Annotated in this window: 37 protein-coding genes (1 of these 37 running past the window's edge); 26 read left to right on the plus strand and 11 right to left on the minus strand. The window is 64.1% G+C overall.

Features of this window, described 5'->3' with window-relative positions:
- The 4 genes in view from NV401_RS12165 to NV401_RS12180 are tightly spaced (each overlapping or abutting the next) and all read left to right on the plus strand, a layout consistent with a single transcriptional unit that may run on beyond the window.
- A protein-coding gene (locus tag NV401_RS12165; protein ID WP_261294699.1) for an ABC transporter ATP-binding protein crosses the window boundary here: on the plus strand, positions 1–71 show its 3' end. Its footprint begins 667 nt before the window's first position; only the last 71 of its 738 coding nucleotides appear in the window; its start codon lies off the left edge, out of view; its stop codon occupies positions 69–71.
- Complete coding sequence (locus NV401_RS12170) at positions 68–1,507, plus strand: ABC transporter permease (protein WP_261294700.1); 1,440 nt, start codon at positions 68–70, stop codon at positions 1,505–1,507. The genes NV401_RS12165 and NV401_RS12170 overlap by 4 nt, the downstream gene beginning before the upstream one ends.
- Positions 1,504–2,766, plus strand: a complete 1,263-nt coding sequence (locus NV401_RS12175) for a DUF3526 domain-containing protein (protein WP_261294701.1) — start codon at positions 1,504–1,506, stop codon at positions 2,764–2,766. Before NV401_RS12170 ends, NV401_RS12175 begins: the two co-directional genes overlap by 4 nt.
- The gene (locus NV401_RS12180) at positions 2,763–3,389 is read left to right on the plus strand and encodes a LysR substrate-binding domain-containing protein (RefSeq protein WP_261294736.1); all 627 of its coding nucleotides are present in this window, start codon (positions 2,763–2,765) and stop codon (positions 3,387–3,389) included. Before NV401_RS12175 ends, NV401_RS12180 begins: the two co-directional genes overlap by 4 nt.
- 341 nt (positions 3,390–3,730) lie before the next feature.
- Here the strand turns inward: NV401_RS12180 and NV401_RS12185 are convergent, their stop codons facing one another.
- Genes NV401_RS12185 through NV401_RS12200 form a run of 4 tightly spaced genes read right to left on the minus strand, consistent with a single transcriptional unit; the run spans position 3,731 to position 9,168 of the window.
- The gene (locus tag NV401_RS12185; protein WP_261294702.1) at positions 3,731–5,218 is read right to left on the minus strand and encodes an MFS transporter; all 1,488 of its coding nucleotides are present in this window, start codon (positions 5,216–5,218) and stop codon (positions 3,731–3,733) included.
- Positions 5,205–5,510, minus strand: coding sequence for a DUF4387 domain-containing protein (locus NV401_RS12190; RefSeq protein WP_261294703.1), 306 nt, complete (start codon positions 5,508–5,510; stop codon positions 5,205–5,207). The genes NV401_RS12185 and NV401_RS12190 overlap by 14 nt, the downstream gene beginning before the upstream one ends.
- Positions 5,494–6,894 (minus strand): DUF1446 domain-containing protein, encoded by a 1,401-nt coding sequence (locus NV401_RS12195; protein WP_261294704.1) that lies wholly within the window; start codon positions 6,892–6,894, stop codon positions 5,494–5,496. Before NV401_RS12195 ends, NV401_RS12190 begins: the two co-directional genes overlap by 17 nt.
- A gap of 33 nt (positions 6,895–6,927) precedes the next feature.
- Complete coding sequence (locus NV401_RS12200) at positions 6,928–9,168, minus strand: TonB-dependent receptor (protein WP_261294705.1); 2,241 nt, start codon at positions 9,166–9,168, stop codon at positions 6,928–6,930.
- Positions 9,169–9,350: 182 nt separating this feature from the next.
- Between NV401_RS12200 and NV401_RS12205 the strand changes: the two genes are divergently transcribed.
- The gene (locus NV401_RS12205; protein WP_261294706.1) at positions 9,351–10,055 is read left to right on the plus strand and encodes a Crp/Fnr family transcriptional regulator; all 705 of its coding nucleotides are present in this window, start codon (positions 9,351–9,353) and stop codon (positions 10,053–10,055) included.
- 185 nt (positions 10,056–10,240) lie between these two features.
- Here NV401_RS12205 and NV401_RS12210 read toward each other — a convergent pair whose 3' ends face one another.
- A complete protein-coding gene (locus NV401_RS12210; protein ID WP_261294707.1) occupies positions 10,241–11,611 on the minus strand; it encodes an aminotransferase-like domain-containing protein in 1,371 nt (456 codons plus the stop codon).
- A gap of 143 nt (positions 11,612–11,754) precedes the next feature.
- On the opposite strand from NV401_RS12210, the gene NV401_RS12215 reads away from it, so the two are divergent.
- From NV401_RS12215 to NV401_RS12255, 9 genes are all read left to right on the plus strand, one after another.
- Positions 11,755–13,041, plus strand: a complete 1,287-nt coding sequence (locus NV401_RS12215; protein WP_261294708.1) for a hydroxymethylglutaryl-CoA reductase, degradative — start codon at positions 11,755–11,757, stop codon at positions 13,039–13,041.
- 5 nt (positions 13,042–13,046) lie between these two features.
- Positions 13,047–13,940 (plus strand): hydroxymethylglutaryl-CoA lyase, encoded by an 894-nt coding sequence (locus NV401_RS12220; protein WP_261294709.1) that lies wholly within the window; start codon positions 13,047–13,049, stop codon positions 13,938–13,940.
- A gap of 44 nt (positions 13,941–13,984) precedes the next feature.
- The gene (locus NV401_RS12225; protein WP_261294710.1) at positions 13,985–15,589 is read left to right on the plus strand and encodes an MFS transporter; all 1,605 of its coding nucleotides are present in this window, start codon (positions 13,985–13,987) and stop codon (positions 15,587–15,589) included.
- Between the two features lies 1 nt (position 15,590).
- Positions 15,591–16,808 (plus strand): CaiB/BaiF CoA transferase family protein, encoded by a 1,218-nt coding sequence (locus tag NV401_RS12230; RefSeq protein ID WP_261294711.1) that lies wholly within the window; start codon positions 15,591–15,593, stop codon positions 16,806–16,808.
- A 1-nt stretch (position 16,809) separates the two neighbouring features.
- Positions 16,810–17,568 (plus strand): enoyl-CoA hydratase/isomerase family protein, encoded by a 759-nt coding sequence (locus tag NV401_RS12235; RefSeq protein ID WP_261294712.1) that lies wholly within the window; start codon positions 16,810–16,812, stop codon positions 17,566–17,568.
- Positions 17,569–17,919: 351 nt separating this feature from the next.
- Positions 17,920–19,998, plus strand: coding sequence for a TonB-dependent receptor (locus NV401_RS12240; protein ID WP_261294713.1), 2,079 nt, complete (start codon positions 17,920–17,922; stop codon positions 19,996–19,998).
- A gap of 54 nt (positions 19,999–20,052) precedes the next feature.
- Positions 20,053–21,741, plus strand: coding sequence for an amidohydrolase (locus NV401_RS12245; protein ID WP_261294714.1), 1,689 nt, complete (start codon positions 20,053–20,055; stop codon positions 21,739–21,741).
- A gap of 31 nt (positions 21,742–21,772) precedes the next feature.
- The gene (locus tag NV401_RS12250) at positions 21,773–23,113 is read left to right on the plus strand and encodes a metal-dependent hydrolase family protein (protein WP_261294715.1); all 1,341 of its coding nucleotides are present in this window, start codon (positions 21,773–21,775) and stop codon (positions 23,111–23,113) included.
- 5 nt (positions 23,114–23,118) lie between these two features.
- The gene (locus NV401_RS12255; RefSeq protein ID WP_261294737.1) at positions 23,119–23,979 is read left to right on the plus strand and encodes an alpha/beta hydrolase; all 861 of its coding nucleotides are present in this window, start codon (positions 23,119–23,121) and stop codon (positions 23,977–23,979) included.
- Positions 23,980–23,996: 17 nt separating this feature from the next.
- Here NV401_RS12255 and NV401_RS12260 read toward each other — a convergent pair whose 3' ends face one another.
- Positions 23,997–24,443 carry an Lrp/AsnC family transcriptional regulator gene (locus NV401_RS12260; protein ID WP_261294716.1) on the minus strand — a complete coding sequence of 149 codons (447 nt, stop codon included), beginning with the start codon at positions 24,441–24,443 and terminating at the stop codon, positions 23,997–23,999.
- A gap of 159 nt (positions 24,444–24,602) precedes the next feature.
- Between NV401_RS12260 and NV401_RS12265 the strand changes: the two genes are divergently transcribed.
- The 9 genes from NV401_RS12265 to NV401_RS12305 all read left to right on the plus strand — a co-directional run bounded on the left by NV401_RS12265 (position 24,603) and on the right by NV401_RS12305 (position 37,236).
- Entirely contained in the window at positions 24,603–25,637 is a 1,035-nt protein-coding gene (locus tag NV401_RS12265) for an ornithine cyclodeaminase (RefSeq protein ID WP_261294717.1), read from the plus strand.
- A gap of 3 nt (positions 25,638–25,640) precedes the next feature.
- The gene (locus NV401_RS12270) at positions 25,641–26,273 is read left to right on the plus strand and encodes an FMN-binding negative transcriptional regulator (protein ID WP_261294718.1); all 633 of its coding nucleotides are present in this window, start codon (positions 25,641–25,643) and stop codon (positions 26,271–26,273) included.
- Between the two features lie 496 nt (positions 26,274–26,769).
- Complete coding sequence (locus tag NV401_RS12275) at positions 26,770–27,375, plus strand: helix-turn-helix domain-containing protein (protein ID WP_261294719.1); 606 nt, start codon at positions 26,770–26,772, stop codon at positions 27,373–27,375.
- Positions 27,372–28,586 carry a type II toxin-antitoxin system HipA family toxin gene (locus NV401_RS12280; protein ID WP_261294720.1) on the plus strand — a complete coding sequence of 405 codons (1,215 nt, stop codon included), beginning with the start codon at positions 27,372–27,374 and terminating at the stop codon, positions 28,584–28,586. The genes NV401_RS12275 and NV401_RS12280 overlap by 4 nt, the downstream gene beginning before the upstream one ends.
- A gap of 279 nt (positions 28,587–28,865) precedes the next feature.
- Complete coding sequence (locus tag NV401_RS12285) at positions 28,866–30,050, plus strand: LacI family DNA-binding transcriptional regulator (RefSeq protein ID WP_261294721.1); 1,185 nt, start codon at positions 28,866–28,868, stop codon at positions 30,048–30,050.
- Between the two features lie 180 nt (positions 30,051–30,230).
- Positions 30,231–31,496, plus strand: coding sequence for an MFS transporter (locus tag NV401_RS12290; RefSeq protein WP_261294722.1), 1,266 nt, complete (start codon positions 30,231–30,233; stop codon positions 31,494–31,496).
- A 17-nt stretch (positions 31,497–31,513) separates the two neighbouring features.
- The gene (locus NV401_RS12295) at positions 31,514–33,178 is read left to right on the plus strand and encodes a glycoside hydrolase family 3 protein (protein ID WP_261294723.1); all 1,665 of its coding nucleotides are present in this window, start codon (positions 31,514–31,516) and stop codon (positions 33,176–33,178) included.
- 123 nt (positions 33,179–33,301) lie between these two features.
- A complete protein-coding gene (locus NV401_RS12300; RefSeq protein ID WP_261294724.1) occupies positions 33,302–35,656 on the plus strand; it encodes a TonB-dependent receptor in 2,355 nt (784 codons plus the stop codon).
- 47 nt (positions 35,657–35,703) lie between these two features.
- On the plus strand, positions 35,704–37,236 hold the full coding sequence (locus tag NV401_RS12305; protein WP_261294725.1) for a carboxylesterase/lipase family protein: 1,533 nt from the start codon (positions 35,704–35,706) through the stop codon (positions 37,234–37,236).
- 386 nt (positions 37,237–37,622) lie between these two features.
- Here the strand turns inward: NV401_RS12305 and NV401_RS12310 are convergent, their stop codons facing one another.
- The gene (locus tag NV401_RS12310; RefSeq protein ID WP_261294726.1) at positions 37,623–38,357 is read right to left on the minus strand and encodes an SDR family NAD(P)-dependent oxidoreductase; all 735 of its coding nucleotides are present in this window, start codon (positions 38,355–38,357) and stop codon (positions 37,623–37,625) included.
- An 82-nt stretch (positions 38,358–38,439) separates the two neighbouring features.
- Here NV401_RS12310 and NV401_RS12315 point away from each other — a divergent pair, with 82 nt between their 5' ends.
- Positions 38,440–38,847 (plus strand): winged helix-turn-helix transcriptional regulator, encoded by a 408-nt coding sequence (locus NV401_RS12315; RefSeq protein WP_261294727.1) that lies wholly within the window; start codon positions 38,440–38,442, stop codon positions 38,845–38,847.
- Between the two features lie 283 nt (positions 38,848–39,130).
- On the opposite strand, the gene NV401_RS12320 is transcribed toward NV401_RS12315, so the two are convergent.
- Positions 39,131–40,033, minus strand: coding sequence for an SDR family oxidoreductase (locus NV401_RS12320; protein WP_261294728.1), 903 nt, complete (start codon positions 40,031–40,033; stop codon positions 39,131–39,133).
- Between the two features lie 96 nt (positions 40,034–40,129).
- Between NV401_RS12320 and NV401_RS12325 the strand changes: the two genes are divergently transcribed.
- Positions 40,130–40,966, plus strand: a complete 837-nt coding sequence (locus tag NV401_RS12325) for a helix-turn-helix transcriptional regulator (protein WP_261294729.1) — start codon at positions 40,130–40,132, stop codon at positions 40,964–40,966.
- Positions 40,967–41,191: 225 nt separating this feature from the next.
- Here NV401_RS12325 and NV401_RS12330 read toward each other — a convergent pair whose 3' ends face one another.
- Together NV401_RS12330 and NV401_RS12335 are read right to left on the minus strand one after the other, a co-directional pair.
- A complete protein-coding gene (locus NV401_RS12330) occupies positions 41,192–42,010 on the minus strand; it encodes an aspartyl protease family protein (RefSeq protein ID WP_261294730.1) in 819 nt (272 codons plus the stop codon).
- A gap of 465 nt (positions 42,011–42,475) precedes the next feature.
- Positions 42,476–42,631, minus strand: coding sequence for a hypothetical protein (locus NV401_RS12335; RefSeq protein ID WP_261294731.1), 156 nt, complete (start codon positions 42,629–42,631; stop codon positions 42,476–42,478).
- Positions 42,632–42,935: 304 nt separating this feature from the next.
- Here NV401_RS12335 and NV401_RS12340 point away from each other — a divergent pair, with 304 nt between their 5' ends.
- Positions 42,936–43,250: a hypothetical protein gene (locus tag NV401_RS12340; RefSeq protein WP_261294732.1), complete on the plus strand. Its 315-nt coding sequence runs from the start codon at positions 42,936–42,938 to the stop codon at positions 43,248–43,250.
- A 50-nt stretch (positions 43,251–43,300) separates the two neighbouring features.
- On the opposite strand, the gene NV401_RS12345 is transcribed toward NV401_RS12340, so the two are convergent.
- Positions 43,301–45,232, minus strand: a complete 1,932-nt coding sequence (locus tag NV401_RS12345; protein WP_261294733.1) for a GGDEF domain-containing protein — start codon at positions 45,230–45,232, stop codon at positions 43,301–43,303.
- Positions 45,233–45,421: the final 189 nt, after the last annotated feature.

Below are 45,421 nucleotides of genomic sequence, written 5' to 3' on the forward strand. Positions count from 1 at the left end.
GGGCGGAGCGCTTCGACGTGCGCGCGCTGCACGCCCGCTTCCAGGCCGGCGGCGCGAAGGTGGCGGCATGAGCATCGTGCGCCTGATCGCGCGTGACGAACTGCGGCTGATGGCGCGCAACCGCGTCGCCGTGATCGCCGTCGTGCTGCTCGTGCTGCTGACGCTGGTGGCGGTGGCAAGCTCGTGGGCGCACCAGAACGGTATCGCCGAACTGCGCGGGCGCCATGCGCATGCGGCCGAATCCGCCTTCAAGGCGCAGCCCGACCGACATCCGCACCGCGTCGTCCATTACGGCACCTTCGTCTTCCGGCCGCTGGGGCCGCTCGCCGCTTTCGATCCGGGCGTCGACGCCTTTACCGGCAACAGCATGTTCCTGGAGGGGCACCGACAGAACACCGCCAATTTCGGCGATGCGCGGCAGAGTTCGCTGCTGGTGCGCTTCGGCCAGCTGACGCCCGCCTTCGTGCTGCAGGTGGTGGCGCCGCTGCTGCTGATCTTTCTCGGTTACGGGGCGCTCGCCCGCGAAACCGAACGCGGCACGTTGCGCCTGCTGATGCTGCAGGGCACCAGCCGTGGGCAGGTGGTGCGCGGCAAATTGCTGGCGCTCGGCGCCGTGGCGATGCTTGCCGGCCTGCCGGCGATGATCGGCCTTGTCGGCATCGCAGGTCAGCCGGGCGCACTGGCGCTGCCGATGCTGGCGATTGCGCTTGGTTATGCCGGTTACCTGGCATTGTGGGCGGTGCTGATCCTGCTCGTCTCCACGCTGGTCCGCCGCAGCCGCGACGCCTTGCTGGCGTTGGTGGCATTGTGGGCGGTGGCAGTGATCCTGCTGCCGCGCGTCGCACCCGACGCGGCGAATGCAGCGGTGCCGCTGAGCAACCGGCTGCAGACCGAAGTCGCGGTCGCACGCGACCTGCGCACGATGGGCGATAGCCATAATCCGGACGATCCGCATTTCGCGCAGTTCAAGCAAGCGGCGCTGGATCGCTATGGCGTGGCGACGGTCGAGGATCTGCCGGTCAACTATAAGGGCCTGCTCGCGATCGAGGGCGAGCGGCTGAGCGCCTCGCTGTACGATCGCTATGCCGATGCGAGCTATGCCGCCCAGGCGCGGCAGAACGGGCTGGTCGACTGGGTCGGGCTGCTCAGCCCCACCATCGCGCTGCGGTCGCTGTCGATGGCTGCGGCGGGCACCGATTTCGCAGGGCATCGCCGCTTCCTCGAACAGGCCGAGGCATATCGCTTCGCGCTGGTTCAGCGGCTCAACCGGCTGCAGATGGAAGACGTCAGCTACGCCGACGACGGCGCGACGGACGCCGGCGCAGATCGCCGCAAGCGGATCGCCGCACACAACTGGCAGGCAATGCCCGATTTCCGATTTTCTCCGCCAAGCGGCAGCACCCTGGTCGGCAAGGCGCTGCCCGGACTGGTGATCCTGTTAGGCTGGATGGCGGGCGCACTGGCCTCGCTGGCGTTTGCCAGCCGCCGTCTGGGAGCACGCCGATGATACTGTTTCGCCACGAATGCCGGCTGCTGCTGCGGCAGCGGCTGACCGTCGGTGCCCTGGCGTTGCTGGCGCTGCTGACCATGGCCGCCCTCGCCGGCGGCATGGCCGAAGTCGCCCGCCAGCGCGCTGCGATCGCCGCCATTCCGGCCGCGCACGCGGAGGATATCGGCGCCATCGCCGATTACGTCGATCGCACGAAGGACGCTGGCAGCGCCGCTTATTACAGCTTCCATCCGACCTGGGACGCCCCGGCACCGCTGGCGTTCGCGGCGCTCGGCATGCGCGATATTTCGCCGTACATCCTGCGCGTCCGCGCGCTGGGCCTCGAGGCGCAGATCTATGATGGCGAAACGTTCAATCCCGAGCTCGCGCTGCCGGGGCGCTTCGACTTTGCTTTCGTGCTGGTGTTCCTGGCGCCGCTGTTCGTGATCGCCCTGTTCCACGACCTCGTCTCCGGTGAGCGCGAGGCCGGGCGGCAGCGCATGCTCGAGGCGCTGCCGAACGGAGGGCGGGCATTGTTGCGGCGCCGGATGGCGCTGCGGCTCTTGCTGCTGTGGGGCTTGCTCTGCCTTCCCTTCATGATCGCCGCGGCAAGCGCCGGCGTGGCAGTGTCCGCCGTGCTGATCGTGGTTGCGATTGTCGCCGCCTACCTGCTGTTCTGGGCCGCGCTGGCGGCGTTGGTCGGTCGCCTGCGGTGGAGCTCGGTGGCCAACGCCGCGACGCTGGCCGCCGCATGGCTGGTGCTGGTGCTGATCGTTCCCACGCTCGCCAACGTCGCGATCAACGCGTCGATACCGGTACATCAGGGGGCGGAGATCGCGATGGCGCAGCGCGAGGCGGTGAACGCCGCGTGGGACGTGCCGCGCGAGGCCACGATGCGCCGCTTCTATGCCGATCATCCCGAATGGGCGGACTCGGCGCCGCTCGGCCCCAGATTCCATTACAAATGGTATCTCGCCTTTCATCAGAACGGCGATGCGCGCGTCGCGGACAAGGTGCACGCCTATCGCGCCGGGCTGGAGGCGCGCGATGCCACCGGCCGGTCGCTGGGCTGGGTACTGCCGTCGGTTGGCGTGCAGGCGTTGCTGACGCAGCTGGCGGGCAGCGATCTGGCCGCGCAACTCGCCTATCAGGACCGAATCCGCGCGTTCCACGCGCGGCTGCGGGCTTTCTATTACGGCTATCTTTTCCGCGACCGGCCGTTCGCCAAGGCTGACTTTGACCGCGCGCCCCGCTTCAAGGATGTCCCCCGTGGCTGACAGCAACCAGATGTTCCTCGAGATGTTTTCCGACCGCGCGCGTATCGCGCAGTACGCCGACGGTCCGCGGCGCTTCACGCCACCCCGATATCGAGGTCGACCTCGTCTCCAGCAACCGTATTGTCGATGTCGTCGGTGAAGGGTTCGATGCAGGCGTACGCTATGGCGGCATCGTGCCTGAAGACATGGTCGCGCAGCGTCTTTCCGGCGACCTCAGATGGGTCGTCGCGGGATCCCCACGTTATCTGGACGAGCATGGCACGCCGACCCATCCGGACGAGTTGAAGCAGCACCGATGCCTTGGGGTTCGGCTCGGTGACGACAGCGTCTACCGCTGGGAGTTCGAGGGACCGAAGGGTGACTTCGACGTGCCCAGCAAAAGCGCGATGACCGCCGACGACAGCCGCTCGACCCTGGCAATGGCACTGAACGGTGCAGGTCTGACGTTCGGGCTTGAGCCACTGCTTGCCAAGCATGTCGCCGATGGCAACCTGCCGCTGGTGCTAACCGACTGGGCAACGACGGGGCCGGCCTTCTATCTCTACTATTCCGGACGACGGCAGCTACCAGCAGGATTGCGGGCTCTGCTGGCCATAGCGGGTGAACTAAAGCCCCTCGGCTGATGCATACGCATGTTTCAGGTATTCAGCTCGGCCGTCGCGGCCGCGTTCTAGATCGCACCCTTCGTCGGGTGACTGGCAGGACTCAATGACAGCCATCCAGCGCTGGCCCGCTGCTTCCCCAAACCAGACGCTCGTTCATATTTCGATTTCTCTGGGATTGACCGCAATGTGCCGGTGCACCTTTCAATGGATCCTAGTTAATGCGGCATTGGTTTGGTGAGCAGTCGCCGCTTGGCTGAGCGCTTCGGGCGCTGCCGCACGGTCGTTCAAGCGCATCCATAACGTCGAGGATTCGTCACCCCGCCAGAACTTCCGCGAAAGCCCGCAGCGTCGCGGTGTCATCAGAGAGTGATAGGGACCAATTCTGGCTGAACATGGCCTTCGTCGGCTTCATTGAGGTGCAAGATCGCGAGGTTTCGTTCGTGTTGCTTTCTGTCGATTTTATAGAGGAATAGCAGCCCGATTGCGACGAGCGTCATGCCGATAACCGTCGGCAGATACAGTAGCCCGAGCCCATAGATCATGGTGGGATCCACCGCGCCGGGCTTTGCGTCGCGCGGAAAGGCGATCAGCGAAAGAACGCCGCCGGACACCATTACGCCGAGGCCCGACACTGCCTTCGTGAAGAACTGATCTGCGGAGAAAAGCAGCCCTTCCGATCTCTGGCCGGTGCCGACCGCCACATCCTCGACCACGTCGGCGAGCATCGAATTCATCATCACCGCACTCATCACGTAAAACAGTCCGAGGAAGAAAGCCTCGCTCGCAAGTATGGCAAACAGGGCGTCCGAGCCGTTCCGTGGCATCAGATCCAGCAGTCTGAGGGCGATTGGTATCACCCCATTCAGCAGACCGAGCGTATAACAGGTTATTGTCCCGCGACGCTTGCCCAGTTTGCGGCTGACCAATCCCACTGTTAGCGCGCCGCAAAGTGCCCCGGCGGCGCCAAGCGTGGCCATGAGCGACAGTTGGGCTTGCGACAACTCCCAGAAGTACAATCCGAAGTAGAGATCCAGCCCGGTCTTCGCCCCGGCGGCCACCGACTGGAACCCCCCTACCCCTAGCATCACGAGCGCAGACCGGTTTCGCAGGATGCCCCGCGTATCGGCCCAGAATGTCCCCCCGGACCGGCCCTGCGGGGTCGGACGCCGTAAAAAGGGAATGAAGCGGTGCGTCGCTGCGGCCGAGATCAAGATCACCGCGAACATGATCAACGACATTGTTAACGAGAAGCCGAAATAGCCAGCGCTCTCCGTCGCACCACCCGATCCGTCCGGCCGCTCGCGCATGAAGACCTCAAGACCGAGAACCGTTACCAGGAGTCCGGCGATGGTCCGGAAGAAAATGCGGAAATTCACGATCCGCGTCCGGCCATCATAGTCCTCTACGAGTTCGGGCGCGAGCGCGGCAGAGGGGAGTTCGAAGAAGGTGTCGGCAACGCGGATCAGCAGCAGGCAACCGAACAGCCAGGCCAGCAGCACATTGTCGGCCAGACCGCCCGGGGGGTTCCAGAGCAGGAAAAACCCGACTGCCAGCGGGGCGGCCGAAAGATACATGAACGGGTGCCGCCGCCCCCATGGCGAGCGAAAGCGGTCCGACAGATGGCCTACGACAGGATCGCAGATCGCGTCGAAGACGAGAATCACCGTGATGACCACGGAGACGCTGGTCGGCGACAAACCCAGCACTTGGTTATAGTATAGCAGGAGGAACGCGCTCAGCGCGCGCATTTTGATACCGCTCGAGACGGCACCCAGCCCGTAAAGAGCCTGCGTGATGAAACCGGCGGTCGGTCTTTCGCCGGCGCGCGAGGCTTCAGAGTTCGACATCGAGCAGCCTGACATATTGCTGGCCGCCGTGCATATCCCGTTCCATTGTTCCCCCTTGCGGCGTGGCTCGGGGGTAGGAGAATTTCAGCACCGAGAGATCGGTTACCATGAAGCGCTTCATCCGTACGGGATCGACGCCGAACATCGCGGCGACGGCCGAACTCGTGAGCGACGGCGCATCCGAGTAGCGCGCGAAGGTCTCGGCATCGGGAAAGAAAAGATCGACGGTAATCCAAAAGGGACCGGCATTCTTCGAACGGACGTGCGAGCAGACGTCATTCAGCTTCGGCATGACTCACCTCTTCCGTGGCAGGATATCGGATCCGCACGAGCTCCAGCGGGTCGTTAACTCTAACCACGTGATTCAACCTGAACTCGTAGACCTGCCCCCGCTCTATCTCGGCAGGGGAGAACGGAAACGCGTAGCTCGGCAATTCCTGGTCGAGGTTGAGCGGCATGTGGAAGAAGGCGGGGTTGCATGTCTTGGCGATCTGGGTCGCCAGCTGCTGCGTCGCCGCGGTTGCAACGAACATCAGGCCGATCTCGCGCGGCGCTGGCGCTGCCGCCTCCACCGCATCCCCCGTTACGCCGTTCCAACCATAAGCTCGAAGGGACACATCATAATCGCCGAGACGGGGGCCGATCGTCGCCTGCAGCCGCGATCGAAAGAACTCCTCCATCTGCGTGAGGAAGCGCGGGATCTCGGCCAACACGCCGCGGTCCTGGATTCCGACCAGCATGATGGTCTGAAACGGCCCACCGGATGCGCCCTCCAGTTTCATCGTGTAGGGCGCGGACTCGAAAACGGAACCCGACACCCGCACGATCCGATTGTCCAGGGCATCGTAGCGCGCCGTGCCCACGTCCAGGACGCCGCCGGGTTCGGTGAGCCGGAACGGATCACTGTTCTCGTAAAGCATGTGAGCCGATACCGTCGTCGTGGTGCACGCATTGCTCATGGCCAGCGGCTCGACGTCGAAATGGTCGGCGCCGACCCGGACGATGACGCCGCCGTCACGGGATCGAACCGTGCAGAGCCCGCCACATTCCGAAGTCTTGCCGGCATGCCAGGCCGCACCCGCGCCGGCGCCCATCATCAACGGGACCGCGGCGATGACGGCGGTGTCGGTCGTCCGCCCGCCAAGGACGATGTCGGCACCCCCGCGTAGCGCTTCGATATACGGTTCCGGACCCATAAGGGCGACGATGTGGTCGCACGCTGCGAAGACGCCGGGCAAAATCTCCCCGACCGGTTCCAGCGGCATGATTGCTCCCGCCGCAGCACGCTCCTCGAGCAATGACGCCTTCTGTTCCGAATAGAGCAACGCGATGCTGGGGCTCAGCCCATTCTCGCGCGCTATCTCGACGGCGATGTCGTGCATCCAGTCGAGCGCCATGTCGCACCCGCTGGTGCCGCACGAACCGATCAGCAGCGGGATGCCGGCGTCGGCTTGCGCTCGCATCAGGATGGCAAGATCCGTCTTGACTGCATCACGCGAGTATTTGGACTTGCCCGTCGCAAGATACGCCGGCCCGCTGTCGGTGGAACCGGCGTCGCACGCGATCGCGTGCGCGCCCAACGCTATGCCGCGCGCGACGTCCGGCGCACGCACGCCGGCCCCAAGAGCACCGACCGGCACGATCACGTTGCAGGTGCGTCCAGGTGCCAGAGTCATGGTCGCTTCCTGACGGGAGCAGCACGGCCGAGTTCAGAAACGCGCATCGAGCGTCACTCCGATCTGTCGCGGGGCGCCATATTGCACGAACAGGCCGTTGGCCTGGTCCACATTGTAGACGCGGTATTCCTTGTCGGTCAGGTTTCTGACCCATAACCTCGCCGAGAACCGTTCATCGGCATGATAGGTCACGCTAGCGTCCCAAAGAGTCCGCGGGCGACGATACTCGATGAAATCGTTATCATTATCGTCGAAGATATCGCTCTGATAATCGAGCGAAACGACCGCGCGTAACCAGCCCCAGTCCCATTTCGGGGAGGTGAACCCCAGGTCCGCTGTCACCGCATGCTGGGGCGTACGGCTCAGGCGGCTACCCGCCAGGTTGCGCTGGACCGCACTACCATCGGCGAGGATCGCCGACGTCTGGGTCAGCCGATCGAAGAAGGGGTGCAGGTACGTATAGCGCGCCGTCAGATCGACGAACTCGACCGGCGCCAGCACCAGTTCGCTCTCGATACCCTTGATCGTAGCATCACCGGTGTCGGTGGAGACGCGTGTGCCACCGGGTCCCGCCGTCGCATCCGGAATGACCTGGATCGTCTGCAGATCGCGGTATTTGGCCTGAAACACTGACACGTTGAACCGCAGCCGCCGATCGAGCCAGTCGGTCTTGATGCCCGCCTCGTAATTGGTGACCTTCTCTGGCGCGGTCGCGACGCGGGCCAGGACCGCTGATCCCGGCTGTTCCTGAAACGCCCCCGATTTGAAACCCGTCGATACCGTACCAAACACGAAGATGTTGTCGTTCACGCGGAAATCGGCGCCGACGCGATAGGTCACAAGCTTCTGCCGCGTCACGCCAGGAGAGCCGACCGTCGAATAGCTCACCGTCGGCAGCGCGGGATCGCCCGTCAGCCGCGTGACCTCGTATGTCTTTTTCTCATCGGTGTAGCGCGCGCCGCCGAACAGCCCGAGACCGAAGTCGAACTTATACTGCGCCTCGCCGAAGGCGGCATAGCTGCGGTTGCGCGAATGCGCGACGAAGCGGTTCTCGCTGTTGTCGATCACCGCGGTTTCGCTTTCGCGCTCGCGGTCGATGTCGTCGCGATTATAGTAGAGCCCTGCGACCCAGCTAAACGGTCCCGAACCGAGCGAGGTCAGCCGGGTTTCAGCAGAAAAGGAATCCGCCTGTTCCTTCGCCAACACCTGGATCGCGGGCGCCAGCACGCCGGTGGCTGCGTTCACGGCAGCGGTCGCTCCGTCCAGATCGTCAGAGGAATCGTAGTCCAGCGTCCGCCACGCTGCAGTCGCCGTCAACGTGGCAAAGCCGAGCACGTCCGTGTTGAGCTCGCCGCGGACGCCGCCCGTCGATGTCTTGATGAAGCCGTAGCGATCGGGATCGGCCACGCGCGGCTTGTTGTAGTCGTCGAAGCCGGCGTTCGGCCTCGTAGGATTGAACGCGAGCCGTCGCACGTTGAACCTCGATCCCTGTGCGAGATCCTGATCCGCGATGTCGGCCGAGATCAGGAAGGTCGTGCTGGAACCGAGACCAAACATCGTTTGAAAGCGAGCGCTGATCTTGTTCTCGTCGTCCAGCGGCCTGCCAATCGGGGTCTTGCGGAAACCATCGTTGCTGACCGCGCCGAGCACGATGCGCGTGGCGATCGTATCGGTGATGGGGACGTTCAGCATCACGTTGCCGTTCAGCTGTTTGAACTCTCCGGCGGTGAACTGGACCTGCGCCTCGGCGTCCCGGGTCGGCTTGGCGGTGATGAAGTTTATCGCACCGCCGACGACGTTCTTGCCGAACAATGTGCCCTGCGGCCCCTTCAGAACCTCGATGCGCTGCATGTCGAAGAAATCGATTCCGAGCATCGCGGCACGGCCGAGATAGACGCCGTCGAGGAATGCGACCGAGGACGGATCTCCCCCCGCTCCCTGATTGGCGCTGCCGATCCCGCGAAAGAATGGTCGTGGAGCGGCTCTTGGAAACGCGTCGAAGTTCACCCCGGGTGTCGCCTGCGCCAACTTGGCGAAATCGTTGATCCCCTTTTCCTGCAGCTGGGCGTTGGTGAACGCTGTGACCGTGACTGGCGCACTTTGGAGCGTTTCCTCGCGTCGACGCGCTGTGACGACGACGTCGGCGATGCCTGCGGCCTGCGGATCCTCGACCTCCGGCGACGCCACGGTCGTCGCGGTCTGTGCGCCGGCGGGCATTGCGGCAAGACTGCCGAGAGCGGTCGCGGCGCATAGGAGCGATCGGTAGCTGATCATATTCAGGTCCTCCCCTGCCCCCGCTTTTGGTCAGCGGGGTTGTTGACGCGATGACGCTGTTCGCCATTCGCTGTCCGACACGTGGACCATCTGACGGGCTAGTACGTGTCACCCATGTTACACCCGATCGGATTTCTTACGGGTATGGCAGTGACTGCTCATCGAATCGGGAAGGATCCACGATGGACGACTGCGCGAGGCAACCGGTCCCTGGCATCATCAACCGGGAAAACTGGATCGGTGCGCTTCCGGACTCCGTACGCCTGGCCGTCGAGGCGCGCATGACCAGCTTCGCCGTCGAGCCCGGCATGCCGGTCAAGCGTGCCGGTGAAGCAGCGACTCGCATCTTCCAGGTCGAGAGCGGTTTTCTGAGCCTCATCGGGCTGCACGCGGATGGGCGCCAGGCGCTGATTACGATCTATGCGGCTGGAAACTGCTTCAGCGAGACCGCGATGATCTCGCGGCGCCTGCACAATCACACGACGATCGCGCTAACCCCCGCCGTGATGCGCCAGCTGGATAGCGAGGCTTTCTGGGAACTGTACCACCGACACCCGGAGATACCCGAAGCGCTGTGCCGGAAGTTCGCTGAGGCGATCTCCCGCCAGATGGCCAGCCGCGAGCAGCGTGCGACCCAGCGTCTTGGCAAGCGCGTGGCGATGATGTTTGCCAATCTCGCAGAACATGCCGGATCGGGCACAGGCGAGGGCGGCATCCGTATCGCTTTGCCAATCACGCAAAGTGACATTGCTGACCTTTTCGATGTCACACGCCAGAGCGTGCACCGCGAAGTGACGTATCTTAAGCAGCTGAAACTGGTCGATAGACATCGCAAGGACTGGATCATTCTGGATCCCTCGCGGTTACGCCAGATGTGCACCTACTGATAATGATCTAACGGTTCGGGATGCTTGGCTGATGGAAAAACAGACAAGAAGACCCAGAATCCGACATTCACGGCTTCCCTCCGGCTTACCGAAAGCGGACACTCGTTCAGCTTCTGCGTCGCAAATAGCTGCCGAGCACTTCGAACGTTGCTTACTAAGCTAGGGCATGGCGTCGCACTCTAGAATTACTTGTTGGAAAGCTTAACACGCAGCCAGGCGAGGAAGACGGGGTTCGCGCCATAGGCGATGTTGATGCGCATCGCAGCGGGCGGGTCGGGTTTGCTCGAAAAGTTGGCGGCGGGTGCGATGAAAATGCCTGACCGGGCGGCATCGTAGACCAGATCGTCGCCCGCCATATGCTCCGGCAGATCGACCCACAGGTAGAAGCCGCCTTCTATCGGCCGACGGATGGTCAGGCCGAGCGACTCGAGCGCCGCCACGCTTTCCGCCGAGGCCTTGATGGCGCGGGTGCGCAGGCGCCGGAGGTGTTTGAGGTAGTGCCCGTTCTCGATCAGCTGAAAGATCAACCGTTCGTCATGCGCCGAGGTCGACACGGTGGTGATGACCTTCAATTCGTTCAGGTCGTGCGCGAGGTCGTGCGCCGCGGCGATATAGCCGGCGCGGAAGCTGCCCGCCAAGGTCTTGGAAAAGGTGCCGATATAGATCACGCGATCGAGCTGATCGAGCGCGGCCAGCCGCGGCGCGGTGTAAGGCAGCAGATCCGCGAACGGATCGTCCTCGACGATCAGCAGGTTGTACTCGGTGGCGGCGCGGAGCACCGCATAGGCGGTGCCGAAAGTGATCGAGCCGCCGGTCGGGTTGTGCGCCAGCGATTGCGTGAAGAAGAGGCGCGCGCCGCTGGCTTTGGCCTTGGCGGCCAAATCAGCCGGGTCGGGGCCGTCATGCCGGCGCTGAATGCCGATCGCATTGGCGCCGGCCAGTGCGATCTTGGCGAGCAATGGATAATAACCGGGATCGTCGACCAGCACATTGTCGCCGGCCGAGACGTAGCGGCGGATGATCAGGTCCATCGCGTGATTGGCGCCGTGGGTCATCAGAAGTTGATCGTTGCTGCACGCGATTCCGCGCTCGGCCAGCGCGCCGCACAGGCGATCGCGCAGCGGCGCATGGCCCCAGCTCGAGTTGTATGAATCCGCTTCCTGGAAACGCTGGTAGGAGAGGTAGCGGTGCAGTTCCGACGTCTCGAGCCATTCGGGCGGCGGGCGGCCGTCGCCGGGGCGGACCGGCAGGCGACGATCGAGCTGCTCCGTGAGCAAGGAGACGCGACCGATCGCCGCCGCGAACGGGATGCCGGGCGCGCGGGCGGCTGGCGCAGGCGTGTCGACGACATAATAGCCCGATCCCGGCTTGGCGTGCAGCACGCCCTGACTGACCAGCCGCAGATAGGCCTCGACCACCGTGTTCTTGCCGACGCCCAGCCGTTGCGCCTCGTCGCGGATCGAGGGCAGGCGCTGGCCGGGGCGCAGGCTGCCGGCGCGCATCTGCATCAGGATGCTGTTGATGACGAACTCGATCTTCATGGGCGGTGCGGGCACGGCAGCGATCCCCCTGGCTGGTACGACGTCCCTATCACATTGTCCGGGATTGTACCTGCATCCCGCGCGACGCTGCGTCTATTGGTTCGGGGACGAATGGCAGAGCAACGCTCCGCAAGCCAAGAAATGACGGAAGGGACATTGTGACCAGCAGTGAGGCGGATCGTAGCTCGAGGATTTCGGGCTTCCACAAGCTGAGGGTTGCGGAGCGGATCGATCGGGTCGCGGCGTTTGCCGGGCTCGACGACGCACAGCGCGCGCAACTGGCCGTCGCATCGAACATCGATGCCGAATTGGCCGATCACATGATCGAGAACATGATCACGACGATCGCAATCCCGGTGGGGATCGCTACCAACCTCAAGGTCGATGGCCGCGACGTGCTGGTGCCGATGGCGACCGAGGAATCCTCGGTGATCGCCGCGGTCGGAAATTCGGCGCGCCAATGCTATGAGTCGGGCGGGTTCGTTACGTCGATGTCGGGCACCGAGATGATCGCGCAGATCCAGTTGCTCGACGTTCCCGATCCGCGCCGCGCGCGGCTGGTGATCCTCGAGCGCCGCGACGAGATCGCGGCGATCTGCAACGCCTGCGATCCAGTGCTGGTCAGGCATGGCGGGGGTTTCCGAGATCTAGAGGTGCGCATCGTCGAGACGCCGACCGGGACGATGGTCGTCACCCATCTCATCGTCGACACGCGCGATGCGATGGGCGCCAACGCGGTCAACACCATGGCCGAACGGCTCGCGCCCGACATCGCGCGCTGGACCGGCGGGCGCACCTTGCTGCGCATCCTCTCCAATCTCGCTGACCGCCGCATCGTCCGCGCGCGGGCGACCTGGACCTGCGCGGCGATCGGCGGCGAGAGCGTGCGCGACGCGATGATCGCGGCCTATCAGTTCGCCGACAACGACCCCTATCGCGCGGCGACGCATAACAAGGGCATCATGAACGGCGTGTCGGCGGTGGTGCTGGCGACCGGAAACGACACGCGCGCGGTGGAGGCCGGGGCGCATGCCTTCGCCGCCGCAACCGGGCGCTATCGCAGCCTGTCGAGCTGGGAAGTCACCGCCGAGGGCGATCTCGCCGGATCGATCGAGCTGCCGATGGCGGTCGGGCTGGTCGGCGGCGCGGTCAAGATCCATCCTACCGCGCGGGCGCTGTTGGCGATCCTGCGGGTCGAGCACGCGCACGAACTGGCGCGGATCATTGCCGCGGTGGGCCTCGCGCAGAATTTCGGCGCGATGCGCGCGCTGGCGACCGAGGGCATCCAGAAGGGTCATATGTCGCTCCACGCGCAGAATATCGCCTTTGCCGCCGGCGCGACCGGCGACGAGGTCGGCGAAGTGGCGCGGCGCATCATCGAGCGGCAGGCGATCGGCGAGGAAGCCGCGGCACGCGCGCTTGCCGAATTGCGTGGCGGCGGATGAGACCCGTGCCGGCCATCCGCATCGTCGAGGTCGGCCCGCGCGACGGGCTGCAGAACGAGGCGCGCATCGTGCCGGTCGCGCAGCGCGTCGCGCTGATCGATGCGCTGTCGGCGGCCGGACTGGGCGCGATCGAAGTCGGCAGCTTCGTTTCGCCCAAACGAGTACCGCAAATGGCGGATAGCGATGCGGTACTGCACGGCATCGCGCAGGCCTCGGGGGTGCGCTATCCGGTGCTGGTGCCCAATGCGATCGGCATGCAGAATGCGATCGCCGCCGGCGCGCAGGAAGTGGCTTTGTTCCTGTCGGCGACCGAGGCGTTCAGCCAGCGCAACATCAATTGCTCGATCGCGGAGTCGCTCGAGCGCGCCGCGCAGGTCGCCGCAATGGCGCAGCGCCATGCGATTAAGGTCCGCGCCTATGTCTCGTGCGTGCTGGGCTGTCCCTATGAGGGCGCGGTCACGCCCGGCGCGGTCGCGGCGGTGGCCGCGCAGCTCGCCGCGCTCGGCTGCTACGAGATTTCATTGGGCGATACGATCGGGGTCGGCACGCCGCGCCAGGCGCAGGCAATGCTGCGCACCGTCGCCGCCGACGTGCCGATGCAGCAACTGGCACTCCATTTCCACGACACCTGCGGGCAGGCGCTGGCCAACGTGCTCGCCTGCCTCGAACTCGGCGTGACGACGATCGACAGCGCCGCCGGGGGGCTCGGCGGCTGCCCCTATGCCGAGGGCGCGAGCGGCAATCTGGCGACCGAGGATCTGCTCTACATGCTTGACGGGCTGGGTCTCACCACCGGCGTCGATATGGACCGCCTGCTCGATGCGGTGGCGCTGATCGCCGGCGAGCCCGGCATCGCGCCGCGCTCGAAGCTGTTCGCGGCGCGGCGGGCCAAGCGCTGATCCGACACGATACAAAGATCACCTAGAACAATATAGGGATGGAGATGGATAGCATTGCAGCTGCGGAGGGCACTCCGAAACGCGTTCCCACGCCAAAGGAAGTTCGCACCGTCATCGCCGCGTCGTCGCTCGGCACATTGTTCGAATGGTATGATTTCTTCCTCTACGGCACGCTCGCCGCCTCGGGGATCATCGGGCGGACCTTCTTCCCGACCGGCAACGAGCAGATGCAGACCTTGCTCGCCTGGGCGGGGTTTGCGGTGGGGTTCGGCTTCCGCCCGCTCGGCGCCGCGTTGTTCGGCTATCTCGGCGATAAGCTCGGGCGCAAATACACGTTCCTGGTGACGATCTCGCTGATGGGCGTGGCGACCGCCGGGGTCGGCTTCGTGCCGTCCTACGCCGCGATCGGCTGGCTTGCGCCGGCGCTGATCCTGCTGCTCAGGATCTGCCAGGGGCTGGCGCTCGGCGGCGAATATGGTGGTGCTGCGATATATGTCGCAGAGCATTCGCCCGGTAGCCGGCGCGGCTTCTACACCAGCTTCATCCAGGCCAGCGTCGGCGCGGGCTTCTTCCTCAGCCTGGTAGTGGTGCTTGCCTGCAAATGGAGCATGTCGGCCGAGGCGTGGAGCGCGTGGGGCTGGCGCGCGCCGTTCCTGCTGTCGATCCTGTTATTGGCGATGTCGCTGTGGATGCGCGCCAAGCTGTCCGAGAGCCCGGTGTTCAAGGCGATGAAGGCCGCCGGCAAGACGGCGAGGAATCCGCTCAAGGAAAGCTTCACCTATCCCGGCAATCCGCGGCGGCTGTTCGTGGCGTTGTTCGGCATCGCCGCGGGCTTCACCGTGATCTGGTTCACCGCGATGTTCACCACCCTCGGCTTCCTGCGCAACGCGATGCATGTCGAGGAGACGGTGGCGCAGATCATCGTCGGCCTGGGCGCGCTGATGGGGCTGGGCTGGTTCATCCTGTTCGGCCACCTGTCCGACCGGATCGGGCGCAAGAAGCTGATCGTCGCCGGCTATGCGCTGACGTTGGTGCTGCTGTTTCCGTTGTTCTGGTGGCTCGGCGCGACCGCCAATCCGGCAATGGCACAGGCGGCCGCCCGCGCGCCGGTGGTGGTGACGAGCCCGAGCTGTGGTTACGACGCCTTTGCGGACAAGCAGAAGGATGCCTGCGGGCGGATCCTCGGACATCTCTCGCGCAAGGGCATCGCCTATTCGCTCGCGACCGCGCCCGATTTTGCAGTCTCGATCGGCGGCACCGCCCTGCCCGGCGCGACCAACCCAGAACTCGATGCCGCGCTGACCCGCGCCGGCTATCCGCTCGGCACGATCACGCCGTCGGCGGGCAATATCGCGGTCATCCTGCTGATCATCCTGATCCTCAGCGGCCTGTCCGGCGCGACCTATGGTCCGGTCGCGGCCTTGCTCAGCGAGCTGTTCCCGCCGCGCATCCGCTACAGCTCGATGTCGATCCCCTATCATTTCGGCACCGGCTATTTCGGCGGCTTCCTGCCGTTCGTGGAGCAATATATCGTGGCGCGCACCGGCAATCCCTATGCCGGCCTGTGGTACAGCTGGGGCGTTGTGGCGATGGCGCTGGTGGTAACCCTGTTGTTCCTGCACGAACGCGATCTGATCAAGGATGACTGACATGCCCGCCCCCCTTCCGTCGGGGCGCAGCGGCCCGCTCGCCGGCGTCACCGTGCTCGACGTGACGCGGGTCGTCGCCGGCCCCTATTGCACGATGATCCTCGCCGATCTCGGCGCGACGGTGATCAAGGTCGAGAACCCCGCCGACCCCGATTATACCCGCACCTTCCCGCCGATGATCGAGACCGAGGACGGCCAGACCAGCGCCTATTACGCGCAATATAACCGCAACAAGCAGGGCATCTCGCTCGACCTGCGCAGCGAAGCGGGCAAGGCCACGTTCCTGCAGCTCGCGCGGATCGCCGATATCGTCGTCGAGAATTTCCGCCCCGGGGTGATGGACCGGTTCGGGCTCGGCTATGACGTGCTCAAGGCCGAAAACCCCCGGCTCGTCTATACCGCGATCAGCGGCTTCGGGCGCACCGGGCCCAATGCAAGCAAGCCGGGCTACGACAATAGCGGCCAAGCCTCGGGCGGCCTGTGGTCGATCAACGGCTATCCCGATCAGGCGCCGGTGCGCGTCGGCACGATCATCGGCGATCTCTCCGCCTCGCTCTATGCCGCGATCGGCACGCTCGCCGCGCTGCGCGAGGCCGAGCGCACCGGCCTGGGTCAGATCGTCGACATCTCGCAGCAGGACGCGGTGCTGTCGCTCACCGAAAGCGCGGTGATCCGCAACACCGTCGCCGGCGAAGTGCCGGGGCCGATCGGCAACGAACATCCGTTCGTCAGCCCCTACGGCCTGTTCCCCTGCGCCGACGGCTACGTCTTCTTCGGCGGCTATACCGACAAATTCTGGAGCATCACCTGCGCCATGTTCGGCGAGCCCGAAGTGGCGCGCGATCCGAGGATCGACACGATGGACAAGCGCTTCGATCCCGCGGTCAGCGAAAGCGTGGTCAAGCCGTTGCTCGAACGCTGGTTCGCGACGCGAACCAAGGCCGAGCTCGAAGACATGGCCGGCGACAAGGTGCCGCTCAGCGCGATCAAGTCGATCGACGAGGTGATCGCCGATCCGCACATCGCCGCGCGCGGCATGATCGTCGACGTGCCGGTGGGCGGACAGATGGTGCGGATGCTCGGACTACCGATCACGCTCTCGGGCAGCGCGGTCCAGCCGCACGTCGCGGCGCCCGATCTTGGGCAGGACAATCTGGCGGTGCTGCAGGGCATGCTCGGGCTCGATGCCGCGGCGCTCGCCGCGCTTGGGGTGCGCTGACATGGGCATCGAGGTGACCCGCGAAGGCGCGGTCGGGATCGTCCGCTTCGTGCGGCCTGAAAAGCTCAACGCGCTGACGCTGGCGATGTACGACGACCTCGGCCGCGCCTTTGCCGAATTCGGCCGCGACGATGCCATCAACGCGATCCTGCTCGCCGGATCGGGCGACCGGGCATTCTGCGTCGGCGCCGATCTAACCGAATCGATCCCGGCTTTGGCCTCCGGCCAGTTCGACATCAGCGCCTGGGATCCGGCACATCTCAAGGTCGCGGGCTTCTACAAGCCGGTCGTCTCGGCGGTGCGCGGGCTGTGCATGGGGGGCGGGTTCGAGATCATGCTGGCGACCGACCTGCGCATCGCCGCCGAGGACGCGGTGTTCCAGTTCCCTGAGGTCGATCACGGCTTCGTGCCGGCCGGCGGCACGTTGGTGCGGCTGGTCCGCCAGATCGCATATGCGCACGCGATGGAATTGCTGCTGTCGGGGCGCCGCTTCAGCGCCGCCGAACTGCTCGCGCGCGGGGTGGTCAACCAGGTGGTGCCCGCCGATCGCGTCGAGCCGGTCGCGCTGGAACTCGCCACGTCGATCGCGGCCAAGAACCCGGTCGCGGTGCAGACGATTAAGGAAGCGGTCGTGACGCTGTACGATCTGCCGCTCGCCGACGCCTACGCCCGCGAAGCGACCCTCGGGCAGCGCGCCTTCACCAGCGACCGCGCCCGCGACGGCCTGTCGCGCTTCGCCGCCCGGACCGTCCGCGACTAACACCGAATTGTACCCGTTTCCGGACGGCAACACGAACATGGCATTGCCTGAAAAGCGTACCTAAGAATTTCGGGCTTGTTGCCGTAGGACTTGGCAACAGTAAAAAAACTGAAACCTAAAAATCGCGGGACACGGGCTGCGGGCGACATGTCGAGGAGACGTGCGTCCGGCAACAGGAGGGCGTGCATGTTCAGGTTGATTACCGATGCGGAAGGCGCCGCGAAACCTGAACAGACAACACGAATTCACCCTGCCGATGCCTGCGCAAACCGGCTGCGGGAGCCGAACGATACATCAAGCAACACGATACAATGGGGGTTTACCGTGCATCCTACATCTAAGCGCTTCTTCATGACGTCTTCCGCCCCGCTCGTCGCCCTGGCGTTGCTGCAGGCGACCCCCGCCTTTGCCCAGGCATCGACCGGCGCCGCCGTCGATGTCGCCCAGCAGGATGCGGACATGCCCTCGCAGGACATCGTCGTGACCGCGCAGAAGCGCGAGGAATCGCTCAGCGAGGTGCCGATCTCGATCGCCGTTCTGTCGGGCGCGACGCTCGATGCGTCGTCGGTGGAGGGCGTCGCCGAAGCGCTGCGCAGCGTGCCCGGCGTCACCACCAGCCAATATTATCAGGGCGGCGGCACCGGCGTCACGGTGCGCGGCGTCACCGCCAATGCGCCGACGCTCAACGGCTCCAACCCGGTCAGCTATTATCTCGACACGGTGCCGTTCAGCTTCGTGAAGTCGGCGATCGCGCCGGACTCGAGTGCCTACGATCTGCAGCGCGTCGAGGTGCTGCGCGGGCCGCAGGGGACATTGTACGGCGCCAGCGCGCTCAACGGCGTGGTTCGCGTGCTGACCAACGATGCCGATCTCAGCGCGATCGACTTCAAGGGCCGCGCGGCGGCTTCCTATACGGAGGAGGGATCGCTCAACTATCGCGCTGACGGCATGGTCAACGTGCCGATCGTCGCGGACAAACTCGGCATCCGCCTCGTGGCCGGCTATACCGACAATGACGGCTGGCTGGACCGGCCGAACAAGGACAATTTCAACAGTTCGGAGAATCTGTCGCTCCGCGCCAAGATCGGCTTCCAGCCGATCGAGGATCTGCGGATCGACGCATCCTATTGGCTGGCCCGTGACAATTACGGCGGCCCCTCGGTCGGCACCGAGAATTATACCCGCGGCACCCGCGTGCCCGAGCCGATGTCGATCGACTACGATGCGCTGGGTCTCAAGATCGCCTACGACATGGGCGGCGTGACGCTCACCAACTCGACCGGGTATCTGACGCTGAACAACAACGGCATCTTCGATTATGCCGGCACGATCTTCAACACGACGCTGACCAGCGAGTTCAAGACCAAGATCTTCAGCAACGAAACCACGCTCAGTTCGAACAATTCAAGCTCGCTCACCTGGAGCATCGGCGGCAGCTATCGCTCTGCACGCGACGAGCTGATCCAGGCGACCGATCCCAACTTCTTCAACTATACCGGAATCGACCGGTCGAAGGCGTTCGCGGTGTTCGGCGAAGCGACGCAGGAGCTCGGACAGTTCCGCCTCACCGGTGGCCTGCGCTATTTCAAGGATCGCGTATCGGCGCGTGCTGAAGTGCCCGTCGCCGCGCCGGTCAAGGCCAATTTCAGCGCGGTCACGCCGCGCGTCGTGCTCAACTGGCTGCCGACCAACCGCACCACCGCCTATCTGTCCTATTCGCAAGGGTTCCGCAGCGGCGCGATCCAGTTCCAGGGCCTCGTTCCGGCGAGCTTCCCCACGCTGAAGCCCGATCGGCTGCACAATTACGAGGTCGGCGTGAAGGCGGGCCTGTTCGACAACCGCGTTCAGTTCGAAGGCGCGGTCTATTATATCGACTGGCAGGATGTGCAGCAGTCGCTGCGCATCCCGTTCAATCAGGCCGTGGTGACGGCTTTGGTCAATGGCAGTTCAGCCAGCGGCGTCGGCGTGGATGCGAAGGTCTCGGCCCGCGTCACGCCCGCGCTCACCGTGTCGGTGGCGGGCAACTGGAACGACCTGACGCTGGACGCGCCGGTGGTGTCGCAGGGCTTTACGCTGTTCGAGAAGGGCGATCGCCTGAACCGCTCGCCCGCCGCGACGATCGCCGGTTCGGTCGATTATGCCTTCTCGATCGGCGATCGTAAGGCGCATCTGTCCGGCGCGCTCAACTACACCTCGCCGCAGGAAGATCGCACAGTCAGCGGCGGGCTGCTGATTTCGCGTGGCCAGAACCAGCTGATCGGCGGTTCTCGCTTCTCGATCGAAGCGACCAACCATGTCCGCGCGACTCTGTTCGTCGATAACGTCACCAATCAGAACCACTTCATCGTCGGTGCCGCCGGTATCTCGACGCGGGACTTCGACGCGCGCGTTCGCCCGCGCACCTTCGGCATCCAGCTCGAGTATCGGTGACGCCGGGCGGGCGGATGCTATAGGCGATGTCGGCGCAGCAGAACGGAAGACGGTATGACCAGGCCCTTTGACATCACACGGCGCGGCGTCATCGCCACCGGGGCGGCGGCGATGCTGTGCGGCCCGGCGTTCGGCAATACCGGCGTGCTCGACATCGCCCTGGTCAACGCCCGGGTGTGGACCGGCGACCGCGGGGGCATGTCGGACGCCGTCGGCATCGCCGGCAACCGCATCGCAGCGCTGGGCGCTGCCGCGGTCCGCTCGGCCAGCGGTCGGACCACGCGGGTGATCGATTGCGGGGGCGCGTTCGTCATGCCCGCCTTCATCGATTGCCACACGCATTTCCTGCGCGGCGCGCCGAACCTGACCCAGCCCGATCTGCTCGAGGTGAAGTCTCGCGCGGAGTTCGTCCAGCGGATCGGCGCGGCGGTGCGCGACGTGCCCAAGGGTCAGTGGCTCACCGGCGGGCCGTGGGACGAGCAACGGTTCGGCGGCCAGTTACCGCGCAAGGAATGGATCGATGCGGTCTCGGCCGACACGCCGATCGCGATTCCCCGTACCGACCTGCATTCGCTGTTCCTCAACTCCGCGGCGCTCAGGCTGGTCGGGATCGATCGCAACACGCCCGACGTTGCGGGCGGCGTGATCGAGCGCGACGAGCGCGGCGAGCCGACCGGCGTGCTCAAGGACAATGCGGCCAATCGTGTCTTCGAGATGATCCCGCCACCGACCGAGGCGATCATCGATCAACAAATGCGGCGCGGCATCGCGCATGCGCTGAGCAAGGGCGTCGCGCAGGTCCACAACACCGAGGTCGACTGGTCGGTGCAGGAGGCGGCACGCCGGCTGCGCCGGGCCGGGCCTACCGGCCTGCGCTTCTATTCGTTCGTGCCGCTGGCCGATTGGGCGCGCATGCACGCACTGGTCCAGACCGAGGGGCGCGGCGACGATTGGGTGCGCTGGGGCGCGCTCAAATGCGTGTCGGACGGCTCGCTTGGCGCCCGCACCGCGCGCTTCCACCAGCCCTATCTCGACGACCCCGCAACCCGCGGCGTGTGGACCACGAAAGTCGAGGACATGCGGGACTGGATTCCCGCGGCGGACGCCGCGAAGATGCCGATCACCACCCACGCGATCGGCGACGAGGCGAACGACGTGGTGCTCGACATCTATGCCGACGCAGCACGCCGCAACGGCCGGCGCGATCGGCGCTTCCGCATCGAACATGCCCAGCATCTCAGCCCCGGCGCCTGGACGCGCATGGCGCGGCAGAAGATCATCGCCTCGGTTCAGCCCTATCACGCGATCGACGACGGGCGCTGGGCGGGGAAGCGGATCGGCGAGGAACGGCTCAACCGCACCTATGCGTTCAAGACGATGCTCGATGCCGGCGTCACCACCTGTTTCGGATCGGACTGGCCGGTCGCGCCGATCGACCCGCTGACCGGGATCGACGCCGCGGTGCTGCGCCACACAATCGACGGCACCAATCCGAACGGCTGGCATCCCGAACAGCGCATCATGATCGAGGCGGCGCTCACCGCCTATACGCGCACCGCCGCCTTTGCCGGCTTCCAGGAAGACCGGCTCGGCCGGATTGCGCCGGGCTACCTTGCCGACCTGGTGGTGCTCGATCGCGACCTGCTGACCACGGCGCCGGACCAGTATCTCAAGACCAATGTGCTACGCACGTTCGTCGATGGGCAGGAACGGTTCACCAGCGCCGCCGCGCCCCGCGGCTAGCCCGATGCGAACGACCGACCGGAGATCCACGATGACCTTGCCGCTCAGCCGCCGCGCCGCTTTGGGCGGGCTCGTCGCCCTGCCCTTTCTCGGCGCGGCCGCGCCCGATCCCGCTGCGGCAACCATCGTGATCCGCAACACCTATCTGTTCGACGGGACGGGCAGCGCACGCGCGCTGCGTAACGTGCGGATCACCGGCAACCGGATCGACGCGGTCTCGGCCGGCGATATTCCCGTGCCGGCCGGCGCGACGGTGATCGACGGCGCCGGCCATACGCTGATGCCGGGCCTCACCGACGCGCATTGGCATATGTCGGCGGTAAAGGGCGCGTCGTGGATGGGGCCGGAGGACGCGGTCTCGATCGCGCTGGTGTTTCAGGATGCCGAGCGCCAGTTGCTGCGCGGCTTCACCACGGTGCGCGATACGGCCGGATCGGTGTTCGGCATCCGCGACGCGATCGACCGCGGCATCATGCCCGGGCCGCGCTGCTATCCGAGCGGCGCGGCGATCTCGCAGACCTCGGGCCATGGCGATTTCGATCCGGTCGACGATTTGCCCCCCACGCTCGGTGGTGCCGCCTCGCGCTATCGCCGCTCGGGCATGACCGCGGTGGCCAACGGCGTGCCGGAAGTGCTCGCCGCCGCCCGCCAGCAGTTCAAGCGTGGCGCGACGCAGATCAAGATCATGGCCGGCGGCGGCGTCACGTCCGATTTCGATCCGATCGACACGCTGCAATTCACGCCCGAGGAACTGCGCGCGATCGTGCAGGCGGCGACCGACTGGGGCAGCTATGCCTGCGCGCACGTTTATACCGCCGCCGGCATCCAGCGCTGCCTCGATGCGGGCGTACTGTCGATCGAGCATGGCCATCTGCTCGACGACGCGGCGGCCGCGCGCATGGCACAGAAGGGCGCGTGGCTCTGCACTCAGCCGTTCGAGAATGGCGACAATATCCTCAACCCCGCGCAGATGGAGAAAGCCACGGAGTCGCTGGGCAGCGCCGGCTGGCAGTCGAGCGTGCGGCTGGCCAAGAAGCATGGCGTGAACGTCGCGTTTGGGACCGATCTGTTCTCGCGCACGCCCGCCTCGCGCACCGAGAATGCAATGCTGCCACGGCTCGGCACGGTGTTCAGCAATGCCGAGGTGCTGCGCATCGCCACTTCCGGCAATTGCAGCCTGTTCGCGCGCAGCGGCAAGCGCGATCCATACCGCGCGGCCCCGCTCGGCGTGGTCAAGCCCGGCGCCTGGGCCGATTTGCTGCTCGTGCGCGGCAATCCGCTCGACGACCTCAGCCTGTTCGAGGATTACGAGCGCAACCTGCTGGTGATCGTCAAGGACGGCGTGGTCCACAAGAACCTGATGGCAGCGTGACCGCCATGCGTCGCTCGCTGCCCCTTCTCGCGCTCACGACCTTGGTCGGCGCGCCCGCCGCCGCGCAGCAGGCCCCCGCCCCGCAGGCCTATACGCTGCCCGACACGCAAGTGTTCGATCTTACCGCACGCGACGACAAGCAGGTCTATCGCCTCTTCGTCTCGGTCCCGTCGCAGCCCGCCCCCGCAGGCGGCTTCCCGGTGCTCTATGTGCTGGACGGCAACGCCTTCTTCCCAGGTTTCGCCGGCGAGCGCCGGCTTGAGGAATTCGCCAAGCAGGCCGGCGGCGCGATGATCGTGGTCGGCATCGGCTATCCGACCGACCAGGCCTATGACCTCCAGCGCCGGCTCTACGACCTCACCGCGCCTTGGCCCGGCAAGCTCACCGCGGCCCAAGCGGGCGGCAACGAGCATTTCGCCAAGTTCCTGCTCGATCAGTTGCGCCCCGAAATCGCCCGTCGCTACAAGATCGCCGCCGATCGCCAGTCGCTGTTCGGCCATTCGCTCGGCGGCCTGTTCGCACTGCACCTGCTCTACACCCGGCCCGACGCGTTCGAGGCGATCATCGCCGCCAGCCCCTCGCAATGGTGGAGCGATCAGGCGCTGCTGGCGGAAGAACGCGCCTTCACTGCCCGGCTGACCAGCGGGAAGATCGCCGGCCGCGTCAGCCGCCTGCTGCTGCTGACCGGCGCGCGCGACGAAGCCGCGACAATCACCTGGGATTCCGAGGCGCTGCTGCAGCGGCTCCAGCCGCTGACCGCCTATGGCCTGCGCACGCGTTTCGAGAAGTTTGACGGCGAGACGCATATCACCGTGCCCTATCGCGCGATCACGCCGACATTTCGCTTCGCGGTCGGCCTGCCCTGAACCCCGTTCAGGCCGGATCAGATCGACGACAGCAGGATGCTCGTCTCGCTGTTCAGCACGCCATCGATGCCGCGCACCTCGCGCAGGACGCGGTCGAAATCCGCCAGGCTGTCGGCGCGCAGTTCCGCCACCAGGTCCCAGGCGCCGTTCGTCGTGTGCAGCGTGTGCAGTTCAGGCAAACCACGCAGGTTGCGGATCACCGCGCTGGTCGATCGTCCCGAAACCTCGATCAGCATGATCGCCCGCACCATCGAGGCGGCGCTGTCGGATGCCCGCACCGTGAAGCCGAGGATCACGCCGCCATCGACCAGTCGCGCGATGCGCTTTTCCACCGTACCGCGCGCGACCCCCAGGCGGAGCGCGATCTTCGACACCGGCTTGCGCGCGTCGGCGCGCAGCTCCGCGATGAGGCGACGGTCGATCGAATCCATGGTGAGGGCGGGCGGCGATGCGGATGGGCTCATGCCTCATCTTAAGGACCATGGCGCGGCGCGCCACAGCAATCGTGCAATATGCATCATACCGTTGCGCAATGTGTATCAAGTGCTGACCAGATTGCGGCGTTCTGGCGGTTTCGCCTGTCGCGCGTCGCACGCATTGTCCGGCTCCAAGGAGATCTGACGATGCGATTGGTTGAAGTGAAACATGTGATCGCCTTGGTGCGGCAACGCGGGCTGGCAAGCGTTCTCGTCGATCTGGCCGAGCGGATCGAACAGGATTATCGTCGCTGGGGCCAGTTCGACAAATCGCCGCGCTATGCGGCGCATTCGCCGCACGGCGTGATCGAACTGATGCCGATCGCCGATGCCGAGCGGTTCGGCTGCAAGTATGTCAACGGTCATCCGGCCAATCAGGCGGCGGGGCTGCAGACGGTGATCGGCTTCGGCGTGCTCGCCGATGTCGCCACCGGTTATCCGCTGATGATCGCCGAGATGACGCTGATGACCGCGTTGCGCACCGCGGCGATGTCCGCGCTTGCCGCCCGGCATCTCGCGCGACCGAATGCGCGGAGCATGGCAATCATCGGCCTCGGCGCGCAATCCGAGTTTCAGGCCGTCGCGTTCCAGGCCTTGCTCGGCATTACCGAGTTGCGCGTGTTCGACGTGGATCCGGCCGCCACCGCCAAGTTCCTGGGCAACATGCAAGGTAGCGGGCTGCGCATCGTCTCTACCGACACCGCCGGCGAAGCCGTGGAAGGCGTGGATATCGTCACCACCGTCACGGCCGACAAGCGCGCCTCCACCGTGCTGTCCGACAACATGATCGGCGGCGGCATCCATATCAATGCCGTGGGCGGCGATTGCCCGGGCAAGACCGAGCTCCAGGCGGCGATCCTGCACCGCGCGCGCGTCTTCGTCGAATTCGAGCCGCAGACGCGGATCGAGGGCGAGATCCAGCAGGTGCCGGCCGATTTCCCGGTCACCGAATTGTGGCAGGTGATCGCCGGCGAGACGACTGGGCGCGAGCACCGCGACGAGATCACGCTGTTCGATTCCGTCGGCTTTGCGATCGAGGATTTCTCGGCCTTGTCCTATCTATTCGACGCCACGAGCGATATCGCCCTGCATCGGGAAATCGATCTGCTCGCCGCGCCGGCCGATCCACGCGACCTCTTTGGCCTTCTGCGCCAGCCTGAACCGGCGCTTGCTAGGGTATAAACTATGACTGATCGAACGCCCGCGTCCGCCGATGCCGATAGCGGCCCATTCGGCCGGTTCGACGACGGGGACGTGCGCGCGTTGATCACGGAATATCCGCTTGCCTGGGTCACCGCGCAGAACGACGGTGCGGTCGCCAGCCTGCTGCCACTGATCGGCGTCTATGACGCCGCCGGCCGCTTGACCGAACTGATCGGCCACCTGGCGCGGTCGAACCCGCTATACGCGGCGTTATGCGCGGCGCCGCAGGCCGCCCTCCTGTTCCGCGGGCCCGAGGCCTATATTTCGCCCGAACATGCCGGGCTGAGCGATTGGGCGCCAACCTGGAACTATGCCCAACTCGTGATCCCCGCCGAGATCCGGTTCGACGCCGATCAGACCGAGGCGGCACTGAACGTGCTGATCGACGCGATGGAACACGGCCACGCCGCGCCTTGGACCACGGCGCAGATGGGGCCGCGCTATCACGGCATGCTGGGCGCGATCATCGGCTTCCGCGCAAAGGTGACCGACGTGCAGGGCAAGTTCAAGCTCGCGCAAGACGAGCGCCCGGACGTGCTCCGCGCGCTCTTAGCCAACCACCCTGATCCGGCGATCTGCCGCTGGATCCGCCGGTTCAACGCCACGCGGCTATAGCGTTTCGATCAGCACCAGGACGCAACGCTACACGAAGTTAGGACAGTTCCTTTGCTATCTTGGGCGGTAGGACCCAATCCCGGTCACTCGCCGCCTGATTTCGCCCCCCCCAACAGCGGACGTTGGTTCATAAGAGTTCAGGGTGCTCCACTCTGCCGGAAACCGCAGCGCGGAAAGGCAAGAAATGGGACTTAGCTGCCGTTCCGCATTGCAACTGGGAATGTCCGCGCACGCCGAAAACGGTCACTCCTAAAGCGTCTTTAGCCCCGCGCTGCCATTTCCGCCGCGTCGGGAGCCCAGTCCTCTCGAAGGGCTTTTACTTCTCTCCGGATCATTGGTCAGGCGGGGCAATATCCTCGCAAAACGGCAAGACATATATGCGGAAACATATAATTTTCAACTCGAATATGCTGGGACATATTTCCAATTGAGTTTATAGCGCTATTTGATATGCTCAAGCATATAATATCAAACAAATATATGCCAGGGTAGATAAATGAGTGCGGGAATTGAAGAGATAGCAGCGGGTATCCGCGGGGCGCGTATCGCAAAGGCACTAACCCAGAAGGAGCTGGGGCAGCGCGTTGGCTTGCCCCAAAGCCATATCTCCAAAATCGAAAAAGGCACGGTGGATCTCAAACTTTCAAGCCTTGTCGAGATCGCGCGCGCGCTCGATCTTGAGATCACGCTCGTGCCGCGCAAGGCTTTGCCTGCCGTCGAGGGAGCGGTGCGTGCGCATGGCACGACCGTCGAAACAAGCCGCGCAGTGAGCTTACTCAACGAACAGGCGCATATCGCAGAACGCATCAAAGCAAACTTCCCAGACCTCTCTCAGGTTGAAGGCTTCCAGAATGCGATCCGGAGCATCCCCAGACTGCAATTTGATACAGCTCAACTCAAAGCCCTCGATGAGGCCTTGCAGCCAGCAAAACGGCTGAAGACGATCATCGAGGCTCAGGGCGGGGCAGCTGCTCTCGCCAAACGCATTGAGGAGGCGACTTCGGCTCTCCGGCATTTCCGCAACATTCAGGTGCATCATGCGCCGTTAATCGAGGCTGCACGCCAGCTTCCCGCTTACCGGCTGGAGGAGGATGACGCATGATTGATCCAGCCGCTCTCGCCATACTCCTGCATGATCGCCGCATCGGGACGCTCGCGCGCCTCGATGGCGATCGTAGCATCTTCACGTTCGACGAGGCCTACCTCGCCGACGAAGATCGCCCGACGCTCTCGCTTGCCTATCGTGACCAATATGGCGCAATCATCAATGCGCCTCGCGCCTATCAAACACAGATCGAGCCGTTCTTCTCGAACCTTTTGCCCGAAGGAACCCTGCGCGATTATCTTGCGCGGCGCGCCGGCGTTAAGTCAGTGCGCGAATATCTCCTTCTCGCGCAGCTTGGCGGAGACTTGCCAGGCGCGGTCAAGGCCGTGCCCGTCGAGGCGCGTGACGTGCAGCCTGAAGACGCAGACGAAGAAGGCGTTGCAGCTGAAGCCAAGCGCGCACTGCGCTTCTCGCTCGCCGGCGTTCAACTCAAATTTTCAGCCTTGAAGAACAGGGGCAAGAATGGTGGCCTCACCATTCCGGTGAGCGGCACGGGCGGCGACTGGATCGTCAAACTGCCGTCAGCCCGTCATCCCGACGTTCCGGAAAACGAGTTCGCCGCCATGAGCTTGGCCTCCAAGCTCGGGATCGATGTCCCCGACATCGATCTTCTGCCGCTCGAAACGATCGACGGATTGCCCGACGGGATCACCCGATACGGGGCGTCGGCATATGCCATACGCCGTTTCGACCGGACCGATGCCGGCCCCGTCCACATCGAGGATTTCGCGCAAGTCTACGGTGTCTACGCCGACGACAAATATGAGAACGCGAGCTACCGCCAAATTTTGTCGGTGCTCGCAATCGCAGCCGATGAGGCAAGCTCGGTCGAATTCATCCGCCGGCTCACCTACTCCGTGCTGATCGGCAATGGCGACATGCACCTGAAGAACTGGTCACTGACCTATCCCGATCAGCGCCGACCTATCTTGGCGCCAGCATATGATCTTCTCTCGACCGTCGCCTATATCCCTGAGGAGGTTGCCGCCCTCAAATTTCATCGGTCGCGCGAATGGGAGTCCTTCACCTACCGCGAACTGGAGACGATCGCCGACAAAGCGCGGCTCCCGTCGCATCTGGTTATCTCGACAGCGAAGGAAACAGTAGAGCGGTTTGACGGGCTTTGGGAGCAGGAGAAGACGCATCTCCCCTTCTCGGGTGAGGTAATTGCCGCAATCGAAAAACACAGAAAGCGCCTCTCAGTCTGAACCAACTGCAACAGAATGCGCTTGCATCGAAACAGTTGGTGCGCTGCAGCGGGAGGGCTTAATGGGACAGCAATGGCTGGTTGCGGCAGGAGCGGTCATTGGCGCCCGCGGCGTCGAACGGCGAAAGTTGGTCGAGAGCTGCCACAGCGTTCCGGCGACAGTGACCCAATAGCAGCCCCTCGCAGCGCGGATTTGGTTTGCCGTTTCGGACATCCATTAAGGCTAGAGCCCACTATCGTGTGCTGCAGTGGTGAGGGTCTGAGGCGCCGGTTGCATTTCTTGCCGGCCATCCCGCGCTTTCGAGCAAAACCCCGAATTTCGTACGCGCTCTGGCCGGTATGGCCATCGGCACTTGTCGCCGCTAGCCAATACGGGGTGAGGGTTATTCGCTTTGGGAGACAAGGATTGAAAAACGGGAGGCAGGGCGAACGTAGTGGCCGCTCGCACGCGCGTGCTACGATTGCGGATGTCGCTGAGCTCGCCGGCGTGTCCGCGATGACCGTGTCGAACGTGCTCAACCGCCGCCCCAAAGCAGGTGCCGATGCGCGCGCGGCGGTTCAGGCAGCGGTAGAGCAGCTTGGCTACGTGCCCAATCGCGAAGCCAAACGGCTGGCCGGCGCGCAGACATTGCGCGTCGGGATCTTTTATACGGACGCCGCCACGGCGTTCGTCGGCACCGTCCTGGTAGGCGCGCTGAACGCTTCCGTGCCGATGGGCGCCGAGATCATCGTCGAGCCTGCCGACCCGGCCGATCCTGATGCTCTGCGTGCCTCGCTGCTTCGCTTGCAGCGAAGCGGCGTGAACGGCGTGCTGCTGCCCCCGCCGATTGCCGAACTTGTCGCCATGTCGGGGTGGTTGAGCGAGATCGACCTGCCTGCCGTCGCGGTCAGCCCCGGCGCGTCGCTGCCCGGCTTGCCCTCGGCGCGCTGTGACGAGCAGCACGCCGCTTATGATATCACCCGATTGTTGATCGCGCGTGGCCATCGGCGCATCGGCATCGTCGGTGGCCCGGAGGGACATAGCGCTGCGGCGACGCGGCTGGAGGGATATCGATGCGCCATGGCCGAGGGCGGACTGCCGGTCGATCGCGAGTTTATCGCGCCCGGTGACTTTACTTTTCAGGGCGGCCAGAAGGCGGCGGCGCGGCTGCTCGCCCTGCCCGCGCCGGTCGATGCGATCTTCGCGACCAACGATGCATCCGCCTGCGGTGTGCTGGCGACCGCCCATCAGTTGGGCATTGCGGTACCCGAAGATTTGTCGGTCGTCGGCTATGACGATACGCCGGTCGCTCAACAGGTCTGGCCGGCACTGACCACCGTGCGCCAGGACACGACGGCAATGGGCAAGATCGCCATGACCCTTCTCGCCGACCTTATCGCGGCACGAAGCACGGGGTCGGCGGCACCGCTGGATCGACTGGTTCCCTATAGCGTGATCGAGCGCGGATCGATCCGACCGGCATAATCGAACCGCTTGACATCGACGGTCGAGCTGGCGTTGTAGCGCTAAACCGATCGGAAACTAGATGGCCAGTCTCTCGTCAAGCATCGTCCTGCGGAACTTCGCATGATTGAAAAAATCGCTGGCGATAGGCCTGACGGATGGCCTCCGCGCCGTACGGCTTGGATCGCGGCTGTCATTCTGATGCTCGCCAATACGCTAGCCTTCGTTGATCGGCAGGCACTGGCCCTGTTGGTGGAGCCGATCAAACGAGACTTCGGCGTCTCGGACACCAGCATGAGCCTGTTATATGGGCTCAGCTTCACGCTGTTCTACGTCCTATTGGGTATTCCAATTGCGCGGCTCGCGGACCGGGCCAACCGCCGCAACATCGTGGCCGTGTCGGTGTTCGCGTGGAGCGCGGCGACCGCTTTGTGCGGCGCGGTACGCAGTTTCCCCCTGCTGTTCGCCGCCCGGATCGGCGTCGGCGCAGGCGAGGCGGGGCTGGGCCCGGCGGCCTATTCGATCCTGTCCGATTACTTCCCGGCGAAACGGCTCGCCGCGGCGATCGGCGTGTATCAGATGGGCACCTATCTCGGTGGCGCGCTCGCACTGGTCCTGGGCGGCCTGATGGCGGCGGTAATTCCGACGGATGCGCTGGTGACCGTTCCCATGATTGGCGCCGTCAAGGGCTGGCAATTGGTCTTTCTCGGGCTCGGTATCCCGGGACTGCTCCTGGGCCTGGCAATGCTCTTGATCCGGGAGCCGATGCGGCGCGGGCTGGGCGAGCACGGTGGCCAGGTGGTGCCGCTCCGGCATTTCGTCGCCCATATCATGGCGCGACGCCGCGCCTATCTGGGCATCGGCATCGGCTTTGCGCTGATGATTCTGGTCGGCAACGGGACCGGCGCGTGGATTCCGGCATTTTTTCAGCGTCGCTTCGACTGGACGACGGCGGAAATCGGCGTGCGATATGGCGCCGTCGTCTTCGTTTTCGGTACGTCCGGCGCGTTCTTCGGCGGACATTTCGCCAGCTGGCTTTCGTCGCGGGGCCATCCGCGCGGTAATCTCGGCGCCGCGCTGCTCGGCTTTTCGGCGCTCATACCGCTGACGATCGCTTTTCCCCTGGTGCCGAACCCCTGGATTGCGCTCGGCCTGATCGCAGGCATGAACTTCTTTGCCGGATTCAATTTCGGCGGCGGGCTGGCGGCCTTGCAGGAAATGACGCCCAATAGAATGCGCGCGCTGGTCGCGTCGGCCTATATGCTACTGATCAACCTGATCGGCGGGACGCTGGGCCCGATGGCGGTGGCGTTGCTCACCGATCACTGGTTCGCCGATCCGCAACGGCTGCCGGAGGCGATTTCGATCACCTGCGCGATCGCATCGCCGCTGGCGTTGCTGTGCCTGATAATCGGCATGGCCGGACACCGCGCGACCATGGCCGTCGTCGCCGCTCCCGCGCCATGATCGTGTCCGCCAAGGAAATGCCCAATCCACTGGCCCTCGATGCCGCGGGCCAGGCCTGGGTCGAACGGACACTGGCCGGCCTGTCGACCGAGGCGGCGATTGCGCAGCTGTTCGTGTTGTCCAGCCGCGAGGACACGATCGAGGAAAACCTCGCCATAGGCGCTCATCGCCCGGGCGGCATCCACCGCTTTCCCGCGCGCGATCTCGCCCAGGCGGTGGCGGCCACGCGCCGCATGATCGAAGCGGCGGAAATTCCGGTGCTGCTGAGCGGCGACATCGAGGGCGGCACGGCGAGTTACCCCTTCGCGACCCCCCTGCCCAATCAGATGGGCATAGCGGCGTGCGATGATCTTGCGCTGTCGGCGGCGGTGGCGGAAGTGATCGCGCTCGAAAGCCGCGCGCTGGGGTATGACTGGTCCTTCACGCCAGTCGTGGATCTCAATGTCGCGTTCCGCAACGCCGTGGTGGGCACGCGATCCTATGGAGCCGATGTGGACCGCGTGCTGGCGCAGGCGCGCACCTATGTCCGCGTGCTGCAGGCACACGGCATCGCCGCCAGCGCCAAACACTGGCCCGGCGACGGCATCGACGACCGCGATCAGCATCTCACCACAACCGTCAATCCGATGACGCCCACGGCGTGGGCGGAAAGCTTCGGTCGCATCTTCCGCCAATTGATCGCGGACGGCGTGATGACGATCATGTCGGCGCATATCGCCTTGCCCGCTTATGCCGCAGAAGCCGGTGTTACCGGGCGGGAGCGGTACGCCCCGGCGTCGGTATCGCTGCTGCTCAACCAGCGTCTGCTCCGCGAGGAACTCGGCTTTCGCGGCCTGATCGTCTCTGACGCGACGGTGATGGGCGGGCTGACGAGCTGGCTGGATCGCCGCGAGGCCGTGCCGGCCGTCATCGCCAACGGATGCGACGTGTTCCTGTTCAGCCGCGACGCGGCGGCGGACATGGCGCTGATGTTGGATGGTCTGCGGGAGGGCCGCTTGTCGGAAGCGCGGCTGGAGGAAGCGGTGCGTCGCATGCTGTCGTTCAAGGCGGCACTGGGCCTTGATCGGCGCACGCCGGCCGATCGGCTTGGGTCGCTGGAGGCCGTTCGCGCCGGACTGCAGACCGAGCGCAGCATCGGGGTTGCCCGCACCGCCGCCGGCCGCAGCGCGACCTTGGTCAAGGACACGCAGAACCTGCTCCCGCTCGATCCGCAACGCCATCGTCGCGTCACCGTGATCACCGATCCCGGATGGACGTTTTTTGCAGGGGCAGTGGAGCGTAGTTTCGATCCGTTCTTCGAGGGGATGCACGAACGGGGGTTCGAACTACGCGACTTCGACCCCGAGGCACCGCCCAGCGGCGACGACACCGACCTGCTGATCTACCTGATCGGCCAGGAAGCGACCCCGAGCATCGGCCAGATCCACCTGGACTTCGCCAAGATGCACGGCGGCATGCGCCGCGCGATGATGCAGTTCAATCAGGAGATGCCGACGCTCTTGCTGTCGTTCGGCCAGCCCTATTACCTGCGCGACGCCGCCAACTTCGCCACGTACATCAACAGCTATTCATCGCTGGAGACGGTGCAGCGCGAGCTGGTGTCGCGCCTGGTAGGCGCAACGCCGTTCACCGGCGTCAGCCCGGTCGATCCGTTTTGCGGCGAGGCACAATTGTGCTGGTAAGGATATCAGCACGTGGCGCCGGGGCCACACAGCGATCCAATCCAGCGCGATCTGCCGATGTGGCTTGACATACCACGCCCGTATATTGTTTTGCGCTAAACATAACAAGTATGGAGCGGGATGATGACGGGCAGCGCAGGGACGAACGGTAATCTCGCAAATGGCAGCACGGGGCTGCGGGCAGTGCGGACGTCGACGGCCGCGCGTGCGCTGATGGCAGCGTCGCTGTCGATCGCGTCGCTGGGCATAGGCACCGCAGCCGCCCAGGAAGCGCCTTCCCCGCTCGACGCCCCGGAGGCCCAGACGGCCGAGGCCGGCGATATCATCGTGACCGCCAATCGCACCGAATCGCTCGCGTCGAAGACGCCGATCGCGCTCAATGCGGTCAGCGGCGCAGACCTGATCGGCGCGGGCGTGACCAATCCGACCACGCTGTCCGACATCATCCCGACCGTGGCGATCGATCGCACCGATGGGCTGCGCATCACGATCCGCGGCGTATCGAGCAACGACAATACCGAAAAGGGCGACCCTTCCGCGGCGTTCCTGCTCGATGGCGTCTATATCGCCCGGCCACAGGCTCAGGAGGTATCGTTCTTCGATCTTGATCGGGTCGAAGTGCTGCGCGGGCCGCAGGGGACCCTGTATGGCCGCAATACGACCGCCGGCGTGGTCAACGTCATTTCGGCACGCCCCAAGCACCGCTTCGAGGCGTCGATCGAAGGCGGCTACGGCAATTTCGACACGCGCCAGCTGACCGGCATGGTCAACGTGCCGATCGGCGATCATGTCGCGGTGCGCGCCGCGGTCAATTACGATCGCCGCGACAGCTATATCCGGCAGGGAAGTTCGCCCTACGATCTGAGCCCGTTCAAGGATAATCTCTCGGGCCGGCTGAGCGTGCTCGCCGAACTCGGCGAGCGCACCAACCTGCTGGTTCGCGGCGATTACAGCGCGATCAAGGGGCGGCCGACCAATGCCGTGTCCGCCTACAACTTCTTCGCCCCATTCGCCGGGCCGGCAGACGGGCAACGCGGCACCGACCCCCTCTATCTGACCGGCGTGTCGTCCAAGGATCGGCGTCTGCTGGGCTTTAGCGAAGGCAGCCAGAGCAGCCGCGACAACAGCACCTGGGGCGTGATGACGGAACTCAATCACGAGCTGAGCGACCGCCTGACGCTGACCTATCTCGGCTCGTATCGCGAATTCGAACGCGACGAGGAGGCGCCCGGCCTGACCGGGTTCGTGCCGGGCATCAATCTGGCGCTGTCCAACCCCGGCTCGCTCGACGCTTCATACTGGCAGACCTCGCACGAGCTGCGCCTGGCCTATGCCGGAGACCGCCTGACGGCACAGATCGGCGGCTATTTCTTCAAAGAGCATTCGGTGTCGGAGGTGCTCATCACCGGTCTGCTCAGCCCAACGCCGGGCACGCCGGGCTATATATTCGGCTTCCTGCAGAATCCGACCACGGCGCGCTCGGTCGCCGGCTTTGGCCAGGCGACCTACAGCCTGACCGACGCGCTGCGCGTCACAGGCGGGCTGCGCTACACCAGCGATCACAAATCGCGGGTTGGTGCGACGATCATCCACAGCGCGGTGGGCGAACCGCTGGTCTTCCCGCCGGATTCGCTGAACGATGCCAGCCGCCGGTTTCACAAACTGACCTGGAAAGGCGGTTTGGAGTTCGACCTGAACAACCGCACCTTGCTATATGGCAGCGTCTCGACCGGCTACAAGGCAGGCGGTTTCAACGATGGGTGCCTGGCCGGCGATGACAATTGCAACGCGCCGGTGCCGGAAGAAGCGCTTTTCTATCAGCCGGAAACGCTGACCGCCTATGAACTGGGCTTCAAGATGCGCACCCTGGGCAACGCGCTACGGCTGAACGGCAGCTATTTCCATTACGATTACAACGGCCTGCAATTGAGCCAGGCGAGCAACATCTGTGGCGGGCCGTGCCAGATCACGACCAACGCGGCGACGGCAAAGATCGACGGCGTCGAGCTGGAAGCGGTCCTCACGCCGAGCCCGCGCAACCGTTTCGGCGCCACCGTGGCCTGGCTAAACGCGCGATTCACCGACTATGAGGTCGTGCCCGGCGTCAATTTCGCCGGTGCGAAGCTCGATCGTTCGCCCAACTGGGTCGCGTCGGTTGATTACAGCTACAGCCTGCCGCTCGGCAATCGCAGCGACATCACCGCGCAAGTGCGCAGCCGCATCAGCGACTCCTACGAGTTCCTGTCCACCACGCTGCGCGCGCAGTTCCGCCAGCCCTCCTACACGCGCACCGACCTGACGCTGACCTACAACGCGCCGGACCGCCGCTGGTATGTGCAGGGTTTCGCCAAGAACCTCGAAAACGCCGTCGTGCTGTCGAGCGCCACCACGGTGGCGGCGTTCCCGGGTCTTGCCGGCGGCACGGTGACGTTCCAGGATCCCCGCACCTACGGTATGCGCGCCGGGTTCAAGTTCTGATCTCGCACGTTTGCCTATCAGCCCGGTCGCACCGCAGGGAATATGCCATGACGATACGCATGATAACGCTCGCGGCGGCCGGGCTGGCCACCATGATCGCGCCGGTCGCAGCGGCGCAAAATCGCAAGAGCCCGGTGGTGGCGGTGACTGGTGGCACCATTGCCGGCGTACGCGACGGTAAGGTCGAGGCGTTTCTCGGTGTCCCCTATGCCGCGCCACCGGTCGGCCCGCTCCGCTGGCGCGATCCGCGACCTGCCCCGCGCTGGTCCGGCCCGCGCGATGCCCGTGACTTCGCGGCCGACTGTGCCCAGCAGCTTTTCCCGGGAGACGCCGCCCCGCTTGGCACGCAGCCGTCCGAGGACTGCCTCTATCTAAACGTCTGGCGCCCGACCGGCGCTGCACCGACCAGGAAGCTGCCGGTGATGGTGTGGCTTCATGGCGGTGGCTTCGTCAACGGCGGGAGCTCGGCACCGGTCTATTCGGGCGCGCCCTTCGCGCGCGACGGCGTGATCATGGTCAGCCTCAATTATCGCCTGGGACGCTTTGGTTTCTTCGCGCATCCCGCGCTCGAGGGCGAAGGCGGCGGCGGCGGTAACTTCGCCTTTAACGACCAGATCGCCGCGCTGCGCTGGGTGAAAGCCAACATCGCCGCGTTCGGCGGCGATCCCGCCAATGTCACGCTGTTCGGCGAAAGTGCCGGCGGCATCTCCGTCCACGTGCTCATGACCTCGCCGTTGGCGCGCGGCCTGTTCGCCAAAGCGATCGTGCAATCGGGCGCCGGACGCGGGCTGACCGACCCGACGCATATCCCGAGCTTCACTGAGGCGCTGATCGCGGGGCAGAAGTTCAGCGCGCCGCTCGGTCGCATCGTAAGCGCAGCGCAGTTGCGCGCGCTACCCGCCGACCGCGTGATCAAGGGGCTGAACATGGCGACGATGGACGTCGCCGACTATGCCGGTCCGATGATCGACAATCGGACCGTGATGGAAGCACCGATCGATGCCTATCGCGCCGGTCGCGGTGCCGCCGTGCCGCTGCTCATCGGCACCAATTCGATGGACGGCCTGCCGTTCGGGCCGGACAAGGAGCTTTTGTTCGCCGGCTTCGGCAGGGAAGCAGCCACTGCACGGCGCTTGTACGATCCGCGGGGCGATCGCGCGTCGCCGGCGGTGGCGACCGATCTGTTCGCCGATCGCTACATGAACGAGCCGACCCGGGCCGTCGCGCGCCTCCTTGCCCCCCGCCAGCCGGTCTGGCTGTATCGCTTCGATTATGTCGCCACCGCGATGCGTCAGGAGTGGGCGGGCGCGCCGCATGCGAGCGAGATACCGTATGCATTCGACACGGTGCAGGTGCGTTATGGCACGTCGACCACGCCGGCGGATCTGGCGGTCGGTGCGCTGATGCACCGGAACTGGATCGCTTTCGCCCGGTCCGGCGAAAAGGCCCTGTCCCGTCTCGGTTGGGATCGTTATGCGCCGGGTTCGTCCTCGCTCAACCTCATCGATGCGCAGGGCAGGAGATTGGCCGCCGATCCATTGCGCGCGCGGCTCGACTTCATTGAATCGACGCGAAAATAGGCAAAGGCAGCGCTGTTGGAGTTTGCGAGTACGCGGCGGGTTCCATAAGCTGGGTTGAGCATGATTTGTAATGTGCCGAGCATGGTCCGGCGTGCCGGTGCGCTTTTGGACCGGCTGTCAATAGCCCCACAAGTGGACGTTTGAACCATCGTCGCCGCACGCCAACTCCAGCCATTCGTTAATGGGTGGAGGGCCTCACTTCCAGCGAGGAAAAGCAGCTGTCCGGGGTCCCAAATCGGGAAAATGGCCGGTCGGCGCTCGGCCAAGGATCACTCGCTCGGGTTATGGTAGGCCGGGCGGAGAAGAGTGATCGCAAGTTTGAGTTTGCGGATTTGACGGCACCGCATTCGAAGCCAGCGGGCTATGACGCCCGCTGGCTTAGCTCCTCAAATCTGAGCCAATCCTCCGTCCGTGAACAGCTCGCTGCCCGTCATAAAGCTGCTATCCGACGATGCGAGAAACGCAGCGGCCGCCGCGACTTCGGATGGGTCGCCGACATGCCCGATCGGTGTGGTGGCCCCCATCTCGATCATCGCGTCGCGGCCGACGACTTCGGCCGCCAGTTCGGTCAACGTTGGTCCAGGCGATAGGACATTGACGCGAATACCCGTACCGCGCAGATCCTGCGCCCAGCTGCGCGCGAGGTTGCGAACAGCAGCCTTCGAGGCGCTGTAGATGCTGAACGCCGGCGTGCCCATCACACCGGTGGTCGAGCCGGTGAGGATCACCGAACCACCCTGGCCCATCAGCTTCAAGCCCTTCTGCACCGTGAAGATCGTGCCCTTCACGTTGATGTCGAAAGTCTCGTCATAATGCTCGGGCGTGATCTCGGTAAGCGACAGCAGCGTGCCCGTTCCTGCATTGGCGAACAGAATATCGAGCGTGCCGCGCTCCTGCTTCACCGTATCGAACAGCCGGTCGAGATCGCCGGAATCGGTGACCGATCCCACCACCGCACGCGCGTTCGCACCGAGTGTGGCCACTGCCGCGTCCAGTTTCTCCTGCCTTCGGCCGAATATATAGACGAACGCGCCTTCCTCGATAAAGCGCTTCGCCGAAGCCAGGCCAATGCCCGTCCCGCCGCCGGTGATGACTGCAGTCTTGCCTTCTAGTCGGTTCATACATGCCTCCAGTTCTTGGTTGCATGTAGTTGGACCTCTGCCTACCTAACGACAAGTATGCACCTTTTGGTAAGTATCTCTAATGGCTGAAAAGCGCCCCCCCCCCCCCAGCGCCGATCCCGCTCCCGTTGCGCCAGCCTTCACCTGCGGCCTCGACGCGACACTCAAGATCATTTCCGGCAAATGGAAGCCGCTCATCTTGTATTTTCTGTTGCGCGGACCGACGCGATACGGGGAGCTAAAGCGCGCCGTGCGCGACGTCAGCGACAAGGTTCTGATCCAGCATTTGAAGGAGCTGGAGGCGGACGGCGTGTTGCGCAGGAACGACTACAAGGAAGTGCCGCCACGCGTCGACTACACGCTCACGCAGCTCGGCCAGAGCCTCGCCCACGCGCTTGAGCCCCTATGCACCTGGGGAACCGAGAACATGACAGAGATGCAGAAGATCTTCGTCGAGCGCGATAGCTGGGCGCGCGAGAAGCACACCTAGCTGCCGCCCGCACACGAACGAACCTGGGTTGGGGGTGCGTCGAGGCGCCCAGCTGGACGGCTAGATCTGGCAAGAGCTTAGCGTCAGCTTTGCTCCCGAAACGACCCAATAGATGACATTCGCGGTCGTTTAGACACGTCCCAACAGCGGACATTCAATCATCTTGTGGCTCGCACGCGTCTCTGCTCAGATCGGCATCTATGATCGCATGAACCTGGAAGCGGCGCACGAAGTCGCTTGCCGACTCAGAGCTCCAAGCCGGCAAGTGAGCGACGATGGCTGGTCAAGCTTCCGTGAGCGCCGAGAAGTCCATTGCGGCAAGATCCGTGAGCAGCTCAGGCCCGGTCGGCTCCCACCCAAGGCGCGCGCGTGTCCAGGCACTCGATGCAGCCATGCCGAGCCCAGCGAACGGTGCCATCCAACCGAAATAGCGCCGGACTTCGTCGGCTGCGACCGAGCGGACGGGCAGCCCTGTTCCCTTCCCGATCCCCTCGGCGATGGCGCGTGCCGTAACACCCTCCTCAACCGCCGCATGATAACGAGCGCCCGGCTCGCCCTTCTCCAATGCTAGGACGTACAGCTTTGCCACGTCGCTGACATGCGCTGCGGCCCAGCGTGTGTGCCCCTCGCCGAGATACGCCACCGCTCCCGCCCGGCGCGCCTCGGTTACCAGCGGGGTGATCAGCCCGGCCTTGGTGGTGTCGTGCACCTGCGGCAGTCGGATCGTTCGCACGTCGATGCGGCGCGCCATCAGTGCCGCGCCAGCCAACTCGGTCGCGATCCGCGGATTGGCGTGGAGCGGGTTGAACACGTCCTCCATCGCAGGACCGCCGTTAAGCGGTGTGCCGATGCCGACGCCCGAGGTGATCAGTATCGGCTTCTGCGTCCCCGCCAGCGCCTCCCCCATTGCGGCGATGTTGCGTTCGTCCTTCTTGGTATTCTCGAAGAAGGTCGCAAAATTATGGTCGAACGCGCAGTGAATTACAGCGTCGGCCGCCGCAGCGCCACTCGCGAGCGTATCGGGCTGTTCGAGGTCGCCGCGATGGACGTCGACGCCAGCCGCTTCGAGGCGATGGGCACCCGCCTCGGATCTGGTGAGGCCAAGCACATAATGGCCGCGACTGCGTAGCTCTTGAATGACGTGCGAGCCGATAAAGCCGGTCGCGCCGGTTAGAAAAACGCGCATGGGACATCTCCTTGTTACCAAGTCGAGGTATCGATCCCTGCCGGACCGTGTTAAAGTAGTGATCTTATCATGGTATAGCGCCTAACAGGATCGATCATGGCCAGTGAAGCCTCTAACCCGCTCGGCACCTATCTTCGCGATCGTCGAACCCGTCTGGACCCAGTGGCATTCGGGCTCGGAGGCGGGCGGCGACGTACCCCGGGGCTCCGCCGCGAAGAAGTGGCAAGCCGGGCAAACATAAGCCCGACATGGTACACGTGGCTGGAACAAGGTCGCGGTGGCGCTCCCTCAGCCGACGTGCTCGATCGCATCGCCAAGGGCCTGATGCTTACCGAGCCGGAACGCGAACACATCTACATGCTTGGCCTCGGCCGTTTGCCCGAGGCGCGCTACCAACCAGTCGACGGCATCAGCCCCCGGCTTCAGCGCGTACTCGACGGAATGGTGCTTAGTCCTGCAATCATCAAGACAGCGATGTGGGACGTCGTCGGCTGGAACAGGGCCGCTGCGCTGCTGCTGACCGACTATGCCAAGCTGCCGCGCGAAGGGCGGAACGTCCTTCGCCTGATGTTCGGCAGTGACCGTGTCCGCGCCCGGAACGAGGATTGGGCTGGCATCGCCCGCTACGTCGTTGGCGCCTTTCGCGCCGACGTTGCGCGGGCGGGTGCGAACAACAGCACGGCGACGGCTGACCTGGTCGCCGAACTGTCTCGCAGCAGCCCCGAGTTCGAAGCACTGTGGCGAGACAACGACGTGGTCGCTCACACCGAGGGGACAAAGCGAATCCACCACCCAGATGCCGGACTGCTCGCCATGGAGTTCTCCTCGTTCGCAGTCGAAGGGCGGCCCGAACTCGGCATGATCATCTACAACCCCGCATCGTCGGCGGATGCAGAGCGACTGCGCGCGCTTTTAGACGCTCGCGGAAATTGATCGAGACCAACAGATCACGGGTGGCTCGATTTGACCCAATAGGCGACCTTCAGCGGCCTTCCGGCGCTCTCCGAGAAACGCTGTTCGTACACATCGGCGGCACAGCGTGATAAGCATAAAATCGCAGCCACCTGGGCGCCATCTGTCCAACAGTATCGGGAAAGCGGAAACACCAGAGGCTTAAGCAAAACGATCGCCTCAACGAACCGGCAAGGGATCGGCTGCTCAGCGTTTCGCCCCGGGTTCCAATGCCTTTTGCCAAACCCGTTCCGCCCCATAATCAATGGCGAACTGTCTAGATCCGATCCAGTCCATCCCGATGACCGCCAAAGGCTGATTGACCCCGCCAAGCCTGTCGAACAACGGCAGCGCCGCAACGCTCACGCCGACATTTTTGTAGGACCAAGAGCCGACGGTTGCCGAACCCTTATAAGCAACAAGAGGCGTTTCCTTGCCATCTATGCCGGTAATCCCTCCAGCCACGATGCCAACCGCGTCCGCCCGTCCGAAATTCGCCAGTCGGGCGAATTCCGGCGAAATGATCGACTTCTGTGCCCCCGTATCGAGCAGCCCCCATCCCTGTGCGGTCCCGATTTTTACGGGGATCAGCACCTTCCACGGTTTCAGCCATTTCGAACGGATGGGTTTCCATCCCAAACCCGACGGTTTGCCACCCGATCCGCTAAGTTGAACGCATGAACGATCCCAGCGCCATGTGGTCAGCAATCGACCGAAGATATCGACCCCTGCAAGGCCCGCGATATCGTGGCTGGCCAAAGATGGCGCAGCGACGCCGGGCACGATCATGTCTTCAACGGCAAGCGGTCCCGCCTCGAAACGATTTATTCGAAACAGCCGAACATCAATCTGACCGCCCATGCCCTGCGCTTGTTCCCCCGGACCATCCGGCTGCAAACGCAACTGCTTGACTCGTCTCTCATCCAGTGTCGTGCCGCTCGAGCCTGTGTCGAGGACAAAATCGAAGGGTCCGGTATCGTTGATCCGAGCGGTGATGACAGGGCTTCCCCCATCTCCATGCTCCAACGGTAGGCACCCCAGCGACGTTGCCGGCATTGGCGTTAGGCCCCCCAGCGCTGTCGCTACGATGGCTAGTAAGATCGTCACGCCATCCCCAATCCGCTAATGTACCACCTGTATTACCACAATACCACACCCTGCAATAGCCGGGACCGCCGAGCGCTCGTTTCTGGTCGAATAAAGTGGACACTCGGGCGCGGACTAAGCTGGCGAGCGCTTGTATGGCGGCTCTCGTATCTGGATAGAACGCGGCGGCCGCCAAGAGCAACCTAGATCCATATCCGGAGGCCCACTTAACCTTCCTGGCTTCCCAAATTTAGACGTTCGTTCACCCAGCGCCGACTGAGCTTGGCGAAAGGTTGTTCGCCGTCACTGTCGTGAGCGGGAAGGAACGAGACGGATAGCTGTCAGGGATCTCACGAAATCTGAGCAGCCCGCTACCCAAGTAATATAGTCCAGATCCGAAAAATGTCACTCAAGTTCGAGTTGAGCAATGCGTTGTTCCGTCATGTGCAAAACCTCGGACAACCGCGCCCCAATGGCATTCTCATTCACTGTATCGGCAATGTCCAATGCGCGATCAATCAGGACCGCAGCAGTTTTCAGCTTCATAATCTTCAAGGTCATAATCGCCCCCTTTCGTATCGCCCTTAGCTATGGATACAAAACGAACGATCAATGATGCATCTCCCCGAATGAGCGACAAGACGTTCCTGAACGTAGACGAACAGCGAAGACAGTTCATTTGTTGATATATTATTTTAGTTACGTGAATTTTTATTATATCTGTTGATAGTCCTGGTGCAACGAGTAAAAAACGCGCCTATTTTGTCGGGGAGTTGTCATGTGCTATTCTTCGCCCAAATGCTTCATCTAAGAAGGGATTTAGCCTTTGCCCCGACATAGCGCCGCTACGCGCCTCGCGACCGATATGCTGGACTTCCGTCGATTTCGCGGAGACATAATCTCGCGCGATATTTTCGCGGAGCCCGCATGGGACTTGTTGCTTAGACTATATGTTGCTCAGGCCAACGGCAATCGGCTGACGGCAGAAGATGCGAAGGGCTCAGCAGACGTACCGTCAAATGTCATGATTCGCTGGATGAAGCATCTTGCGAACCTGGGTTACATTCGGGGATTTGAACCAGATCGCCCAGATAGTCGCCTAGAACTAGCCGAAGTAGCCTTAAAGAAGATCGAGTTGGTTTTAGAAAAGGGCCTTTCGATGCAGAACTTCGCCGAATAGAATCGAGATTGCGACAAGCAACTGTGCTTGTCGATCGCCTGCGCCATCCACTATCCGCCGCTTGAGTTTTGCAGGCACACGCTGCCGTTCTGTCGGGGTTGGCCGAGGATTTCTTCACCAGCAAAGCAGCTGCGGTCTCGGCCTTCGGCTTTGGCGCGATATGCCGCCGCATCGGCAAGCGCGATCAGAGCGTTGCCCGTCATCGGTCCCCGGATTGGCTGCCAATCGGCGATGCCAGCACTAAACCGGATCGGTATGTTCGTCCCGGCCCCGCCGCGAATGGTCTCGCGCAGCAGTTCCAGCAGCATCGCAGCATCGATGGCGGTGGTATCGGGGAATACAGCCAGAAACTCTTCACCGCCCCACCGCCCCAGAATTGCAGGCGGCGGCAGGATGTCGTTCGCTGCGCGAGCCAGCGTGACCAGCACGGCGTCGCCACCGGCATGGCCGTGGGCGTCGTTGATCGCCTTGAAATGGTCGAGGTCGATCAGCGCGATGGCCGCCGATCCGGTCAGACGGGCGGCATCGGCCAATGCGCTATCAGCACGTTGAATGATGCCGCGTCGGTTGGGCAGACCGGTCAACGGGTCGGTGAGCGTCATGGCAACAAGGTGTCGTCGGTGCCTCGCGCCGAGGAGAATGAGAACGATCAGCATAACGAGCCCGAGCACCGCCGTGATGACCAGCAGCCGGACCCATCCGATCCAGTGCGCAACGACCAGAGACTCCTGAGCCAGGCGGGCTTCCGCTTTGCTTGCCCGCAGCATCTGCTGATCGCGCGAAAGCCACACGCCCGTCACTACCGTCTGGCGCGCGCGCGCCGCCTCACTCCAGGCACGATAGCGCTTCACATATTCCTGCAGATCAACAAATGCCCCCCGGTTGTTCCCGACCCGACGCTGAGCGTCGGCCCGCAACCGATATGCGTCGCTGATATTGACCGAGGAGGATCGTGAATATGGTCCAGCAATCACTGGGTCGAGCAGACGGATTGCGTTTCGTGGCTTTCCCGACGACAAAGCGATCTCGGCCCTCAGAATATCAGTCTGCGCCGCCGCACTGAGCGAGCTGGTCGCGAAAGTACGGTGGGCGATATCACAACGCCGGCCTGCCTCCTTCGCGCGACCCAGCCCAACCAGCGCGCGACAAATTTCGAGTGCGCGATACGCATCGCCGACGTCATCACCGCGACCCCGCATCGCGCTTTCCGCCAGCGTCATGAGATGGAATGCTGTTGCAAACTCGCCACGCTTGTTCAACAGGCGTGCCCGAAAGACCGTCAACAGCACCGATTTGGCCCGCGCCGGTCGCCTGGCATAGAACCGCAAAGCGGAGGCGTTGAGCGCCAGTGCGGTGCTATCGTCGCCAGCATCTGCGACCAGCTTGAACAGCAGATGCGCCGTATCTGCGGCGAGCCGGCCGTCGGCGCCCCGGCGCGTCTCGCGATAAGCGTCAATCAGATAATGTGCCGCGTCGATTAGATTACCGGCGCGTCGTTCGAGGTCACCGGCGGCTGCCACCGCACACGCGTGAAGGCCGACGCCTGTGGGATATCGTTCGACGATCTGGCGCAGCAACGGCAGATCATGCGCCGCCTTATCCAAATGGAATGTGTTGCTGGTCTCCAAGACGGTCAGCGCGTCGCGCAACGGAACGGCGCTTGCTGGCAAAAGATCCCTGGCCGATCGTGCTGCTGAAGCGGCGTCGTCGTTACGTGACAGCACGCCGAGCGCAAGCGCTCGCACGCCGAGAAGATGCGCGCGCCGCACAGGGTTCCGTTCTCTCGAAAGCGCAGTATCAACCTGCTGCAGACCCTGTTTCGGGTCATCGTCTATTCGGTCGAGCAGGCGGTTTACAGTCGTGCCACTCCCAGGCAAACAGGTCGCCGCTCTCGCAGGTGGCGAAAAGACAAGCAATATCGCCGCCGGTATCGTGGCGAGCCGTCCGCTCTGGAGGGAGATAAATCGATATCGATCGTCCACCCACTCCGTTATTCAGACGAGCGTTAACGAGCCCTTTAAAAACCGTACTGGATCTAGCGATGTACAGTAGCGCGACGGCCTGAATTGGTCGCGAGCGGCCTGTCCGCTTTCGGATTCGTACCAGATGTCGCAAATGCCCGGAATTGGTGGAAAGCCGAAATTCACAGTAGTGGCTGCATCAGGTGAGTT

The organism is Sphingomonas hylomeconis, assembly GCF_025370105.1.
Classification (GTDB): Bacteria; Pseudomonadota; Alphaproteobacteria; order Sphingomonadales; family Sphingomonadaceae; genus Sphingomonas; species Sphingomonas hylomeconis.

What these genes read in the sequence shown, in the direction of transcription:
- NV401_RS12280 (WP_261294720.1), top strand. Translation starts at nt 27,372, where the DNA reads ATGATTGATCCAGCCGCTCTCGCCATACTCCTGCATGATCGCCGCATC.
- NV401_RS12170 (WP_261294700.1), top strand. Translation starts at nt 68, where the DNA reads ATGAGCATCGTGCGCCTGATCGCGCGTGACGAACTGCGGCTGATGGCG.
- NV401_RS12240 (WP_261294713.1), top strand. Translation starts at nt 17,920, where the DNA reads ATGACGTCTTCCGCCCCGCTCGTCGCCCTGGCGTTGCTGCAGGCGACC.
- NV401_RS12290 (WP_261294722.1), top strand. Translation starts at nt 30,231, where the DNA reads ATGCTCGCCAATACGCTAGCCTTCGTTGATCGGCAGGCACTGGCCCTG.
- NV401_RS12325 (WP_261294729.1), top strand. Translation starts at nt 40,130, where the DNA reads ATGGCCAGTGAAGCCTCTAACCCGCTCGGCACCTATCTTCGCGATCGT.
- NV401_RS12275 (WP_261294719.1), top strand. Translation starts at nt 26,770, where the DNA reads ATGAGTGCGGGAATTGAAGAGATAGCAGCGGGTATCCGCGGGGCGCGT.
- NV401_RS12235 (WP_261294712.1), top strand. Translation starts at nt 16,810, where the DNA reads ATGGGCATCGAGGTGACCCGCGAAGGCGCGGTCGGGATCGTCCGCTTC.
- NV401_RS12310 (WP_261294726.1), bottom strand. Translation starts at nt 38,357, where the DNA reads ATGAACCGACTAGAAGGCAAGACTGCAGTCATCACCGGCGGCGGGACG.
- NV401_RS12260 (WP_261294716.1), bottom strand. Translation starts at nt 24,443, where the DNA reads ATGAGCCCATCCGCATCGCCGCCCGCCCTCACCATGGATTCGATCGAC.
- NV401_RS12265 (WP_261294717.1), top strand. Translation starts at nt 24,603, where the DNA reads ATGCGATTGGTTGAAGTGAAACATGTGATCGCCTTGGTGCGGCAACGC.
- NV401_RS12320 (WP_261294728.1), bottom strand. Translation starts at nt 40,033, where the DNA reads ATGCGCGTTTTTCTAACCGGCGCGACCGGCTTTATCGGCTCGCACGTC.
- NV401_RS12230 (WP_261294711.1), top strand. Translation starts at nt 15,591, where the DNA reads ATGCCCGCCCCCCTTCCGTCGGGGCGCAGCGGCCCGCTCGCCGGCGTC.
- NV401_RS12340 (WP_261294732.1), top strand. Translation starts at nt 42,936, where the DNA reads ATGCTGGACTTCCGTCGATTTCGCGGAGACATAATCTCGCGCGATATT.
- NV401_RS12300 (WP_261294724.1), top strand. Translation starts at nt 33,302, where the DNA reads ATGACGGGCAGCGCAGGGACGAACGGTAATCTCGCAAATGGCAGCACG.
- NV401_RS12205 (WP_261294706.1), top strand. Translation starts at nt 9,351, where the DNA reads ATGGACGACTGCGCGAGGCAACCGGTCCCTGGCATCATCAACCGGGAA.
- NV401_RS12195 (WP_261294704.1), bottom strand. Translation starts at nt 6,894, where the DNA reads ATGACTCTGGCACCTGGACGCACCTGCAACGTGATCGTGCCGGTCGGT.
- NV401_RS12190 (WP_261294703.1), bottom strand. Translation starts at nt 5,510, where the DNA reads ATGCCGAAGCTGAATGACGTCTGCTCGCACGTCCGTTCGAAGAATGCC.
- NV401_RS12295 (WP_261294723.1), top strand. Translation starts at nt 31,514, where the DNA reads ATGCCCAATCCACTGGCCCTCGATGCCGCGGGCCAGGCCTGGGTCGAA.
- NV401_RS12255 (WP_261294737.1), top strand. Translation starts at nt 23,119, where the DNA reads ATGCGTCGCTCGCTGCCCCTTCTCGCGCTCACGACCTTGGTCGGCGCG.
- NV401_RS12270 (WP_261294718.1), top strand. Translation starts at nt 25,641, where the DNA reads ATGACTGATCGAACGCCCGCGTCCGCCGATGCCGATAGCGGCCCATTC.
- NV401_RS12200 (WP_261294705.1), bottom strand. Translation starts at nt 9,168, where the DNA reads ATGATCAGCTACCGATCGCTCCTATGCGCCGCGACCGCTCTCGGCAGT.
- NV401_RS12225 (WP_261294710.1), top strand. Translation starts at nt 13,985, where the DNA reads ATGGATAGCATTGCAGCTGCGGAGGGCACTCCGAAACGCGTTCCCACG.
- NV401_RS12250 (WP_261294715.1), top strand. Translation starts at nt 21,773, where the DNA reads ATGACCTTGCCGCTCAGCCGCCGCGCCGCTTTGGGCGGGCTCGTCGCC.
- NV401_RS12315 (WP_261294727.1), top strand. Translation starts at nt 38,440, where the DNA reads ATGGCTGAAAAGCGCCCCCCCCCCCCCAGCGCCGATCCCGCTCCCGTT.
- NV401_RS12175 (WP_261294701.1), top strand. Translation starts at nt 1,504, where the DNA reads ATGATACTGTTTCGCCACGAATGCCGGCTGCTGCTGCGGCAGCGGCTG.
- NV401_RS12245 (WP_261294714.1), top strand. Translation starts at nt 20,053, where the DNA reads ATGACCAGGCCCTTTGACATCACACGGCGCGGCGTCATCGCCACCGGG.
- NV401_RS12185 (WP_261294702.1), bottom strand. Translation starts at nt 5,218, where the DNA reads ATGTCGAACTCTGAAGCCTCGCGCGCCGGCGAAAGACCGACCGCCGGT.
- NV401_RS12305 (WP_261294725.1), top strand. Translation starts at nt 35,704, where the DNA reads ATGACGATACGCATGATAACGCTCGCGGCGGCCGGGCTGGCCACCATG.
- NV401_RS12335 (WP_261294731.1), bottom strand. Translation starts at nt 42,631, where the DNA reads ATGACCTTGAAGATTATGAAGCTGAAAACTGCTGCGGTCCTGATTGAT.